Below are 56,189 nucleotides of genomic sequence, written 5' to 3' on the forward strand. Positions count from 1 at the left end.
ACCCCATGACCACAACGGCGTTCGCCAACGTGCTGACGAGCGTCCCCGTCCGCCCGTGCCACATCAGCACCGCCGGGACGAGAGCGAGCTGCCACGCGGCGAACAGCCAGAGATAGCCGACGTACCAGCCGCTTCGTCCCCGCGCGGTCGCCTCGATCCGCGCAATCCCCTTCAACGACGCGACCGCATCGGCCTGTTCAGACATGGCACACCCCTCCCGTCGTCGCCGAGCAGCCTTGAACCTGCCCACTCGACATCTACTTGCCACATTAGCAAGTACTTGCCAGGAGGGATCAATTGCCGGTGTGCGCGCTGACGCCCGAAACACGCGAGCCGCCCAACTCCGGTATCCCCACACCGGGAGCTGGACGGCTCATGTGTTGTGCGACGGTTGACCAGCACGCGGTCGCATCGGCCCGTACCCCCACGGCCGGACCATGCGCACCTTTGGCGGTGTTCAGGTCACCGACCTCCAGCCGCGTGCCACCGGACCGTCACCGGCTCCGTCGCTCCGCCAGTCTGTTCCCGGCCGACGTCCATGGCAACGCTCCTTGACGCGTTCCTTCCGCACAGCCGTCGATCTTTGACGCGGCCCTGATGACCTGCGCGAAGACCTGATTCGCACGGTCACCCGACGGCCATCAGAAGGCCGTCAAAGTCCCGTTCAGGATCTTGCCCCGGCATCCCTGATGCGCTGGGATGGGGTCATGAACAGCGGTCCGCGCTACGACGATCGGCCACCGTCATGGCGAAGCCGTGCCGGTGTCACGTCGGTGCAGCCGACGGCGCCCGCTGTCCGCCCGGCCTTCTGACATCGGCCGCGCGTCCTCCGTGTACCTGCCACCGGCGTCCTGAAGGACTCCGGCCGGGGCTTCGTACGCATCCTCCCCTTCACCGCATGACCTGAGCCCTCGCCCCCTGCCCAACGCCGGGGGCGCCGGGCGCGTCAGCCATGCCTTCTTCCAGGAATCCGACATGTCTTCATCCCTGTCCGGACGTACCGTCCTCGTCACCGGCGCCACCGCCGGCATCGGCTACGAGACCGCTCGCCAGCTCGCCCAGCGCGGCGCGGTCGTCCTTCTCCATGGCCGTACCGCCGAGGAGGCCCAGGCCGCAGCCGACCGTCTGGTGACCACCGAGGGCATCGACAGCGCCCTGCTGCGACCGCTCGCCGCCGACTTCGCCCGTCTGGAGGAAGTCGAGAACCTGGCCCACGCCGTCGTACGGGAACACCCGCGCCTCGACGTTCTCGTCAACAACGCGGCCATCGCCGCCCCCGAGCGTCACACCCTCACCGTCGACGGCAACGAGATCGCCTTCCAGGTCAACTTCCTGGCGCACTACCTCCTCACCAACCTCCTGGAACCCTCCCTCACCAGCGACCCGGGCGGGCGCGTCGTCAACGTCTCCTCCTCGCTCCACCGCACGGCCGCCATCCAGTGGAGCGACCCGAACCGGGAGCGCCGCTACTCACGGCTGGCTGCATACGCGCAGTCGCAGCTGGCGCTGACCGTCTTCGCCTCCGACCCGCGTGTCACCGCCGTGTCCGTCCACCCCGGTGTCTGCGAGACCGGTCTGCTCCCCCTCTACGGCAACGAAGGCGAATCCGCCGCCGAGGGCGCCCAGCACGTCGTACGCCTCTGCGACCCCACCACCGAGATCGTCAACGGCGCCTACTACGACCGCGACGAACGCGTCGCCCCGGCCGCCGCCGCCACCGAGGACCGCACGATCAAGCGCCTCAACAAGCTCGCCGACCTCCTCGTCGGCCACACCGCCTGAAGGGACACCCGTCCATGTCCAAGCGCGCACACAAGAAGAGGGCCCGCCGCAAGAAGGGCTCCAACCACGGCAGCAAGCCCTCCTGCTAGCCAACAGCCCATTCCGCGGGGCGGCCCTCCGAACAGGGCCGCCCCGCCTCCATGTCCCGACAAGGAAGCCTCGTGATCAACCTGCCGCCCCACCGACTCCCGGCCCTCGTTCGCTGGTCCCCCACCGGGGCCCCGGGCTCGGCCGCCCTGACCGTGCACGTCCTGACCACCGAGGCCGGCCGCTGGTGGGTGGACCGCGTCATCCAGCCGCGCGTGATCGCCGCCGAATGCGGGGACCACGTCCTCTTGCGCGGAGACCCGCAGGCCCTGATGCCGAGGGATCTCAGGGTCTTCGCGGACCACTCCATCGAGGCTCCGGGCCGCTTCCTTCCGCTGATCGGGGCTTCGTTCGACCGGGTCGTGCCGTGGCAGCGCATGGTGTATGTCAAGCGCTGCCCCGTGCCCGCCACCCGGCCGCCCAGGGGTGTGACCGTACGGAGGCTCAACGCCCACGACGCTCGCGCGCTCACCACCCTTCCGCCCGCGATGAGCTGGATTCACCACACCTGGGGCGGTCCGGACGCCCTCGCCCGCTCGGGCTACGCCTGGGCCGCCTTCCAGGGTGACCGCATCGTGGCCGTGGCCTGCACCTACTTCCTCGGCACCGCCTACGAGGACGTCGCCTGCGTCACCGTGCCCGACCCGCGCCTCCAGTACCTGGCTCTCGACTGCGTCAACGCCCTGTGCTCGGACATAGCGGCCCGAGGGCACACCCCCAGCTGGACCTGCTCTGCGAACAACCGCCCCGGCCGCCTGCTCGCCTGGACCGCCGGCTTCCGTCCCGAGCGGGAGTACGCCCACTACGCCGTCGGCACACCGGCGGCAGCCGGAAGAGTGGCGGCGGGTTGAGGGGCGATACTCGCCGCGTGGACTCCATCTACCGCAGCACGCCGGGCCGGGAGCAGATCCGCCGCTGGTGCACCAGCCGGCTCGACGCATGGCCAGTGCCGCACAAGCGGACCGTTGTGACCGCCAACGGAGCAGAGACCCACCTGGTGAGCGCCGGCTCCGGCCCGACCACGGTGGTCTTCGTGCCGGGTACGAACTTCAACGCGGCCGCATCCCTGCCCCTGGCCACCGCCCTTGTCACGGCCGGCCACCGGCTCCTCCTGCCGGATGTCCCCGGACAGCCCGGCCTCAGCTCCGGGGACCGCGGGATCTCCGGCGGCCGCCTGTCGTGGTACGGCACATGGCTGAGCGAGGTCCTCGACGCTGCTGCCGCGACCGGGCCCGTGGTGGTGGTCGGGCATTCCTTCGGTGCCGCCATCGCCCTGTCCAGCCCGTCACCGCGCATCGACCGGCTCGTCCTAGTCTCCCCCGGCGGACTGGGCCGGCTGCGCCTCACACCCAGGCTGCTCGCCGTCTCCGCCGCCTGGTTCGTCCGGCCGACTCCGGCACGCAGCACCCGGCTCCTGCGGGCCATGCTCTCACCCGGCCACCAACCCCGCGAAGAGCTGGTGGAGTGGATGACGCTGGTCGCACGCCACTCCCGCTCGAGTGGAGCTCCTGGGGTGGCAGACCTCCCTGGGCGGGCCGTTCCCTGGCTGGTCATCACAGGAGCGCACGACACCTTCCTGCCACCGCGACGGCTCGCCCCGGCGGTCCGCACGATGCTCGGCACCGACCTGCACGTCATCCCGGACGCCGGCCACCTCGTGATCGAGGAACACCCCGGCCGGCTGGCGGCCCTTGTATGAGCGGACATCAAGCACACCGATCTCCCCTCCCCTGCCCGCGTCCGTACTGCTCACCGGCCCCCTCACCGGAACTCGGCCAGCCGGCGCCGCAGCCCCAGCACCGTCAACCCGGCCGTGAGCAGCAGCGACGCGCCGGCCGTCGGGCCCTGCGTGGTCAGTGCCCCTCGGCCCTCCCGGACAGCGAGATCGAAGTGCCTCTGGTTGATGGCGGTGACCTGGTCCAGAGCCTTCATCCACTCCCCGAAGTGGGCGTTCGAGGTGTCAGATGCCCAGCCGATGCAGAAGACCGTGGCCTCCTGCTGCTTGCCCTCGGCCACCAGCCGCCGGAAGGTCCGGTCGTCGCGCTGGTAGACGGCGTACGCCTCGACGGTCTTCTGGGCGGCCTCCCGCTCGCCCGCGAAGGTGATGTTGTCCAGTTCGCGCCGGTACTCGCCGGTGAACCGTTTGTCCTCGTGGTTGTTCAGGTACGTGGCCCACGTGTCAGCGAGCCTCCGGTCGTACGCATCGAGTCCGGCGCCCTGAATCCCGTACAGCTGATGCGACTTGTCGAGGAAGGAGAGCTCGTACGGGGGGGCGGCGGTCGGGGTCCAGGAGGTAGCGGCTCTCGTCGGCGTTGGCGTCGTAGCCGATCGCTTTGGACCGTGACAGCGCGATGACGGAGTCGAAGGAGTCGCGGCGGGCGACCTTCATCCGGTCGTCGGTGATCGTGAGCAGCTGGGCGCCGCACACGACCGCGACCACGGCGCAGAGGGTGGCGGCGATCAGTCCCGGGTTGAAGACCCGGCGGAACCGGCGCGCGAGATGGATCTGGAGCAGTACCAGCGCGGCGATCAGCAGCAGGCCGAGGACGGCTTCGGCGGTCCGCTGCACGTCGAGGTCACCTCGCGCTGCGACGTACTGCCGCTCGTACACCGCATTGTTGGCGTCAACGAGCTTGCGTGCCTCTGGGAGCAGCCGCCCCGTGAGGAGGTCGGTCGCGGTCCGGTAGTCCTCGCGGGCGGCGTCCTTGCCGCCGGGCCGGCTGTCGTTCTCCAGTGCCCGTCCGATCAGCTCCTGGTAGTGCGCGAAGTCATCGGTGAGCCGCACGACGGTCGCCTCGGTGGCCGGGTCGCCTTCCGAGGCGGCGGCGAGCGTGCGCAGGGAGCGGCTGATGGTCTCCTGCGCCTCTCCGTAGAAGCCACTCGCCTTGGCGTACGACTCTTCCAGGCGCCCCTTGCCGGTACCGGAGTCACCACTGGAGAGCAGGATGTTGGCCGTCTGCGCGTCCATGTCGTTGAGCGCGAGGTTGAGCCGGGTCGCGGAGACGGTACGGGGCGCGTCGCGCTGGGCCGTTTCGTCCCAAGCGGTGGTCGCGCCCGTCGCCGCGACCGCGAGCAGGATCAGCAGCCCGGTGGCAAGCAGCACGCACGCCGTGCGCGCGAGGCGCAGCCGGCCGGGCAAGGTGGCCCAGTAGCGGTCGGCGAGGAGGCGGGCCGCCCGGGCGATCACGGTGGGAGGCCGTGGTCCCGACGGCCCTCCTCCCAGCTCCCCTCCGGACGCCGTACGTGGGACGCTCACGCGACGGGCGTCCGGTGCGGGGCTCTGCGTGACAGTCTCTGGAGCCCCCGCTCCCTGGGTCTGTTCGGTACCGGCGGTGATCGTCACTCGCGCTCCAGCTCACACCCGGGCCGTTCGTACGGCCCTGCGTGCACGCCAGCATCTGGCTCAACAGTTCGACCCACCAGGCACGTTGATGGTCTTCATACGCGGGGAGACGCAGAAATGACGGGGTCTTGACGGCGCCCTCCGTCCGTCGGCTCCGCCGCACTCATGCCTCGAAGCGGTACCCCATGCCGGGGGCAGTGATCAGATGACGCGGGTGTGACGGGTCCGCTTCCAGCTTCCGCCTGAGGTGAGCCATGTACACCCGCAGGTAGTTGGTCTGCGTTCCGTAGGACGAACCCCACACCTCCTGGAGCAGACGCCGCTGGCTGACGAGCCGGCCCCGGTTGCGGATCAGGACCTCCAGCAGATGCCATTCCGTCGGCGTGAGCCGGATGCTCTTCCCTCTGCGCCTGGCCTTCTTCGCGAGCAGGTCTACGGTGAACTCCTCGGTCTCGACGACCGCTTCGTTCGCGGCGGCCGACTCCTGTGTCGGTGTGCGGCGGATGACGGCTCCCAGCCGGGCCAGCAGTTCGTCCATGCTGAAGGGCTTGGTGATGTAGTCGTCGGCGCCCGCGTCCAGGGCCTGGATCTTCTCCTCGGAGCCGTGGCGGGCGGAAACCACCAGGACGGGCACTTGCGACCATCCGCGCAGCTGCTTGATCACCTCGATCCCGTCCATGTCGGGCAGTCCGAGGTCCAGCAGGACCACGTCCGGGCGGCAGGCCGCCACGGCCGCCAGGGCCGTACCCCCGTCCTGCGCGCAGTCCACGTCGTACTTCCGCGCCTTCAGATTGATCACCAGCAACCGCGCAAGCTGCGGTTCGTCATCCACCACCAGCACCCGGGGCATTGGCGGGCCGCCTTCCTGTTGTACGTCCTGTGAGTACGGATAACCGGAGAGAACATCGGTTTTCGGCCGCCTCGGCAGGCGTTGACGACGTCCATACGGCCGTGGGTGCGACTTTGACGGCTTCCCTACGGCAAGGCTCGCGCGGCAGTGCACGGGACGGCCCGTCCGTGATGCGTCCCGGCTCCAGCCCGACCCCCCGCGGTCCGGACTGGGCGGGGGCTCGGCGGTGATCGTCACGCGCCCTCCAAACCTCGCATCACGGACGGTCGTCCGCTTCCCCCTGCCACTCAGTCTGCGATCACCGCCGTGTGTCAACGCACCACGTTGACGCCCTTCTTACGGCAAACCCGCACTTCCTGACGCGCTGCTGATGGCGGGCATCGGGGTGGCGTAAACGAGTCGTAAACACCATCGGCATCGGACGTAGCATCGGTGCGTTTGCTGTGATCTACGTGGTTCACCAGGGGGGAATGTCATGGGCATCGGCGGCAGGCAACGGGGAAGGTTCTTCGCCCTTGTTGCAGGTGGGGTGGTTCTTGCCTCGGGTGCGGGGTTGTACGGATTGAGCGCGACGGGCAGCTGGCCGTTCCGCGCGAGCTACTGCTGGGGAGCGTGGCAGGAGGACAGCGGTCCGTCCTTCCTCGGTGATGAGGCGCTCGGCAAGTCCGGCTCCGCGCGCCGGGCCACCGAGTCGGCGCCGCCCTCGTCCACCAGGCCGACCGCCACGTGCACGGTCACCGTCGCCTCGTCGGTCGCCGATGACGACTCCACCGAGCCGCTCACCTTCGATGAGCGCGTCACCCTCGCGTACGGCCCCGTCCCGGCCTCGGCCGAGGAGCGCCGTGCGTGGATAGCCCACTTCTTCGACGGTTCGGCCTCGCCGTTGCCCGACGGACTCAACGGGCTGGTCGGCGGCGATCGGGCCATGCTGGTGCTGCCCGAGACCTGCGATGTGGACGGCAGACCGTCCGCGGTCACGATCCGGAGCGAGAGCTGGGGCGACGGCCACCTGGGCAAGAAGGCCATGCCTTTCACCATCGGAAACCGGATGGACGTCGCCCGGATGCTGCTGGACGCGGCCGGCACCGCTGCGTCGAAGGCGGGCTGCAAGCCCGGAAGGCCGCTGCGCCTGACCTCGCCGATGGTGGTCACCGCGGAGAAGGACGAGAGGGCCTCCACTCCCCTGTGCAGGATTCCGGGGGTGACTTTCGAGTTCGGAAAGGACTCCGCCTATCAGCAGCAGGTGGGCGTGGTCGGTGAGCGGCTCCAGACCTGTTCGATGGTGTGGCGCTCCCGGGGAGTGCCCGATGAGCCGGCGGCGCAGTTCGTGATGGCGTCCGAGCCCCGCATGGTCGCACTGTTCGACGGGCTTCCCGAGGGCAACGGCCAAGGACTTGTGCGGGCCACCTGTGACGGTCGGCGAACCGTGTTCTACGGGAACGTCGAGCCCGGCCTCAAGGGCCGGAGCCGCCCGGACGACCCGCAGGTGTTCGCGAACTTCACCGCGTCCGTGAGCAAGCGCATCGGGTGCCAGGCAGGGGAGAACCGGTGACCGTAGACAACAGCGGCAGCGCGGCGGACAACGGAGAGAGCGTGACACCGGCAGTGGACAGCGAAACGACCCCGGCCCGACAGCCGGACAAGGAGCAGGACCTGGTTCCCTCGGTTCCCTCTCCCGCGCGGCCCTCGTTGGTGCGCCGGCTGCTGCGGAACCGCACCGTCCGGGCCACCGCCGCGGCCGTCCTGGCCGGCGGCCTTCTCGGGGCCGGTGCCGTCGCCTGGCGTACGGACACCCTGCCGCTGCTCGGCCCCGCCCCCTGCTGGGATTCCCTCAGCGACTCGACCGTGTCCTCCCTCTTCGGCGACCGCAGGACCGAGGTCGAGGAGCAGGCGCTGCAGACCGACCCCCACGGCCAAGGACTGTCCTACGGCCAGTGCCGCATCACCAGTTACAAGGACGACAGGGCCAGAAGGCAGCTGACCGTACGGGTGCACAAGCTGGACGGTCTCCACGGAAGCGACGGGCGGCAGTGGCCCGAGGAGTTCCTCGCGGCAGGCATGGTGGCCCTCGGAGAAGGCCTGCCCGGCATGGCGTCCTCCTCCCGCGCCTGGCTGGCGCTTCCCCAGTCCTGTACCGGCAGGCCCGCCCAGTTCGAGGGCCCGGTGGTGGTCGACGTCGGCATGGGGCCGGCGGGCCTTGACATCTCGTCGGAGTACGAGCGGGAGGACCGCGCCGCTCTGGCGCACGCTGCGGTGGATGCGGCCAACGGCGTCATACGCGAGCTGGGCTGCTCCGGGGTCTACCGGTCGCCGGAACTGCCGAAGGACGTCGTCGCGTGGCGCGACACACAGCCGGACGCCTTCTGCGGGATCAAGGGCCTCGCCCTCCCCGCTGCCTACCGCGAGAGCCTGTCACGTACCCGGGTCAGCGGCGACGGCGGAGCCGCCCGGATCTGCGAGGCCGCCGGGAGCTACCCCAGGGCCGCAGTCCGGATGACGACCGTCGTGGACCCGGCACTGGCCGAGGTCTTCTCCCAGGATCTCCTCAAGGGCGGCTCGTCCTTCAAGGGCACCAACGGGTACGGATCGTTCAACGTGAGCCGGGCCGTTTACCGGGCGCGGTGCCAGACCGGGGATGTGATCTTCATGGTGGAGCAGAAGGACAGGTTCGGGGAGCAGGACTTCACGTTCGTCCGCGACCTGCTGCCCGCCTATGTCGAGGCGGAGTCCAGCCGTATCGGCTGCGGCCAGGAGAAGGTGACACCGCCCCGCGGGTGAGCCGCGGGTAGCGGAGCGGGTTGTGCGGCCCGTGATCGGTAACACCCGTCGTGGCCGGGGCCGGTCATGCCGGTATCAGAGCTGTGTCAAGGACTGGGCGACCGCCTTGATCCCTGTCTCACCAAGCAGTTGGATGAACGACGTGAACAGCGGTCTGCTCCATGACGACCGGCCACCGCATACGGTGCGCCCGGCCTCGCGCGCTGCTCACCTGCCGGTGTGCTGACGCACCGATCGCAATCCGCGGCCGCCAACAGTCACCCGTAGGGCGGGCGGCCGCTTCCGTCCCGTGCCTGCCCTCGCCCCGGGCAGGCACGCGGCCTCGCACGCACCTCCTCACCAACCTGTTGGTGCCTGCGCCCGTCGGCCACAAGGCCTGAAGGCGAGCCACGGCCCGGAGCTGCGCGGCCTCCTGCCCTGCACCGCCCGCTCCCCCTGCCCAAGAACCCGTTGCAGCAGTACCTGGAGACATTCGTGATCGAGATCTCCCCGCAGCAGCTCCCCGCCCTGAGCCGTTGGTTCCCCACAGGCTCACCCGGTCCCGGGACACTCGCCGAGCACGTACTGACCACGGGCGTCGGCCTCTGGTGGGCCGACCGCCCCCACCTGCCGCGCGTCCTCGCCGTCAGCTGCGCGGACCACGTACTACTGCGCGGCGATCCGAGCGCGCTCACCCAGAACGCCCTGGCCCGGTTCGCCGACCGGTACGTAGAGACGCCCGCCCGGTTCTGGCCGTCGCTCGGCTCGGCATTCGAACGCGTCGTCCCCTGGGAACGGATGCTGTACGTCCACCAGCGTCAGGCACCGGTGTCCCTCCCCCGCATCCCGCGTGGCGCAACCGTGCGGCGGCTGACTCCCCAAGACGCTCCGGCACTGGCCGCGATGAACTCCGAGAACGCCTGGATTCATGCCAGTTGGGGCGGACCCAGCGGGCTCGCCGCCTCCGGCCACGGCTGGGCCGCGTTCGCCAGGGGTCGGGTCCTCTCCGTCGCCTGCACCTACTTCCTCGGCAGCACCTACGAGGACATCGCGGTCGTCACCGTGCCCGATCGCCGCCGCGAACGCCTCGCACTGGCCTGCGTCGCCGGCCTGACGGCCGACATCCAGGCACGGGGACACACCGCGAGCTGGTGCTGCTCACGCGACAACCGGCCCAGCCGGTTGCTGGCCTGGACGGCCGGCTTCCGGCTGACCCGCGAATACGTCCACCACGTCACCGGACGTGCCATGACACCTGAGGTTCGGGCGACCCCGGTTGCCGCTTGAGCCCCACTGGCTCCCCTGATCTGGCAGAGGAGGCAAGGTCGACCGATCACCGCGCCGCGTTGGTCCGCCTGGATTCAGAGCCAGTCCCGGCGCTTGAAGATCACATAGAGCCCGAGGCACACGGCGGCCATCAGCCCCAGTGCGAAGGGATAGCCGAGGGCCCAGCCGAGCTCGGGCATGGTCTCGAAATTCATGCCGTAGATCGTGCCCACCAGGGTCGGGGCGAAGAGGATGGCGGCCCAGGCCGAGATCTTCTTGATCTCTTCGTTCTGGGCATGGCCGGCGTGGGCCAGCTGCCTCATTTCCTCGTTCTGCTGCTGGGTGACCAGGGTGGCGTTGACCGCGAGGATGTCCTGGAGAGCGAGGCGGAAGCTGTCGACGCGTTCGGTGACGTGGGTGGCGTGGTCGGCGACGTCACGCAGGTAGCGTCGCAGTTCCTCGTCGATTCCGTATTTCTCGAACCCGGCGGTCAACCCTTCCAGGATCCTGGTCAGGGGTCTGGTTGCGCGCTGGAACTCCACGACTTCCCGGGAGAGCTCGTAGATGCGGCGGGAGACCTTCGGGTCGCCGCTGAAGACCTCGGTTTCGATCTCGTCGACGTCGTTCTCCACGCCGGCCACGACCGGCGCGTAGCCGTCGACGACCGCGTCGAGGATCGCGTACAGGACGGATTCGGGGCCTCGCTTGAGGAGATCCGAGCTGTTCTCCATGCGGTGTCGGACTGCTGCCAGGTCGGGGGCGGCTCCGTGGCGGACGGTGATCACGAAGTCGGGTCCGACGAAGATATGCAGCTCGCCGAAATCGACCTCCTCCGCGTCATCCAGATAGCGGGCCGCACGCAATACGACGAACAGGGTGTCGCCGTAGCGTTCCAGCTTGGGCCGCTGATGTGCCTCCAGCGCGTCCTCGACCGCGAGCGGATGCAGGTCGAACTCCTCGGCAACGGACAGCAGCTCGGCCTCGGTCGGCCTGTGCAGACCGATCCACGCCATGCCCCCTTCCGCCTCGCGGAGCTTCTGGAAGGTCTCGGCGAGCGAGTCATGCGTGCTGGTGCGCACACCGTCGTGGTACAGAGCGGCAGTGATCACGCTGTTTCCACGGGGCGATTGCCGCTCGGCCGCTACGGCCGTGCCGGACTGTTCGGCAATGGGGCGGGGCTCGGCAGGGCGCTTGGCCGGCTTCTTGAACGCGCGCAGGGCACGCAGGGGACGACGCTCGGACACGACGGAGTCCTTCCGCAGGCAGGAAGTAGAAAGCGTAGGGATGCACGAGGGCACGCCGCAGACGCCGCCTGCGGATCCGGCTAGGGTCCGGCCATGGCAGCGTCCCGCGGCGTTCGACTAGGAGGTTCACCACACATCGTGGATCTCACCTTCCTTGCGTACGCGGCGGGACTGGGCCATCAAGCAGGGTATACCCGCCAGGTGAACGCTTCGGACCGGTGATGGGCCCGGCTCTCGCCGGCCCCACCGGCTGCGGCACACTGGCTGCCGATCCGCCGAAGGAGCTCACCGTGTCGTTCATCCGCAGTCTCCGCCGCGTGGTGCGCCGCACCGACCGGCGCACCGTGGACCTCAGCCATCCGGCACGGTCTCCGCTCGGCAGTGCCGTGGTCAACTGCGTGGTCTACCTGGAGGGCGTGCGGCAGACCGGGAACTGCCTGGCCGACGAAGCGATCCGGCGGGTACGCAAAACGGGCGACGGCTTCGTTTGGATCGGGCTCCATGAACCCGGCCCGGAGGAGCTGGTCGGCGTCGCCGAGCTGTTCGGGCTGCATCCGCTGGCGGTCCAGGACGCGACGCACACTCACCATCGGCCGAAGGTGGTGCGGTACGACGACGTGCTGTTCACGGTCCTCAAGACCGTCCGGTACATCGAGCACAAGGAACTCACGGCCACCAGCGAGGTCGTGGACACCGGCGAAATCATGGCTTTCGTCGGACCCGACTTCGTCGTCACGGTCCGGCGCGGCCGACACGGTTCGCTGGGTCCTCTGCGGGAGGCCCTGGAGGCTACGCCCGAGCAGCTCGCCAAGGGGCCCTCCGCCGTCCTGCACGCCATAGCCGAGCACGTCGTGGACGACTACCTCGCCGTGACCGACGCGATGGAGGCCGATGTCGATGCGGTCGAGTCCGCCGTCTTCACCGAGCACACCGGCCACGGCGACGCGGGCCGCATCTATCAGCTCAAACGCGAGCTGATGGAGCTCAAGCGGGCCGTGGCACCGCTGGAGCGGCCACTGCAGGCCCTCGCGACCAAGCCGTCACCGTCGATCGCCCCGGACATCCAGCCCTACCTCCGTGACGTCGCCGACCATCTGTCCCGCACCACCGACCAGGTCACGGCCTTCGACGCACTCCTCGACTCGATCCTCCAGGCTCATCTCGCGCAGGTGACCGTCGCGCAGAACGAGGACATGCGCAAGATCACGGCATGGGCAGCGATCATTGCCGTGCCGACGATGGTGTGCGGCGTGTACGGCATGAACTTCGACCACATGCCCGAGCTGAAATGGCGATACGGCTATCCCCTTGTCCTTGGCCTGATCTCGGCGGCCTGCGTCTTCATCCACCGCGCCTTCCGGCGCAACGGCTGGATCTGATCCATACCTCTGGACGAACGCGAGGATGCGGTGCTTGCCCCCGGGCGAAGCCCCGGAATCGCAGGATCACAGCACCCCACACGCCTCAGCTCGCCAGATCCAGCCGCGCCTCCTCCAGATCCAGGCTGCGCTGCAGCCGTCGGCGAGTGGTGTCGCTGATGCGGTGCTCGTCGTAGAGGCGCTGCAGTTCGACGGCCTCCACCCGGATCAGGTCACGGCGCAGCAGCCGATAGACCTGGTCTGCAGATTCAGCCAGGTCGGCTTCCTCCAGGCGGTCGCGGGCGTGTTCGAGCCGGGCCTGGAGGCTGCGCCGGAGCCGGTCTGCCACGACGTCCGGTACCGCTTCGAGGTCGGACACCTCGTCCAGCCGCAGGATGCCGGCTGCGGCAAGGGCACACCGGGCGGAGGCCTCCTCGCGTTCGGTGTGATCCGGTTCGAGGGCGATTCCAGAGCGGCGGACCACATCGGCCAGGGTGAAACCCTGGGCGACGAGGGTGATCACCACCACCGACGTGGTCAGGACGAGCACGAGCGGGCGCTGGCCCAGGAGGCTGCCGTCGCCCTCCGCGACCGGGATGGAGAGGGCCGCGGCCAGTGGGACAACGCCACGCGTGCCCGCCCAGGTCAGCACGGCCGGGACGCGCCAGGAGGGACGTACGCCCGCGTTCCGCTGGACGACGGCCGAGAGGGGCAGGACCCACAGCAGCCGAACGGTGATCAAGGTCGCGGCGACCGCAAGCGCGTACAGCGGCCAGAGCCCGTCGGCAGCGGTCAGCGCGGCGACCTGGCCGGGCAGGGTGAGGCCGATCAGGCTGAAGACGACGCTCTCCAGCAGGAAGACCACGGTTCCGTTGACGGCGTGCAGCTGGATCCGTATGCCGGCATTGGTGAACCGGTCGGCCCGGCCTCCGAGCACCACGCCCGCCACGACGACGGAGGTCACACCCGATGCGTGCAAGGCCTCCGCCAGCACATAGGCGGCGTACGGGGTCACCAGGGCGACGACGGTCTCCAGTACCGGGTCCTCGGTCCTGCGGCGGATCAGCGCCACGACCCCGGCGACCGCTCCTCCGACGAGGGTGCCGCCGCCGGCAAGCAGCGCAAACTCCGTTCCGGCCGCCTGCCAGGACACCCCGGCGGAGGCCGCGGCGACGACGACCGCGACCCGGAAGAGGACGAGCGAAGTGGCGTCGTTGAAGAGGCTCTCGGCCTGCACGAGGACCTGGACACGGGGAGGCAGGGCGAGGCGCCGACCGAGCGCGGTGACCGCCACCGGGTCCGTACTCGCGAGGACGGCCCCCAGGACCAGCGCCATCTGCCAGGTCAGCGGGGTGAGCAGCGACGCGACCAGGCCGACCGCGGCCGCCGAGGCCAGGACCAGACCGACCGCGAGCACGCTGACCGGCTTCCACACCAGCCGCAGCTCGCGCCAGGACAGTTCCTCGGCGCTGGCGTACAGCAGCGGCGGCAGGACGATGAGGCCGATGGCCTCCGGACTGACCCGGATCTCCGGAGTGCCCGGTATCAGCGCGACGACGAGCCCTGCGACAACGAGCAGTGAGGGTGCGGGGATTCGCCAGCGGCGGGCACCTGTGGCCACGACCGTGGCCAGCACCACGAGGAACAAGACCGTACCGACGCTGCGCATTCCGCCCCCACCCGAGTCGACGCGGACCATGCGGTCACGCGACGCCGACCAGGCTTCCCGGCACACCGCCTTCACCCTATCGATGCAACGGCCGTCAATACACCGTCAAAGTCCCAGTCGACTCGCGTCAGGAGTGCGTCAGGGCCGTTTCCTTCGCGTCATCGCTGCTGTTCGCTGGTGAAGTTGAGGACGTGCGGAGGAGTCGGGTACGGGTGAGCACGGAAACTGTCGTAGGCATCATCGTCGCGGTCAGCCTGGTCGGGTACCTGGTCCTGGCCTTGTTCTTCCCCGAGAAGTTCTGAGCATGACGACCACGCACGAGGCGGGCCCGGTGGCCGACGCGGGAAACCCTGCCGTACGGCCGGGGAGGCTCAAGGTCTTTCTGGGTGCGGCCCCCGGCGTCGGCAAGACGTACCGGATGCTCGACGAGGCACACCGCCGGGCCGCCCGCGGCGCGGATGTGGTGGCCGGTTTTGTGGAGTGCCACCGGCGCCGGCACACCGAGGAGAAGCTCGACGGCCTGGAGATCCTCACGTCGGCCGAACAGGAATACCGTGGCGGCCAATACACGGAGCTGGACCGTGAAGCGCTGCTGGCCAGACGGCCGCAGGTGGTGCTGATCGACGAACTCGCCCATACCAATGTCCCTGGGGGCGGCCGGCACCCGAAGCGGTGGCAGGACGTCGAGGACATCCTCGCTGCCGGGATCGATGTCGTCACCACGCTCAACATCCAGCACCTGGAGTCGCTGAGCGACGTCGTCGAGAAGATCACCGGAGTCCCGCAGCGCGAGACGGTGCCCGATGAGTTCGTGCGCCGCGCCCATGAGGTCGAGCTGGTCGACATACCCCCCGAGGGACTTCGCCGCCGCATGGCACACGGCAACATCTATCCCCCGGAGCGGATCGACGCCTCGCTCGCCAACTACTTCCGCCCCGGCAATCTCATCGCGCTGCGGGAGCTGGCCCTGCTGTGGCTGGCCGGGCGGGTGGACGAGTCCCTCCACAAGTACCGTACCGAGCACGGCATCGGGGACGTCTGGGAGACCCGGGAACGCGTCGTGGTCGCCCTCACCGGCGGCCCCGAGGGCGAGACCCTCATCCGTCGCGCGGCACGCATCGCCGACCGGTCCGCCGGCGGTGAACTGCTCGCCGTACACATCGCGCGCAGCGACGGGCTCGCCGCCGGGGTCTCGCACGCGGCTCTGGCCGGCCAGCGGGCCCTCGTCGAACACCTGGGCGGCAGCTACCACTCCGTCGTCGGCGACGAAGTGCCCACCGCACTGGTGGACTTCGCCATGGCGGAGAACGCCACCCAGCTCGTCCTCGGTACGAGCCGCCGCCGTCGGCTGGAACGTTTCCTCACCGGACGCGGGATCGGCGAGACCGTCGTGGCGCTGTCCGAGGACATCGACGTCCACATGGTCACGCACGAGCGGGCGGGCCACGGCCGGCTACTCCCGTCCCGGCGCCGCACTCTCCCCACCTCCCGGCTCATCGCCGGACCCGTGGCCGGCGTGGTACTCCCGGTGCTGCTCACCCTCGGCCTCGACCGCATGCGCGGCACACTGAACCTCACCAGCGAGGCGCTGCTCTTCCTGGTGACCGTCGTGGGCGTGGCCTGCATCGGCGGAGTGGCATCCGCGCTGATCGCGGCGCTGACCGCCGCACTGCTCCTCAACTACTGGTTCATGCCGCCCATAGGCGAGTTCACCATGAGCGACCCGGACAGCGTGCTGGCGCTGGTGGTCTTCGCCGTCGTCGCCGCCACCGTGGCCGCCGCAGCGGACAGGTCCTTGCGGCTCTCCCGCCGTGCTGCTCGTGCCACGGCCGAGGCTGAGACGATGTCGTCCCTCGCCGGCAGCATCGTCCGCGGCGACCAGACGATCCCGGCACTGCTGGAACGTACGCGTGAAACATTCGGCATGGACACCGTCGAGCTGGCTCCCGAAGCCTGCGACACAGGCAGCGCGACCGACCCCGCCCTCGTGGTGGCGGCGGGCCCCGAGGCCTTCCTCGTCCTGCGCGGCCGCACGCTGCCCTCCTCCGAACGCCGCGTGCTGGCCGCCTTCTCCGCGCACGTCGGCGCGGCCGTCGAGCGGGCCCGGCTGGCCGAGGCCGCCGCCGAGGTCGAACCCATCAAGGCCGCCGACCGCCTCCGCACCGCCCTGCTCCGGGCCGTCAGCCACGACCTGCGGACCCCCTTGGCAGGGGCGCTGGCCGCGGTCAGCTCACTGCGCAATCAGGAGATCGAGTTCTCCGCCGAGGACCGCGCGGAACTGCTGACCTCCGCCGAGGTGTCCCTGAACCGGCTCAACCGCCTGGTGGAGAACCTGCTCGATCTCAGCCGCCTGCAAGCCGGCGCCCTCACGCTCGACCTGCGGGCCACCACACTGGAGGAAGTCCTGCCGGCCGCGCTGGACTCGCTGGACCTGACGCCCGACGGCGGGCCCGCCATCGATGTGCAGAGCCTTGAGTCGGTACCGGCGCTTCAGGCCGACCCGCCGCTGCTGGAACGGGTGCTGGCCAACCTCGTCGGCAACGCGGTCCGCCACGCTCCCGCGGAGCGCCCGGTGCTGGTGACAGCCAGCGCCCTGGCCGGGCGGGTCGACATCAGGATCGCCGACCGGGGCCCCGGGATCGCTGCCGACGACCGCGAGCGCGCCTTCGAACCGTTCCAGCGCCTCGGCGACCGCGACAACACCGCCGGACTCGGCCTCGGCCTCGCCCTGGCCAGGGGACTCACCGAGGCCATGGACGGCACGCTCACACCCGAGGACACCCCCGGCGGAGGACTGACCATGGTCCTGTCCCTGCCGATCGCCACCGATGCGACAGCAGGGCGGTTCTGACCGCATGTCCGCAACCCTCCAGCTCCGAGCGCGAGTCGGGCAGCGCTCCCAACACATGATCATTTGTGGTGACGACGGCCTCGCACACCGCCTGGCACAGGAACTCGACGCCGTGTGCGGCGAGGCTGTCACGGTCGTCCTGCCGTCGCGCCGCGAGGGGCACGGCGCCGAGGTCGTTGCCCTGCACCGGGATCCGCGCTCCCCCGTGGAGCTGCTCATCTCCGCGCGGCCCGACGAGCAGACCCTCCGGGAGGCCGGCGTCGAGCGTGCCGCGGCGGTTGCCCTCACCTACGGCGACGACCAGACCAACATGACCGCTGCCCTGCTCGCCCGCAGCATCAATCCGTCCGTACGCCTGGTCATCCGCATGTTCAACCGGGACCGCGGCCGTCATCTCGAACTGCTCCTCGACCGGGCGGCAGCCGCGCACGCCGGGTGCGACGACGCGTTCATCGACGCGTCCACGACGGTGCTCTCCGACGCGGACACGGCCGTCCCCGAATTGGTGGCCGCCGCGGCAGTCGGGCACGGGCCCACCCTCCAGGTCGAGGGCAAGGTGTTCCGCGGAGTGGTCCGCCCCGCCGGAACCCCGCCCCACACGACGGACCTGGCCACGCTCGCCGTTCTGTCCGGTACGCACATGGACGACCCGATGGGCGAGGACAGCGCGGAAACACCGGGCGCCAACGGCACCCAGCTGCTGCCCGACACCGCTACCGCCTACCACCGGCAGTTCACGCACGGCCGGCTCATGCTCGAAGAGGTGACCCACCACCACGCGCCGGCGGCCCCCGCCAGGCGGCGGGCCTATCGGGGCTGGCTGAGCGACCGGCTCGGGCACCTGCCCTGGAAGATCTTCGTCTCCCGCGAAGTGACCGCCGTCTTCGGGGTGCTCGCCGCGGCGGTGGTGCTACTGGCCACGGCGACGGCCGTCGTGGAGGACGGACCGCTGTGGAAGTCGGTGTACCTGCCACTGCTGGACATCTTCACCATGGGCGACCCGGCAACCGAAGACTCCACGGCCCGCCAGGTCCTCCAGCTCATCGCGGGTTTCGTCGGCCTGGCCGTACTCCCTCTCGTCGTGGCCGCCGCCATGAACGCCGCCACCCTGGCCTTCCGCACCGCGTCGGCCAACCACGTACCGGATACGGGTCTGCACGACCACATCGTCCTGGTCGGCCTCGGCAAGATCGGCACGCGCGTCCTGGCGCAGCTGTGTACGACCGACCACAAGGTCGTGGTCATCGAGCGGGACCCGCAGGCCCGAGGGGTCGCGCTGGCACGCGAGCTCGGAGTGCACCTGCTGCTCGAGGACGCCGCCGCTCCCGGGGTCCTCGATCTCGCCCGCATCGGCACCAGCAAGTCATTGCTGGTCCTCACCCACGACGACGGCGAGAACCTCGACATTGTGATGGCAGCCCGCGAGAGCAACCCTCGCGTGCGCGCCGTGATGCGCCTGTACGGCGACGACTTCGCCGCCACCGTCTCCCGCACCATGCGCGCCGGTTACCCGGACGCGCTCACCCGCAGCCGCAGTGTCTCGGCGCTGGCCGCGCCCTCCTTCGCCGCCGCGATGATGGGCCGCCACGTGCTGGGGGTCATGCCGGTGGAGCGCGGATCCCTGCTCTTCACCGTCGTGGACGTCGCCGGCCACCCAGAACTCGAAGGGCACTCCATACACGAGGCCTTCAAGGAACACGAGTGGCGCGTACTCGCCGTCGGCCCCGCGACCAGCCGCCGGTCGGCCTCCTCGACGGACACACTCGGCGGATTCCGCACGGACCGGCCTGCCTTCAACTGGCGACCACCACACGGACGGGTCCTGCGCCACGACGACCGCGTCGTGCTGGTGACCACACGCCGCGGCCTGGACATTCTGATGACCGGTGTCCAGCCACGCCCCGCAGGCCGCCGGCCTCATCCGGCCCAATGATCTCGCTTGGACCGAACTCGCTCACCGATCAAGTCACTTTCACCACGGGGGTCCTATGTCATTCGATGCCGAATGGGCAGAGCTCAAGTCAGCCGCTGCTGCGAACCAGACGGCAATGCGGCTCAATCAGCTCGATCCCGGAGGGGGCGGCGGGCCCGGGCCACAGGGGGATCTGGTGGTCACCCAGAAGGACCTGGCGGCAGTAGGAAACGCCGCATTCAAACTGCGGCAGAGGCTCGGCACCGATGGGGACCATGCCAAGGCCAGTACGCACGAGGCGGCCGGCTCCTTGAAGAAGGACTTCGCTCTGGGGACCGCCCTCTCGACGCTCGCGGACAAGTGGCACGACCAGGTGGGAACGCTGCTGGACGCCTGCGCCCACATTTCCAACCACCTCGACTACACGCAGAACGCGCACGCCGAAGGCGAGTACTGGATCGCCACCCAGTTCAAGTTCGCGCAGCTCAATACAGGATTCGAGGAAAGGGCGCAGCACTGATGGACCTGGACGCACTGCGTTTCGCGGACTTCTCGAAGCTGTCAACCGCCGTCGCGGACTGGACGGCCATGGCCACGAAATTGTGGGAGCTGGAGTCGGATGCCCGTGGCGACCTCGGAGGTAAAGCCGCGAAGGCCGACTGGGCCGGGGTGAACGCGACCGTGACCCGGGAGTTCATCGGCAAGACCGCCAAGGAGTTCGCCGACGCCGCCACCGAGGCCACCAGTATCGGGAACATCCTGCGTGACACCCACGGTGAGCTCGTCGACTACAAGGCCAGGCTGAACGAGGCCGTCCGGCGCGGGCTGGAGAAGAACCTCACCGTGGTGCCGGCGGGCAATGGCGGCTTCACCGTCACGATGAACATCCACCCCGACCGCGCCGCCAAGGGCACGACGGTGCCCGAGCACACCGAGGCCGATGCGACCGCCCTCCGCGACGAGGTCCAGCGGATCCTCGAGGGCGCCACCGAGAGCGACACGACGGCCGCCCAGGCGCTGACCATGCTGGTCAGCCAGACCCCGTACGGCTTCTCCGACGCCGCCTACTACGACCGCGACCGCGCCGCGGACGCCATGAAGGACGCCGACCGGATCGCGAAGCTCCTGAAGACCAAGGGCGACGACATGTCCCCCGAGGAGTTCGACAAGCTCAATGCCGACCTGGCCAAGTACAAGGACGACCGGCTCTTCCAGGAGCAGCTCGCCACCACCATCGGCCCGCGCGGCCTGCTCGACTTCTGGGCGGACCTCGCCGACCCCTCCGACGGCGGCACCCTGCAGCGCTCCCGCCACGACCAGCTCGGCGACTTCCAGCGCAACCTCTCCCTCACCCTGGCCGGCGCCACCCAGTCCGACAGCCCGGCCATGCGCACCTGGGAGAACGACATGGTCAAGCTGGGCGAGGAGCGCATCCAGACCCGCGGCAGCCAGGTCTACGGCTACCAGGTGATGAGCAACCTCATGCGCAACGGCGACTGGGACAACCGCTTCCTGAACGACTACGGCAACGCGCTCGTCGCCACCGAGAAGAAGATGAAGCTCCCGGCCAACTACTGGAACGGCGGCGTGCCACCAGTGCCCAAGATGAACTTCATCGGCGAGGACTTCGGCCGCGACCCCATGACCGGCTTCATGACCGCCCTGGCCGCCAGCCCGAACGCCGCGACGGAGTTCTTCAACGCGACGCAGCCCACCGACAACGCCCAGTACGTCCTCGGCGACCGGCAGACCTTCGACGACACACCCCTCAACACCAAGGACGGCAACGCCGCGCGGGAGGCCACGGGAGCCGCCCTGGTCTCTGCAGCCACGGGAGTCGACCCCAACAACATGACAACGCGTCCCGACGACCTCACGCCTGAACACCGCCAGGTTCTGGACCGCTCCCTGAAGTACCTCTCCGAGCGCGGCGACGAGTTCCCCTCCGAGATGCGCGACGACATGACCAAGGTCCTTTCCGCCCACAGCGATGTCGTACACCACTCGGCCAGCGCCATGTCGGACACGCCGGACGACCCCCGCCAGCTCGACCGCCACCACCTCCTGGAGGTGAGCAAGCAGGTCTCCCGCGACCAGAATTCCTACGGCATGCTCAACGAGGCCATGAACCGAGAAATGATCAAAGACATCCACGCAGAACACCCGCGTGACCCCAACGAGACGCTGCAAGATGCGGGCCGTACGGTCGGCTTCCTCGAAGAGGCCCGCTACCAGGCCCTCAAGACCGACAAGGATGACCCCACGTGGGAAGCCAAGTGGGGTTACCACGGCTTCGGCGGAGCCGCCAACTTCATCCCCGTGGTCGGCGACATAGCGCAACGAGGTGTCGACGCCCTCGCCTACCAGTGGCAGCTCGACGAACAGGCGCGGATCGACGCGGGAGTCCAGGACCAGAACGCGAAGACGTTCACGCACCGGGAGAACCAGCTGAGGGCTCTCTCCGAGGAATGGGCCAAGGCGAACCCCGGGCACCCCTACACGCCGCGCACGCTGGAGCAGGAGATCAACACGTCCGCAGTGACGGGGAACGTCGCCGCCAAGGGTCTGGCAGGCACCCAGTGAAGCGCCTGCGCACGGCCATGACGGCCGCCGCGGGGGCCGCGGCACTGATCTCCGTGACCGGGTGCAGCGAGAGCAGGGAGTACGCGCTGCCGGGCGACCTATGCGGCGTGGCCGTCGATTCGGCCCTCACCGCACCGCTGCTTCCGCCCGGCGCCAAGCTGGAGCAGTCGACGTACGCAGCCAGGCCGCACGCTCCGCGGTGCGAACTGACCGTGGACAAGAACACCGTCCTGACCGTGAAAGGCGACGTGACCACGGCGGACGAAGACGTCATGGGTGGCATCGGACAGCGCTTGGCAAGCTCTGGCGATCCCGTCCAGATCGACGTGGGCGACGCCGCCCGCGTTGCCGACTCCATGGCCGTCGCGGTCGCACGCTGCACTTACGAGGGCAAACCCAGCCAGTTCGTCGTCGAGATCTACCCGCCCATCAAGGCCTCCGACGTACCCGCACGCCGTGAGGCCCTCACCCGTCTCATGACCGTGTACTTCCCCGCGGCCCAGAAGGCAGTGGGCTGCGCCTCCTGACCGCAATGGCCGCTGGGGAATGCGCGCCTCCCCATACCTTCGACCCAGCTAGGACGCAGCCTGTGCATCACGACGACGAACCGGTCTTCAAGCGGAGCAAGTGGGGAACGAACCGCTACTACTACAACCCTCGCAACCCCGTCGGGCTCGCCCTCATCGTCATCACCGTGCTCGTCGTCGGGACGCTGCTGATCCTCATGGCCAACCGGGCCGGACCGTTCGAGCCACCGCCTGCCCCCGCACCGTGGAATCCCGCGCCGGTCACCACCGGCCCGCCAGGCCACTGAACGGCCTGGGGTTGGTCTCGAACCGGAGCGCCGTCAAAATGCCGTAGCCATCACATCAGCGGTGCGTCAGGGTCCGGTGTCGAGGCCCGTACCGGCCCTAACGTCACCCCCATGGGACGACGTTTCACGCAGTCCGCAACCGGTGCTCACGCCGGCGCGGAGCCTCGAGGGCCTATCACACGCGACATCCACTGGGCCGGCGAGATGCGCTCGGCCATCGGTGTCGCGTCCCTCCTGTACTCGGCCCTGCTCGCCATGGACGCGGGTTTCGGCAAGCTCGACGCGACCCGCGGCGCCCTCTGGACCGGCCTGGCCGCCCTCTTCTTCGTGATCCTGCTGCCGTCCAGGGTCTCCGTAGGTCCCGGTCTGCTCAGCGCCCGAGGACTGCTGGTGGAACACACTGTCCGCACCGACTCCCTCGTCTCGGTCAGGTGGTCCGACGGGGTGGCCCAGCGGATGATCCTCCGCGACACGGAGGGAAGCCAGGTCGAGATCGATCCGACCGTCCTGGTCCGCAATCCCGCGATGTGGCGCCGGGTCGACACAGACACCCGCACATCGATCCAGCGCGGCACTCTGCTGTGCGGCGAGACGGCCCTGCGCCGGCTGGCAGAGCGTATCGACCGCGAGACGGCCCTCACGGTCTTCAAAGTCTCAGGCCTGCAGTGATCGACGGTCGGTGACTTCTGTGCACCCGGGCAGTGGCTGACGCGAGTCACTGATCCTCCGTCGGGGAGGGCGCAGACGGGGTGATCGGCCGCCGGGAGGCCGCCGCCGGAAGCGTGAGCGTCACGGCAAAGCCGGGGCCGACGGCTGCGGCTTCAAGGGTGCCCCCCATCGTCTCCGTGAGGTCACGGCACATCCGCAGGGTCAGACTGTCCGGCGTGCGACTCGGATGTGTGCCGCGTTCCGCTCCCTGCACTTCGTCGTTGGTGCCGTCCGTCATGTAGATCTCCACCTGACCAGCCCGGGTCTTGCCTGTCAGCCGCGCGGGCCGGTCCGGCGGGCTGTGGCGTTGGGCCTCGGCCGCCAAAGCGGTCAGCACGCGAGTGAGCACCGCCGCGTCGGCGATCACGTCGGGCAGCAGCTCCGGCAGGCTGCATTGGATCGCATGGCCACCAGGACCCAGGTCGTCCAGAACGGCGGTCAGCAGCTCGTCGAGATCGACCGGTCGCAGATACAGATCCAGTGCCCCGGCGTGCAGGCGGCTCAACTCGTCGAGGTCCGAGAGAAGCTGGACCGCACGCCGCACCGACGACCGAGCTATGGCGAGGTTCCGGCTCTCTCTCATATCCGTGCCGACGCCTAGGCCATCCAGCGCTTCGTCGGCTGTGCGCAGTGGGCCCCGCAGATCGCGGCTCGCGGTGAGGAGGAGCGAGGCCCGAGTGTGCTCGGCTTCGGCGCGCAGGCCCGTTTCGGCATCGTGGGCAGCGAGCCGGCCGTGGGAGTAGGCCATGCCCAACTGGGCCGCGCACGCTCCCAGTACTCGCTGGTCATCGCTGCTCAGCGGGCGCCCTCGGGCAGCCAGGGTGAGGTCGTCGCCGACGGGGCTGTCCACATCCGCGTCGTACGGGCGCTCGGGTGGATCCTCACCGGTGCTGGCGACGACGTACCAGCGGGGCTCGGCGGCATGCCCCGTATCGCGTTCCAACAGACTCACCGCATCCAGGCCGAAGTCCTCCCGTACCTGTTCGAGCAAGGTCGGCAGGTCCTGGCCGTGCATCATGGCGGTGGCCAGCCGACTCAGTGCCCGGGCCTCGGAGCTCGCGCGGACGGCCTGGTACGTGCTGCGTGCGGCCGCACCCGCAGCCATGCCGACGATGACGGCCGTGACGACGTACACCACCAGCGCTATGACGTCGGCGAGGTGCTGTACGCGCAACGAGTGCATCGGCGGGGTGAAGTAGTAGTCGGCGAGCAGTCCCGCGGCAAGAGCGGCCACCAGTGCGGGAACGAGGCCACCGACCAGGGCGATCACGACAACGGCGAGCAGGTAGAGCACCAAGGCGAGGGAGAGATCCACGTGCTCGCCCAGGAGAACCAAGAGGGCGGTCAGGCCCGGGAGCGTGATCGCCGCGAGCAGCATCGCCGTCCAGAAGCGCCGTGGGCCGGTGGCGCGGCTCGGGTGCGGCAGTCGCAGCGGGGAAGTCGAGCCGGCGGCGTGCTCATGGGTGATCACGAGTACGTCGATGGGGCCGGATCGCCGGATCGTCCGGTGCCCCACACCGCCACGGAGGAACGTGGAGAGCCTTCCGCGGCGGCTCGCGCCCAGCACGATCTGCGTGACGTTCTCGGCCTCCGCGAACTGGAGCAGCGCCTCGGGGATGTCGTCGCCGGTGGTCTGGTGGTAGCTGCCGCCCAGCGACTCCACCAGGGCCCGCTGGGCGGCGAGGGCGGCCGGATCGCCGTGGGTGAGGCCGTCGCTCGGTACGACGTGCAATGCCAGCAGCTCACTGCCGGGGACTCGGGCGCTGATCCGGGCGCTGCGGCGGATCAGAGTTTCTCCCTCGGGGCCGCCGGTGAGGGCAACCATGATGCGCTCGCGGGTTTCCCAGGGGGTGGTGATGCCGTGTTCCGCGCGGTAGCGCTGCAGTCCTTCCTCAACGCGGTCGGCAAGCCACAGCAGGGCGAGTTCGCGTAGGGCGGTGAGGTTGCCGACGCGGAAGTAGTGGGTGAGGGCGGCCTCGATGCGGTCCGAGGGATAGATCTCGCCGTGCAGCATGCGTCGGCGCAGCAGCTCGGGCGGCAGGTCCACCAGTTCGATCTGGTCCGCGCGGCGTGCCACCTCGTCGGGCAGGGTCTCACGCTGCGGGACACCGGTGATCTGCCGGACCACGTCGCCCAGGGACTCCAGGTGCTGGACGTTGAGCGTGGTGACTACGTCGATCCCCGCGTCGAGGAGTTCCTCGACGTCCTGCCATCGCTTGGCATGGCGGGAGCCGGGCACATTGGTGTGGGCCAGTTCGTCGACCAAGGCGACCTGCGGCTGGCGGGCGAGCACCCCGTCCAGGTCCATCTCGGTGAAGCTCGCACCCCGGTACTCCATGGGGCGCCGGGAAATGATCTCCAGCCCCTCGGCAAGGGCAGCCGTGGGCCGCCGACCGTGCGGCTCGACGAAACCGACGACCACATCGGCACCGGCCGAAGCCAGCCGCTGCCCTTCCTCGAGCATCGCGTACGTCTTTCCCACCCCCGGGGCGGCCCCGAGGTAGATCCGCAATCGCCCACGCACCATCGACGGGCTCCTGCCCGCTCGTCACACCCCCTCGGCCCCCGCATCCCATGGTGCGCCCAACCGCGCTCCCGCGCTCGCAATCCGCGCGGGAGCGCAGGTCAGACGCCCTGATGCGACGGCTACTCTCGGGCGGCATGGCTTCCCCACACATGATGTCGAGGACGGCGACGAGCCAGCGAATCGGACCGTCGTCCCCGGGCTCAGCCTCCTTGGCCTGTGCCTCTCGGACGCTGCGCACGCGTGATCAACACCAGGGCGAACAGCAACACCACGGTGCCGGGCACGGTGAACATGGTGCGGTAGGCGGAATCGACCGCCAGGAGACCGATCAGCTGGATGCCCAGCGCGATCGCGATCAGGAGCTGTGCCCAGCCGAAAAGCCGGAGACGGACGATGTGCCGCCGCTGCCAGGGCAGCAGCCAGCCACTGCTGAGTGTGGCGATGCCGGAGCCGGCGAGCAGTAGCGCTGTGACAGCGATCAGTGCGCCGATGCCGTAGCGGATCCCCATGCGGGCTCCTTTCAGTGGGTGTGTGCCATGGGTGATTGTGGTGGGCCGTACAAGGGCCCGGCTGACCGGGCCTGCGGATCGTGGTCGATGTGGTGACCGCTTCGGATCAGTCAGCTTCGGCACGGGCTTCCACGTCCTCGATGCCGGATGGACGTCCGGCTCGGACCCAGCGGAGGTAGAAGGCTCCGCCGATGGCGAGGGTGGCGACCAGGGAGAGGATGGGCCAGCCACGGAGGAGGTTCACCAGGAGGGTGAAAGCCACCGTGACGGCCGCCATGGCATTCAGCCAGGCGAGGGCGGGCTTGCGCTCGGTACGGGCGAAGCGGGTCATGGCCAGCAGGCCGACGAGGAAGCTGACGAAGACCGCGACCGCGTAGAAGAGGACGAGCTCCTGCTCCTCCCCCGCGGCAGCCACGATGATCACCGCCGCCGCGGCCAGGTAGACGACGACGGACCAGTACGGGGTGTGGTGCCGGTTGGTCCGACCCAGCAGTTCGGGCAGCACACCCGGGCGCTCCGGTGTGCCGGCCAGAGCCTTGAGGAGTCCCGGGCCTGCCTGGAAGGAGGAGCTGGCGGCGGCCAAGAGCAGAAGGGAGCTGGTCACCTGGAAGGCTCCGTAGAGCCAGCCGGATCCGGCGGCGGCGTGGGCGATGTCGGCGATCTGGGTGGAGTCCTTGTCCGGGATGCCGATGCGGAGGCGCACGGCGAGCGCGGTCAGGGCCAGGGTGAGGCCCCCGACGATGACCAGGAGCAGGGCGAGGGTGCCGCGCCCGAAGCGGCGGCGGTGGGTGTCGTCGAGCTGGCCGAGCTGCGCGATGGCCGTGGACGGGGCCTCGATGCCGGTGGCCAGGGCCATCGCGACGGGGAAGGCGAGGACGACCGCGAGGGCGGCGGAGCGGCCCGGGTCCGTCGAGGCGGGGGCCTCACCCATGGTGTGCGGTGAGACGAAGCCGTGTACGAGCACGGCGACGCAGACGAGCACGAAGAGCACGGTCATGACGGCGAACAGCAGCCGCCCGCCGTGTCCGAACCAGGTCAGCCCGGCGACGACCAGCAGCAGGAGCAGGGCGAGCGGGACACGGAAGGGCGCGGCGGCGGGGAAGAGGGCGATCACGGCGCTGGCGGCGGCCGCGATGGAGATGCCGATGGTGAGGACGAAGTCGACGACGAGCGCGCCGATGGGTACGAACGTCCAGCGCGGCCCGAAGGCCCGCCCGGCCGCAGCCGCCGCCCCACCGCCCTTGGGGAAACGGCGCACCAGTTGCCAGTAGTTGGCGGTGACCACCACGACCAGGCCCACCACCAGCGACATCGTCGGCAGCAGCAGGGCGAGATCGCCGTGCAGGGCGCGCAGCGCCGCCTCGATGGCGTACGCCACGGAGGAGACTGGATCTGCGATCACAGCGAAAGCGAACGCGAAGAAAAGGACCGAACGGCGCGGACTCCGGCGGCCGGGCCCGCCTGGCAGGGGCGCAGGCGCAGCGGGCTGCTGTATGGCGGTCATGACGGATGCCTTTCAAAGCGAGAGCCGGAGCCCATGGAAGAACCCATGGCTCCTGACCGCCGACCAGACTTCCCGGCACACCAGGCGTCAAGAATACGTCAGAAGTCCGTTAACGAAGAGCAGAAATCCACTGTGTTGACAGGGCACTTGAGCGCTGGGCCCGCTGGCCCGGCCGCATGGCTGCGCCCAGTCAGCGGCCGGTGCCACGGCTGGTCCGGTCGTCGTCAGGTCGGCGGTGCGGTTCAGGCGTGCGTCGCGTTCATCTTCGGCTGCCAGGAGTTGAGCAAAGACATGGGAAGCTGCCCCTTTCGCCGCCGGAGTGGTGGTGGCGACATCGTCCCGTGCGGCGCCGGTACACCGCCGGTTCCTTGGTCCCAGGGCGCGTCGCGCCCTACCACCGCTTCTCCTTCCTGGCGGTGATCGTGCGGCGGATCCCGTATGCGGCGGCGCCCGCGGCCAGGACCGCGGCGCCGGTGATCACCGATGAGCGGGCAGGGCGAAGGCCAGGACCAGGGCAGCTGGCCAGCCCCACCACGGGGATGATCCGCGCCGGTCGTCCTTCGGCTGCTGTGAGGGTCCAGGCGGAGGCATTGGCGATCGCGTAGTAGACCAGGGCACCAAAACTCGGCTGTTCACCGGCCCCCGAGGCGGTCGTATGTACACGATCGGCGGGCACAACTCGCTCACCACCACGCAGTACTAGCTGCACCCCGACGACCGCCGGGTCACCGCCGCCAGCACCACGCTCTTCGCGCACCTCAGCGTGTTGCGAGCCCGCGGTCGCTCACGGTACCGATCATGGTCGCCACCTGACGCGGTCAAGCGGGTTGGTCCCCAAGTGGTCCCCAAAAACGATCAAGGGGCCGTTTCAGATTGCTCTGAAACGGCCCCTGACCTGCGACTTCGAAAAGTCGGGACGACAGGATTTGAACCTGCGACCCCTTGACCCCCAGTCAAGTGCGCTACCAAGCTGCGCCACGTCCCGATGTGCTTTCGACCTGGGGTTTCCCCCTGCTCGGCGGCACATGCAGAACATTACCCCACGCAGACGGGTGTGCATGCACCGGTAATGGACGAGGGCGAGGATGGGGCGGTGAACACACGCGATCGGGATGCCGAGGGGCGGGCGCGCAGTGCGCGGCCCAGGGACGGACTGGGGCGGCCGCTGCCCTACGGAACGCCAGGAGTGGAGCGGCAGCCCGAAGGGGTGGTGCGTACGTCCGCGCAGACCGTCCGGGAGGCTCAGCGGCTGCTGGACGCCGGGATGCCGTTCCACGCGCACGAGGTGTTCGAGGACGCCTGGAAGTCCGGGCCCGGGGCCGCGGCCCCGCTCTGGCGGGGGCTCGCGCAGCTCGCGGTCGGGCTGACGCACGCCGCGCGCGGGAACGCGGTCGGCGGGGCGCGGCTGCTGCGCCGCGGGGCCGCCGGGATCGAGGGGCTGGACGGGCGGCCGTACGGGGTCGACGTGCCGGGCCTGGTGCGCTGGGCCCGGGAGCTGGCCGGCCGGGTCACGGACGGCGGCCCGGCCGTCGATGCCGCGCGGGAGGCGCCCCGGCTAGCGGGCGGGCTGGAGTAGGTCCCAGCGGTTGCCGTAGAGGTCCTCGAAGACGGCCACGGAGCCGTACGCCTCGTGGCGCGGCTCCTCCAGGAAGCGGACGCCCTCGGCGGCCATCCGGGCGTGGTCGCCGGCGAAGTCGTCGGTGTAGAGGAAGAAGCCGACGCGACCGCCCGTCTGGTCGCCGACCCGGGAGCGCTGGGCCTCGTCCTTGGCGCGGGCGAGCAGCAGCGCGGTCTCCTTGGCGCCGGGCGGGCGGACCACGACCCAGCGGGAGCCGTCCGGGCGCTCGGTGTCCTCGGCGAGCTCGAAGCCTAGGGCGCGAGTGTAGAAGTCGATGGCCTCGTCGTAGTCGTGTACCACGAGGGCGGTGAGGGCGATGTGGGTGGGCATGCCCTCATTGTGCGCCGAGGAGGATCACTTCCAGGGTGCGGGGGCCGTGCACGCCTTCCACCCGGTCCAGCTCGATGTCGCTGGTGGCGGAGGGTCCGGAGATCCACGTCAGCGGGCGGACGGGATCGAGGCGTTCGAGGGCCTGCGGTACGGAGTCCACCAGCTGCTCGGGGACGCGGACGACGCAGATGTGGTGGTCGGGGATCAGCGTGATGCGGCGCCGGCCCTGGTCCGGGCCCCCGTCGAGGATGATCGTGCCCGTCTCGGCGACGGCCAGGGCGCAGCCCGTCACGACACTGTCGACCGCGTCCAGTTCGTACGGGCTGGACCCGGCCCGGTCGTGGACGCGGGTCGGGTCGGCCGCCGCGAGCCAGTGCGGGGGCAGCGCGGGCGGTACGAGGACCGTCCGGGAGCCGCGCTCGGCCAGGAGCCGCATCAGCAGCAGGGGGAGGCCGCCCTCGTCGGTGCGGTGGACGTTCGCGCGGTACTCGGCCAGGTTGGCGGCGAGGAGGTCGGCGCTCCCGGCCGGGGTGCGGGCGCCGTGCGCGCGGAGGTAGTCCCGGGGGATGTCCACCTCGGGGCCGCCCGGCACGGCCCGGCGGATGCGGGCCAGGATGCGGTCCTTGCTCGTCACTGCGGGGTCCCCCGTTCCCTGGTCCACCAGTCGCGGAAGGACTCCGCCGGAATGCCGGGCAGTTCGCGGGTGGCGGTCCAGGCCCGCCCCGGCCCCGGCAGCCGGCGCGGACGCAGCCGGCGGGCCCGGGCCAGCAGGCGTTCGCCCGCCCGGAGGGCCGCCGGGTGGTCGAGGAGCAGCCGGGCGGCGCGCATGGCGGCCCGTTCGGCGGTGTGACCGTGCGCGGGGCGGATGGTGACGCGGATGCCGTCCCGGGTCACCGGGCCGCCCTGGACCACCCGTTCGCGCAGGTGGACGAGGACCTCGGGGATGTCGATGGCGACGGGGCAGACTTCGTAGCAGGCCCCGCAGAGCGTGGACGCGAAGGGCAGGGAGGCGTCGATCTCGCTTCCGGTGCCGCGCAGTTGGGGGCTGAGGATGGCGCCGATGGGGCCCGGGTAGACGGAACCGTAGGCGTGCCCGCCGGCGCGCTCGTAGACGGGGCAGACGTTGAGGCAGGCGGAGCAGCGGATGCAGCGCAGGGCCTGGCGGCCCACCTCGTCGGCGAGGGTGTCGGTGCGTCCGTTGTCGAGGAGGACGAGGTGGAAGGCGCTGGGCCCGTCGCCGTCCGTCGTGCCCGTCCACATGGTCGTGTACGGGTTCATCCGCTCGGCCGTCGAGGAGCGGGGCAGCGTCTGGAGGAAGATCTCCAGGTCGCGGAAGGTCGGGACCACCTTCTCCACGCCCACCACCGAGATCAGGGTTTCGGGCAGCGTCAGGCACATCCGTCCGTTGCCCTCGGACTCGAAGACGACCATCGTGCCGGTCTCGGCGACCATGAAGTTGGCGCCGGAGACGGCGACCTTGGCCCGCAGGAACTTCTCGCGCAGGTGCAGGCGCGCCGCCTCGGCGAGCTCCCGCGGGTCGTCGCCGAGCGGGTCGGGCGCCGGCCGGCCCCACCGGCCCATCTCGGCGCGGAAGGTGTCGCGGATCTCGGCACGGTTGCGGTGGATGGCCGGGACCAGGATGTGCGAGGGCCGGTCGTGGCCGAGCTGGACGATGAGTTCGGCGAGGTCGGTCTCGTACGCGGCGATCCCGGCGGCCTCCAGCGCCTCGTTGAGGCCGATCTCCTGGGTGGCCATGGACTTGACCTTGACCACTTCCCGCTCGCCCGTCGCCCGGATCAGGCCGGTGACGATCCGGTTCGCCTCCTCGGCGTCGGCCGCCCAGTGGACGGTGCCGCCGGCCGCCGTCACCGCCTGCTCCAATTGGAGGAGGTAGCGCTCGAGATGGCGCAGGGTGTGGTCCTTGACGGCCTTGCCGGCCGCGCGCAGCCGGTCCCAGTCCGCCAGCTCGGCGACCGCCCGGGCCCGTTTGTCGCGGATGGTGTGCGTGGCGCGGCGCAGATTGGCGCGCAGTACGTCGTCCCGTACGGCTTCGCGGGCCGCGTCGGGAAACGCGGGCATGCCGAGATGGACACCCGTCATCGCAGCGGTTCCTCCTCTGTCGCGGCCAGGATCTCGGCGAGGTGCAGGGCGCGCAGCGGGGCTCCGGCCCGGCGCAGCAGGCCGTCGAGGTGGGCCAGGCAGGAGTTGTCGGCGCCGCACAGCACCTGCGCGCCCGTGGCCCGGGCGTTCGCGGTCTTGTCCTCGCCCATCGCGGCCGACACGTCCGGGTTCTTGACCGCGAAGGTCCCGCCGAAGCCGCAGCACTCCTCGGCGCCGGGCAGCTCGATCAGCTCCAGGCCCTTGACCGCGGCGAGCAGCCGTCGCGGCCGGTCCCCGAGCCCGAGTCCCCGCAGACCATGGCAAGAGGGGTGATAGGTGACGGTGTGCGGGAAGTAGGCGCCCACGTCGGTGACGCCCAGCACGTCGACCAGGAACTCGGTCAGCTCGTACACGCGGGGTGCCAGCGACCGCGCCGCCTGCGCGAGCGCGGTGCCGCGCCCCTCCCCCGCCGCCTTTCGCCCGATGCGCGGGTAGTGCTCGCGGATCATCGCGGCGCACGACCCGGAGGGGGTGACCACGTACTGGTACCCCGCGAAGGCCTCGGCCGTCCGGCGCACCAGCGGTTCGGCCTCGTGCCGGTAGCCGGTGTTGTACTGCGGCTGGCCGCAGCAGCTCTGGGCCGCCGGGAAGTCCACGGTGACGCCGAGCCGCTCCAGGAGCCGCACGACGGCGATGCCGGTCCGCGGGTACAGCGCGTCGTTGACGCAGGTGACGAACAGGGCGACGCGCATGACGGGCACAATAGCGCCGTGAAGAAGTTCTCAGTGATCGGCATAGGCGCGGGCGACCCGGACCACCTGACCCTCCAGGCCGTCAAGGCGATCGGCGCGGCGGACGCGTTCCTCATCCTGGAGAAGGGCGAGGAGAAGGCGGACCTGACCGGGCTGCGGCGCGCGATGCTCGACGAGCACGCCCGCCCCGGCCACAGGCTGGTGGAGGGCCGGGACCCCGACCGGGACCGGACCCCCGCCGACTACACCCCGACGGTGGACGGCTGGCGCAGCGCGCGGGCCGAGCTCTTCGAGCGGTTCATCGCGGAGGATCTGGCGGAGGGCGAGACCGGGGCGTTCCTGGTGTGGGGCGACCCCTCGCTGTACGACTCCACCCTCGCCATCCTCGACGAGGTGCTGGAGCGGGGCCGGGTGGCTTTCGAGCACGAGGTGGTACCCGGCATCAGCAGCGTCTCGGCGCTGCTGGCGCGGCACCGGACCAACCTGAACCGGGTGGGCCGCCCGGTCCAGATCACCACCGGGCGGCGGCTGGCCGAGGGCTGGCCGCAGGACGTGGACGACGTGGTGGTGATGCTGGACGCGCGGCACGCCTTCACCGCCCACCTTGACCGGGACCTCTTCATCTACTGGGGGGCGTACGTCGGCACCCCGGACGAGATCCTGGTCCAGGGCAAGCTCGCGGACGTCGCCGGGCGCATCGAGGAGCTGCGCACCGAGGCCCGGGCCCGCAAGGGCTGGATCATGGACACGTACCTGCTCAGGCGCGGCTGAGCCCCTCCTTACCCCAGGAACGCGGGCAGGGCGGCGGCGAGGCGTTCGTACTCCTGGGGGTGGTTGTAGACCTGCCCGCACACGCGCAGGCCGCCGCCGCCCGGCCGGGGCCAGACCAGGACCCGGGTGCGGAGCTTCGCCGCGAGCTCCTCGCGCATGGCCCGGGCTGCGTCCTGGGTCTGCGCGACGCCGGGCGGCAGCAGCAGGGAGCGCATCGGGAGGCCCGGGGTGTGCGGGAGGACGGTGAACCCGGGGATCCGGGCGAGCAGGTCCGCGCCGTAGGCGGCGAGCGCGCTGTTGTGGGCCCGGACCTTGGCGGCGTCGAGGCGGTCGAGCAGGTCGAGGCCCTCGGGGGCTGCCAGCCATCCGGTGTAGTCGGCGGTGGCCCGGTATTCGACCGAGCGGGGGAAGCCGCGGTGGTCCTCCCAGGAGGGCACCAGGGCCCTGACGCGGTGCCGGTGGGCGGGGGCCACGGCGAGGAGCGCACTGCCGGAGGGCGCGTAGCCCCACTTGTGCAGGTTCCCGAACCAGAAGTCGGCGCCGGCGGCGATCGGCTCGGCCAGCGTGCCGGGGGTGTGGGCGCCGTCGACGACGGTGGTGATCCCGCGCGCGGCGAGGTCCGCGAGGAGCCTGGGGCCGGCCACGAGGCGGGCGGTCGGCGAGCTGACGTGGTCGAGCAGGGCCACCTTCGTGCGGGGCGTGAGCGCCGCCAGCACGGTCTCGCGTACGGCGTCCTCGTCGGGCAGGTGCGGGTCCAGGGCCACCGTGGTGACGGTCGCGCGGCGGGCGGCCGCCGCGGTCACGGTGCCGTAGCCGTGGTCGGTGACCAGGATCTCGTCGCCGTCGGCGAGCGGGACGGCGTCGAGGGCGATGTTGGCGCCCTCGGTGGCGTTGGAGATGAAGGCGAGGCCTTCGGGGTCCGTCCCGAGGTGGGCGGCGATCCGGCTCCGGGCCCCGGCCAGCCGGTCCGAGACGGCGTTGAAGAAGGCGTCGGGGTCGGCGTGGGCCTCGGCGCGCAGCGCCTGCTGGGCCTCCTGGACGGGGAGGGGAACCGCCCCGTAGGAGCCGTGGTTGAGGTGGGCGACGCCCGGGTCCAGCCGGAACAGGGCGTCGCCGCCGGGGAAGGCGGTCGGGGTGGCGTGCTCGGTCACGGGTACCTCCGGGTGAGGGGTGCGGCAGGCTGCCTCCGGATCATGCAGGGGCGGCGGACGGGCCGCCAAGGCCAATTCCGGCAGGGTGGCCCGGCCGCGGCCACCGTGCCCCGCTACCGTTCCCGTCCGCTGGTCGCCGCGTAGTACTGGAGGTCCTGGACCTCCACCGTGCGGTCCACCGGGTACGGCAGCTCGACGTCCGCGCCGGTCCGCCCGTCCCGCACCACCTGCGCCGTGGCCGTGCCGGGCTTCAGCGGGAGCAGCTGCGCGTGGATGCCCGCCGGTGCCTCGTGGGTGTCCTTCGCGGATCCGACGGCCGTACGGACGGCCGCCGGCCCGGCGAGGAAGCTGAGGACCTCCACGGTGTCGCGGGGTGCGGCGCTGCCCTTGCGCGGCGCCATCAGCAGCGACTGGTCGCCCGTCGGGTCGGCGGTCGCGAACTGGGTGCGTGCCGTGAGGTACAGCGTGTCCCGGACGATCTTCGGCCAGCTGCCCGTCTTGAACTTGGTGAGGTAGTACGAGGTCAGGTCCAGGTAGGCGTGGCCGTTGTGCAGGGAGGGCGCGAACTGGCTGCCTTCCGAGTAGTCGTTCCAGGTGGTGAGCTGGACCCAGTCGGCGCCGTCCTCGATGGCGTGCGTCCAGGTGGAGCGCAGGGTCGCGGTGTTGCCGGCCTCGTCGTAGATGCCCTGGTTGGGGCGGGCGTCCTGGACCGAGACCGGCTGCATCCAGATCTTGCCCATGTCGTGCGCCCGCCGGACGTCGCGGGTGCTGCTCTCCTGGCCGACGTAACTGCGGCTGCCCCACTCGGAGAAGCCGTAACTGATGGGGGCGAACGCGCCGTTGTGGGCGCCGAAGTCGAGGAAGAGCGGAACGAAGGCGGTGCGGACGCCGTGCTCGCTCTTGAGGATCTCCATGACCTGGGTCCACCAGGCCGCGCTCTTCGCCTCCGCCTTGAACGGGGAGACGACGAGCCGGCCGTCGGGGAGCCGGTGGGCGGCGGGGGCGTCGCCGAGGGTGGCGATCGCGTCGGCGAGCACGCGCGGGTCGTCGGTCTTCAGCGAGGTCATGTCCGGCATCAGCATGATCTTGAATGCCGGGTCCACCGAACGGGCGGCCGCCATCAGGAGGTTGGAGCGGTCCCAGTTCTTGCCGGAGAGGGAGAGCATGTCGAGGGTGAACCCGTCGATGCCCGCCGCGCGGGCGGTGCGGACCTCCTGCTGGAGGTTGGCGTACTCCCAGTCACCGGCCTTGGGCGGGGTGGGCAGCGGCCGGTCGCGCAGCAGGCCGCCGTACTTCTCGTGCTTGCCGCTCTCGCCGTCCGGGTTCAGGTAGTTGCGGGTGTAGTAGTCGCCGTCCGCGCGCGCGTTGTCGAGGGAGAGCGGGTACGGGGTGAAGTAGTGGGCGAACACCAGCTTCTTGCCCGCCGCGCCGGAGCGCAGGGCGGCCGGCTGGGGCAGGTCGAAGGGCAGGGCGCCGGAGGGGCGGGCGGCCCCCGTGTCCACCGCGCCCTTGGGATCGGCCTTGGCTGCCGCGCCCTTGGTGGGCGGCGGACTGTCGGCCGGCTGCGGGACGGCCGGCGCGGAGCCGCCGGGAGTGGCGGTGGCGGGCCCGGCGGACGGCGGGGCGGCGGCGCCCGGGGCCGCACCGGCCTCGGCCAGGGCCCCGCGGAAGGGGTCCCAGGCGATCCCGGTGGCCGCGCACACCCCGACCAGGAGGAAGGCGGAGATCAGCAGGGCGAGCAGCGGTCTGCGGCCCCGGAAGCCGGTCCGGCGCCGGTGCCGGTGCCGGTGCGAGCCGCGCCGGGCGGCCCGCCCGTCTGATCGCCGGTCCGCGCTCATCCTGGTCCCTCCCGCGAATATGCCCCCGGCGGGGGGCTGCACAGCAGTAGAGCCCATTACCGGCTGCCGGACAACCGTTCAGGGCGCGCGCGCCCGGACACGTACGTCACAGGGACGACGGGAACTACGCCGGATGCGGGGTCAGGAGCGGGGCGGCGATGCCGGCTTCTGCGCCGACGGGACCCGCTCGCGCCGAAGTCCCGGTCGTCCGCGACCGGGTGTGCGTCTGCGGCGGGGTCCGGGGCGGGGCTGGGTCCGTGCTCGCGCGGCCGCGGCTCGCGGCCGGCGAAGGCGGCAGGCGGCAGGCGGCAGGCGGCAGGGCCCCGCCCGGTTGGCCGGAGGCGGCCACGAGGCCGGCCCCGCGGCGGAGTTCGACGGGCCGGCCCCGGGTGGCCGCGCGGCCCCCGCGGGGCCAGGGCGTGCTGCCGCGACGCTCGGCGCCGCAGGCCGCTGCGCGGGACACGGCCCTCACGCCGTTCGGCGGTCGGCGGTCGGCGGTCGGCGGTCGGCGGTCGGCGGTCGCGGAAGTAGCGCCGTGCGCCCGGAGGATGCGGCCCGCGGCCGCCCGGTGCGGCGCATCGCGGGGCGGAGGGGCGCCCCCCGTACCGGGCCCCGTACCGGGCGTACGCGGGCGTTCCGGCGACGCGGCGGGGCGGCGGGGCGGCCGGCGCCGTCCGCCCGCCGGGACCAGGGCCACCCGGAGCCGCATCAGGGCGCTCGCCGGGCCTGACCGGCGGCGCCCGGCGGGTGCGACGGCGCTCCAACACCCCGCATCCGGTGGGCTCTTCGGGGATCCCGGAGTTCCGGGGACCATTCTCGACGGAATGCGGCATTCCCCTGGCCTGTTGGCGCGAGCGGCGGATAATCAGCGTCATGCGGCTTGAATCAACCCTCTTGCCGCGCTTGGTCACGCATGCAATGGGGGGCATCGTGCCGATGGGGGAATCCGGCTCGCCCGGAACGACACTGCCCGCGACGTCCACCGAGATGTCCCGGCTGCTCACCGCCGTCCGCCGGGGGCGCGTGCTGACGGTGACGGGAGGGTTCCGCGAGCCGCGGAGCCTGCTGGTGCGGGAGATCGCCCGGCGGCTCGCCTCGAACTTCTACGACGGGGTGGCCGTCATCGCACTGGACCCGCTCCGCGGCGGCTACGGAGTCCGCGAGCTGACGGCCGAACTGGACTGCGTACGGGGCATGCGCTTCCTGCCGTGCGGGACGGCGAACACCACCTCGTGGCTGGCCGAACGGGACATGCTGCTCGTCCTGGACGGCGCCGAACAGCTCGGTCCCGAGGCCCTGGCCTGGCTGCGCCGCCTGCTCGCGGTGGCCCCCGGGTTGCGGATCCTCGCGTCCGGACGGTCGCCGCTGGCCTTCGAACAGGAATGGGTCCACCGGCTCTGACGTCAGCCCGGCTGCCTGCTGAGCCGGCGCCACACCGGGGCCGGGCAGTGCCCCTGGGGCCGGGTCTTGAGGAACAGCCGGTAGTCGACCTGGCGCGGCGGCCGGCCGATCTCCACCCAGTGGGGCCGGCCGGAGACCTTGTCCCATCCGTCGTTGGGCATCCGGATGTGATCGGACCGCCCGTCCTTGTCCTGGCTGGTGATCTGGGCGACCTCCGCGTGGTCGGCGTGGGCGGCCAGCACCACGCAGTAGTGCCGCAGCTGCCGCGCGGGGTCTTCGCGGAGCGGCACCATCGCCAGCCAGACCTCTCCCGGGGCCGGCCGCCGGGTGCCCCCGACGGCGGGCCGGCGGCCACGGAACGTGTCCCACCAGCGGACCGCCGCGACGCAGACGGCCGCGACCAGCCCGGCGGCCAGGCTCTCGGCCGTCGCCCGGACGTTCCACAGGGGCTGGTCGCCGACCCTGCTGCCGGTCCACCACAGCGCCGCGGCGACCAGCGCCAGCAGGGCCGCGGCCCGCCCCAGGACCAGCCACCACACGAAGGGACGCCGCCGCCCGGCGAACAGCGCCACGCCCACCGCCACCAGGACCGGGATGGCGTAGGTGACCAGGTACGGGACGAAGCCGTGCAACTGCTGCGGCGGCGTCTGCGCCGCCATCAGGTCGGGCAGTGTCAGCGGGAGCGACAGCAGGTACCCGACCGTGGGCAGGACGAACGTCAGGAGCAGGACGGCAGCGCATCCGATACCGCCGCAGGACGAGTTGGAACCGCGCGCCACAGAACCCCCCGAAGGTCACCGACCTGCGAACGCTAGCGCAGGGTCCGCTCCCCGGCCAGCAGTCCCAGGACGGCCCCGCCGGCGAATCCGCCGTACACCCGGGCCGAGCGGCGCAGGACGCCCGCCCGTACGAAGCCGACGGCGGTCGCGGCGCGGATCACCGCGCGGCGGCGGTCGCGGCGCGGATCACCGCCGCCACGCGACGGGTACGGAAACGGGTCCGCCCCGGCCGGGCACGAGGCCGGCCGGGGCGGAGACGTCACGCGTGCGACTCAGGTGTCAGCCGAGGAGGGCCAGCGCCTGGTTGAAGGTCGCGGACGGGCGCATGATCGCCGCGGCCTTGGTGGCGTCGGGCTGGTAGTAGCCGCCGATGTCGGCCGGGGAGCCCTGCACCGCGATGAGCTCGGCGACGATGGTCTCCTCCTGCTCCGACAGCGCCTTGGCGAGCGGCTCGAAGGCCTTGGCCAGCTCGGCGTCGTCGGTCTGCTTGGCCAGCTCCTGCGCCCAGTACGTGGCGAGGTAGAAGTGGCTGCCGCGGTTGTCGATGCCGCCCAGCTTGCGGCTCGGCGACTTGTCCTCGTTGAGGAAGGTGCCGGTCGCGCGGTCCAGGGTGTCGGCCAGCACCTGGGCGCGGGCGTTGCCGGTGGTGGTGGCGAGGTGCTCGAAGCTGGCCGCGAGCGCGAAGAACTCGCCGAGCGAGTCCCAGCGCAGGTAGTTCTCCTTGACCAGCTGCTGGACGTGCTTCGGGGCGGAGCCGCCGGCGCCCGTCTCGAAGAGACCGCCGCCGTTCATCAGCGGGACGACCGACAGCATCTTGGCGCTGGTGCCCAGCTCCAGGATCGGGAACAGGTCGGTCAGGTAGTCACGCAGCACGTTGCCGGTCACCGAGATGGTGTCCTCGCCCCGGCGGATGCGCTCCAGGGAGAAGGCGGTGGCCTCGACCGGGGACAGGATCTTGATGTCCAGGCCCTCGGTGTCGTGGTCGGCCAGGTACGTCTTGACCTTGGCGATCAGCTGCGCGTCGTGCGCGCGGCCCTCGTCCAGCCAGAAGACGGCCGGGACGCCGGTGGCACGGGCGCGGGTGACGGCGAGCTTGACCCAGTCCTGGATCGGCAGGTCCTTCGCCTGGCAGGCGCGGAAGATGTCGCCGGCGGCGACCTCCTGCTCCAGGACCGTGTTGCCCGCGGCGTCGACGACGCGGACGGTGCCCGCGGCGGCGATCTCGAAGGTCTTGTCGTGGCTGCCGTACTCCTCGGCCTTCTGCGCCATCAGGCCGACGTTCGGCACCGAGCCCATGGTGGCGGGGTCGAAGGCGCCGTTGGCGCGGCAGTCGTCGATGACGACCTGGTAGACACCGGCGTAGCTGCTGTCCGGGAGGACGGCGAGGGTGTCGGCCTCCTGGCCGTCCGGGCCCCACATGTGGCCGGAGGTGCGGATCATGGCCGGCATGGAGGCGTCGACGATGACGTCGGACGGCACGTGCAGGTTGGTGATGCCCTTGTCGGAGTCGACCATCGCGAGGGCCGGGCCCTCGGCGATCTCGGCGTCGAAGGAGGCCTTGATCGCGTCGCCGTCGGGCAGCGCGCCCAGGCCGTTCAGGATGGCGCCGAGGCCGTCGTTCGGGGACAGGCCGGCGGCGGCGAGGGTCTCGCCGTAGCGGGCGAAGGTCTTCGGGAAGAAGGCGCGGACCACGTGGCCGAAGATGATCGGGTCGGAGACCTTCATCATCGTGGCCTTGAGGTGGACGGAGAACAGCACGCCCTCGGCCTTGGCCCGCTCGATCTGGTCGTTGAGGAAGGTGCGCAGCGCGTCGACGTGCAGGACGGCCGCGTCCACGACCTCACCGGCGAGGACCGGTACGGACTCGCGCAGCACGGTGGTGGCGCCGTCGGCGTCCACGTGCTCGATGCGCAGGGTGCCGGCCTCGGCGATCACGGCGGACTTCTCGGTGGAGCGGAAGTCGTTCTCGCCCATGGTGGCGACGTTCGTCTTCGACTCGGGGGTCCAGGCGCCCATGCGGTGCGGGTGCGTCTTGGCGTAGTTCTTGACCGAGCCGGGGGCGCGGCGGTCGGAGTTGCCCTCGCGCAGGACCGGGTTGACGGCGCTGCCCTTGATCTTGTCGTAGCGGGAGCGGGCCTCGCGCTCCTCGTCGGTCTTCGGGTCGTCCGGGTAGTCCGGGAGGGCGTAGCCCTGGCCCTGGAGCTCGGCGACCGCGGCCTTGAGCTGCGGGATCGAGGCCGAGACGTTGGGCAGCTTGATGATGTTGGCTTCCGGCGTCTTGGCCAGCTGGCCGAGCTCGGCCAGGGCGTCGGCGATCCGCTGGCTCTCCTGGAGGTACTCCGGGAAGCTGGCGATGATCCGACCGGCCAGGGAGATGTCACGGGTCTCGACATTCACACCGGCCGTCGACGCGTACGCCTGGATGACAGGCAGGAACGAATACGTCGCGAGGGCCGGGGCCTCGTCAGTGTGCGTGTAGATGATGGTCGAGTCAGTCACCGGATGCTCCGCTCCACAGTCTGCGTCTCTCGTCTGCAACATTGCTCGACATCAAGATATCTCGTGATCGGGCCGGTCTGGACAGCCCCCCGCCCCGAGCCCCGGGAGACGCGTGTCACGCCCCTCGCACGAGAGCGCCGCCTCCGACGTGTTCCGTCGGCGGCGGCGCCCGGGTGTGCGCGTGCGCGGGCCGGTCAGGCGTGGAGGGCCTTGGGGCTCGGGCCGTACTCGTTCGGCGCGGCCTGGCCCTCGGTGGCCATGAGGACGAGGAGCCAGATCCAGCCGAGGAGCGGGATCAGGATCAGCAGGTACCACCAGCCGGACCTGCCGGTGTCGTGGAGCCGGCGCACGGTGAGACCGAGGCACGGCAGGAAGATCGCCAGGGTGTAGGCCCCGACGAGGATGCCGTTCGCGCCGAGTACGACGTCAAGGGTCACGAGGACGGCCGCGACCACGAGGTTGCACAGGACGAACATCCAGAACTCCTGGCGGCGGGCGCGACCGGAGAAGACGGCGTACTTCTTCAGCACATCGGTGTAGTGGTGCACGAGTCCCCCCAGAGGACGGATGGTGGGCCCGTCCTGCTGGATCAAGCCGGGGCAGAATTTATGCCCCTGTTACTGGCCGGTCAAGGTTCTTCCCGCATCGCCCGACCGGCCGCGCGCCGTCGTCGCCGGGGCCCGGGCTCCGTAGGCCGGGCCCCGGCCGGCCGTGCGTCAGCCGATGTGGAAGGAGTCGCCGTAGACCTTCCAGTCGAGGGGCGTGTTGAGGTTCAGGTTGCCCTTCTTCAGGAAGACCCGCTGCGCGGTGTCGACGCGGCTGGTGTCGCTGTGCGCCTCCTCCTGCTTCATGGCCCAGACGCGGGCGTCGAGGAAGGCGTTCAGCCACGTGGTTTCGCTGCCGCCCTGGGCCGGGGGCTTGGCCTTGGACAGCGCGCGCTTGCGGATGTTGCGGAAGCTGGTGGAGTCGCCGCCGTCGCCGTGCATGACGATGGCGTCGTAGTAGATGAACTGGCCGAGGGTGCCGACCCCGTCGGACTTGCCCTGCTTGACGGCCGGGTTGAAGTAGACCCGGTCGCGCTCGTGGTCCTGGGCCTTCCTGAACTCGGCGTCCTGGGCCGCCTTCGCCCAGTCCCTGGTGAAGTTGGGGTCGAGGCCGGCGTGCGAGTCGGTGCCGTCGACCTTGCGCAGGGCGGGGAGGTACTTCGCGAGGACGTTGCCCGGCTTGACCTGGGTGTAGTACTCGACGAGGTCGAGCATGTCGCCGGTGCCGGAACAGAAGCCGATGATGCCGGCCGTGTAGCCGCGCTCGTCACCTATGTCCTCGATGTACTTGTACTGCGCCTTCCAGTCCAGCGAGGAGTTCTCGGCGCTGGAGACGATCTGCATGGCGATCTCCTTCTTCGCCGGATCGTCGAGACCGACGGCGGCCGACGCGGCGGCCTTCGTGGAGGTGGCACCGGCGTCGGCGGCGGTGGCATGGGCCGCGACCGGTACGGCGAGCAGGGCGCTGCCGAGCAGCGCGCCGATGACCAGCGTCTTGCGGTGACGGGCGAACACAAGGCCTCCGTGGGGTAGTTGAGGCATCCTGGTTTGGTTAGGAAACTTTACTGCCAGAGTCGGCGAATCCTCAAGGGCCGTACACACGGGCCTGGAGCGCGCGTTTGGCGTCCGGCCATTCGGGGCGCGTGATGCTGTAGACGGCGGTGTCGCGGACCCAGCCGTCGCGCATCACCATGTGGTGGCGCAGCACTCCCTCATGGGTGGTCCCCAGCCGTGCGATCGCCGCCCGCGACCGGCTGTTGCGCACATCGGTGAGGAGTTCCACGCGGTTCATGCCCATCGCCTCGAAGGCGTGGGTGAGCATGAGCAGCTTGGCCTCGGTGTTCAGCCCGGTTCCCTGCCGGGACGCACCGAGGAAGGTGTAGCCGATCTCCAGTCGCCGGTGCGGGGTACTGATCATCATGAGCCGTGTGGAGCCGGCGACCCTGCCGGTCGCGAGGTCCACCGTCGCGTACGCGATCTGCGTGCCCGCCTCGTGCGCCGCCAGCGCGTCCTCGATGAAGGCGGCCACGTCCCGCGGGTGCGGAACGGTGGTCACCGGGAGCTCCCACAGCCTCCCGTCGCGTACCGCCTCGCAGAGTCCGTCGTGGTGCCGATGCGCGAGCGGCTCCAACCGCACGCGCTCTCCGGCCAGTTCGCCGCCGACCGGATCCGTCGCCGCCCGTTCCATGTCCGCCCCGCCCATTCCCTGTGATCATCAGTGACAGGCGGACCCTACCGGCGGTCCCGGGCACCCCCGCCAGGGTTTTCCGCGAGGCTCAGAGCCAGCCGTTGCGCCGGAAGCCGCGGTGGATGACGAAGCAGGCGGCCGCCATGACGCCGAGGACGAGCGGGTACCCGTACTGCCAGTGCAGCTCGGGCATGTGGTCGAAGTTCATGCCGTAGATCCCGCAGCCCAGGGTCGGCACGGCGACGATGGCCGCCCACGCCGTGATCTTGCGCATGTCCTCGTTCTGCGCGACGGTCACCTGCGCCAGGTGTGCCTGCAGGATCGAGTCGAGCAGGTTGTCGTAGGCGCCGATCTGCTCGGTGGCCCGGCTCAGGTGGTCGGCCACGTTCCGGAAGTACGCCCGGGCCTCGGGCGGGATGACCGGTATCGGCTGGGTGGCCAGCTGCTCCAGCGGGCGGCTCAGCGGCGCCACCGCGCGCCGCAGCTCCAGGAGTTCGCGCTTGAGCTGGTAGATCCGGCCGGCGTCGCCGCGCCCGCCGTCCGGGCTGAACACCGCCGTCTCGACGGCGTCTATGTCGTTCTGCACCGCGTCCGTCACGGCCACGTAGTCGTCGACGACGTGGTCGGCCATGGCGTGCAGAACGGCCGCCGGCCCCGTGGCCAGCTGCCCCGGGGCGGCTTCCAGCGCCTCACGGACCGGGCCGAGGGTGCCCCGTCCGCCGTGCCGGATGGTGATGACGAAGTCCTCGCCGGTGAAGGCCATCAGCTCGCCGGTCTCCACCACCTCGCTGGTGGCGGTCAGCTCCTCGTGATCGACGTAGCGCACGGTCTTGAAGACGGAGAACAGCGTGTTGTCGTACCGCTCCACCTTGGGGCGCTGGTGCGCGTGCACCGCGTCCTCCACGGCGAGCGGGTGCAGGCCGAACAGCTGGGCGAGCGTGGAGAGTTCCGAGTGATCCGGTTCGTGCAGGCCGATCCAGACGAAACCGTCGCCCGCCTTGCGGACCCGGCGCAGCGCCTCCTCGACCTCCGCGCAGCCTTCCTGGCGTACGCCGTCCTGGTAGACGATGCAGTTGACCACGGCACTGCCGAGCGGGGAGCGGGCCGGGTGGCTGAGGTCGACGGCGCGCCGGTAACCGCGGCGGACGACCCGGCGGAGGCTGCTGAACATGGACAACGCGTGCTCCTCTTCGGCTGATCAGCGGCCAGTCTGCCATCACCCGGGACGCCTCCCGGGCTGCGGCCACGGCGCGCGGACCGACGCGGGCGCAGGGAGCGCGTCGGGTTCCGGCAGAGCAGGTCACCCGGGCGGAGTCCATCCTTCCGGTCGACGAACACGCTGGTCGGCCTCACCCGCGCCGGAGCCCGCGCGTCCGCCTCCAGCCCGAGCTCCCCCACCGCCCCGCACGTCATCGGCGACACGATGCGGGCTCCACGCTCCGCAGCCCGTGTCCTCAAGGGCCGGCCTGCGAGGGCCTGCGGAGTGCCTCCCCGGCCACCTCCGCGACCACCCGCGCCACCATGGACAGCGCGGGCGAGTCCAGCTTCCACTGCTGCCAGTACAGCGGCACGTCCAACGGCCGCTGCGGCGCCAGCAACACCAGCTCCCCCGTCGCCACCAACGGCCTCGCCTGCTGCTCCGGCACCATCCCCCACCCCAGCCCCGCGACCACGGCGTCGCGGAACCCCTCCGACGTCGGTACGGAGAGCCGCACCGGCCCCGCCCCGCTCTCCGGGTTCCCGGTCAGCGACCGCACGAAGCGGTCCTGGAGCTCGTCCTTCCGGTCGAAGACGATCACCGGCGCCCGCCTGAGATCCCGGGCCGGCGTGCCCGACAGGTGACCTGCCGCGAAGTCCGGGCTCGCCGCCGGCAGGTACCGCGCCAGGCCCAGCATCCGTACGCTGCACCCGGCGACGGGATCCGGCGAGGAGGTCACCGCGGCCATCACCTGGCCCTCCCGCAGCAGTGCGGTCGTGTGCGACTCGTCCTCGCGGTGCAGTTCGATACAGACGGGCGGGTCCTGCTCCACCCGCGCCATCGCCGTCAGGAACCAGGTGGCGAGGGAGTCCGCGTTCACCGCGATCGGCAGCCGCACCGGACCCGAACCCTCGGCCATCCCCAGCTCCGCCCGCGCGTCCCGCTCCAGCCGGGCCAGCTGCCGGGCGAAGCGGACCACCACCTCCCCGGATTCCGTCGCCCGCACCGGCTTCGTCCGCATCAGCAGCACCCGCCCGGTCCGCATCTCCAGTGCCTTGACCCGCTGGCTGACCGCGGACGGCGTCACGTGCAGGGCGGCCGCCGCGGCGTCGAAGGTCCCCTCGTCCACCACCGCGAGCAGCGTCCGTACCTGGTCGAGGGGAAGCTCATCCATCATGAGCGCTAATGGTACGTAAAAATCTTTAGCTGTACTGAAGCGGAGCCAATGCCTACGGTCGACCGCATGACACACGGCATCATCACGGCGGCCCTCGCCGGCTTCGGCACCGGACTCTCCCTCATCGTCGCCATCGGCGCCCAGAACGCCTTCGTCCTGCGCCAGGGCGCGCGCCGCCACGCGGTCCTCGCCGTGGTCACCATCTGCGCCGTGTCCGACGCGCTCCTGATCGCCCTCGGTGTGGCCGGCGTCGGCGCGTTCGTCACCGCCTGGCCCGCCGCCCTGACCGTGGTCGGACTGGCCGGGGGCGGGTTCCTGATCTGCTACGGGGTCCTCGCGGCCCGCCGGGTGCTGCGGCCCGCGCCGGGCGCCGCACTGAGCGCGGAGGGGGCCACCGCCGGGTCCGGCCGCCGGGCCGTGCTGACCTGCCTGGCCATGACCTGGCTCAACCCGCACGTCTACCTGGACACCGTGCTGCTCCTCGGTTCCCTCGCCGCCGACCGGGGCGACCTGCGCTGGGCGTTCGGGATCGGGGCCGGTCTGGCCAGCCTGACCTGGTTCGGCACCCTGGGGTACGGGGCCCGGCTGCTCAGCGGCCTGCTGGCCCGCCCCGCCGCCTGGCGGGTGCTGGACGGGCTGGTCGCGGCGACGATGGTGACGATGGGCGGTCTGCTCCTGGCCCGCGCCTGACGTCCGAGTGGCGGGCCGTGCGCGATAGTGCCAGGGCACGCACACCGCCGTGACCACGACCCCAGGAGCCCGCCGTGTCCCACCGCCCCTCCCCCGACGAGGTGCGGGCGTATTACGCCACTCAGCCCTCCCCGCTCGTGGCCGTCGCCGGGATCGTCCTGGACACGCGCGGGCGGGTCCTCCTGCTGACCACCTCGTACAAGGCGGATCCGGAACTGCCGGGCGGCACGGTGGAGGACACCGAGACGCCGGAGGCGGGGCTCGCGCGCGAGCTGGAGCAGGAGCTGGGCCTCACCGTGCCCGTCGGCCGGCTGCTCGCGGTGGACTCCCGGCCGCCCGGCCCGCTCGGGCGCTCCCTCGTGGTGCACGTCCACCTCGTGGGTCCGCTGCCGCCGGACGAGACCGCCGCGCTCTCCTTCCCGGACGGCGAGATCACCGAGGCGCGCTGGCTCGGAGCGGAGGACGCCTGCGAGGCGCTCCCCGCCCGCGTCGCGCCCCGGCTCCGCGCCGGGCTGGTCGCCCTGCACACCGGCTCCGTGGCCCATCTGCTCGACGGTGTGCCCCAGCCCGGCTCCCCGGCCGGCCTCGACCCGGCCGACCGGGCCGCCCTGGAACACGCCGGCATGCTCGACGCCGCCGGCCACCGCGCCAGCCGTCCGAAGGCGCTGACCGGCGCGAGCATGCTGTTCACCGACCCCGACGGCGCGGTCCTGCTGGTGCGGCCCGCGTACGGCGACACCAGCCGCTGGCAGCTGCCGGGCGGCGGCATCGACAGCGACCTCGGCGAGACCCCGCGCACCGCCGCCCGGCGGGAGGTCCTCGAGGAGATCGGCCTCGACCTCGCCCCCGGACGCCTGCTGGCCGTCGACTGGTCCCACAAGCCGGGCCGCCTGGCGCGCGTCCGCTTCCTCTACGACGGCGGCGTCCTCGACGCCCCGTCGCTGGCCCGGATCCGGCTGAACCCCGGCGAGCACCTCGAATGGCGCACGGCCACCCCCGCCGAACTCCGGGGCCTGGTCAAACCCTCGCTGCGCCGCCGCATCAAGGCCGGCCTCACCGCCCGCACCACCGCCACGGCCCCTCTGGAACTCCAAGCGGGCCGCCCGGCCGAGTCCCCCTGAACCGCCCGGAGCACGCGCCCGCGGCGGGGGGCGACGGATCCACGACGGCCGGACGTGACGCGCGTCACGGGAACCCGCCGCTGATGCCGGACAGTCGACAGGAGTGACCACAGACATGCGAACCCGGGTGCGGTCCGGGGATCCTGATGCTTTCGCGGAGCTGTTCGACGGCTACGCCCGCGCCGTCTACAACCATGCCTTCCGGATGACCGGGGACTGGGCCGTCGCGGAGGACGTGATGTCGGCGACCTTCATGGAGGCGTGGCGGCTGCGCGCCAGGGTGGAACCCGACGGCGGGTCACTGCGGCCGTGGCTGCTGGGCGTCGCCACCAACCTCGCCCGCAATCACTGCCGCAGCAACCGGCGTTACCGGGCCGCGGCCGTGGCCGCAGCCGCGGCGGCGGCATCCGTGCCCGACCACGCCGACGAGGTGGCCGGCCGGCTCGACGACCGGCGGCGCATCGCGGTCACGCTGGCGCAGCTGAGCGCGCTGCGGCGGTCCGAGCGCGAGGTCCTCCTCCTGTGCCTGTGCGAGGGCCTGGAGTACGCCGACGCCGCCAGGGTCCTCGGGATCCCGGTCGGCACGGTCCGTTCCCGGCTGTCCCGGGCCCGGACGAAGCTGCGCAAACTCGCCGACGCGGAACTGAAGGGGAAAGGACGGGAACCCGCCGGTCCCCCGCGACAGACATATGGCGACCGCACGAACGCGGTCCGGTCCGCACAGGAAGGAATCTGATGAACGCCGACCTTTCCCGGCCCCGTCCGGACGACCGGGAGGAGACCGAGCTTCTCCTGCCGTTCGTGGAGCGGGAACTGCCTGCGGGCCGCCACCAGTTGCACAAGGAGCGCCTCATGACCCGCATCCACGACGACCTCCGCGACGACCTCCGCACCGCCGGCTCCGTCGCCGCACGGCCCGTCCGCACGGGGAAGCCGCGCAACCCGTTCCTGCGCCGCGCGATCCTCCTGCCCGCCGTAGCCTGCGTCCTGGCCGGCACGATCGTGGCCGGCGTGCGCGTCCTCGGGGACCAGGGCGTCACGAACGACGGATCCGGCTCCGGCGTCGCCACGGGCCCGGTGCTGACCACCCGGATCGGCGCCGCCGACCCGGCCGGGGCGACGCAGCTCCTGGACCGCATCTCCCTGGCTGCCGCCGGCGCCTCCGGCCCGGTGGTGCGCGGGAACCAGTTCATCTACATCGGCACGAAGACGGCCACCTCGTACGTCAGGACCGACCACGGCAAGAGCACCCTGGTCAGCGAACAGCTGCACATGCGCCACAGCTGGAACTCCCCCGACGGAAGCAGGGGCTGGCTGATCGAGCCCGGCAACACCGGTCCCGAGGGCCTCACCCTGGAGGGGAACACCGAGACGGGCCGGACGCCGACGGCCACCCTCAACGCACCCACCTACGACTACCTCGCCCGGCTGCCCACCGACCCCGACGTGCTGCTGCGGAAGATCTACGAGGAGACCGGGGGGCACGGCAACGGCCCCGACCAGGAGGCGTTCACCACGATCGGTGACCTGCTGGGTGAGAGCTACCCACCGGCCGACCTCGCCGTCGCGCTCTACAAGGCCGCGGCGAAGATCCCCGGCGTGGTCACGGTGGACGACGCGGTCGATGCCGCGGGCCGGCACGGAGTCGCGGTCGCCCGGCTGGACGAGACCTCCGGCCGGCGGACCGAATGGATCTTCGACAAGGAGACGTTCACGTTCCTCGGCGAACGCACCGTCCAGGTGGAGGGCAGCTCGGGCGAACAGGACCTGATCAAGCCCGGCACCGTCGTGTTCACCCGCGCCGTCATAACCCGCACGGTCGTCGACCGGATGAAGCACGTGCCCACCCCGGCCGGGTAACCGCCCCGCCACCCGCCAACCCCCGCGACGGCACCGGCCGCTGGAGCGACCGGTACCGCTGGCAGGCTCACCGGTACCTCCGCCGGAAACGGCCAGGGGCCGTATCGGACTCCTCCGCTACGGCCCCTGATCTGCGGCTCCGTCGCGCCTCAGCCTTCCCGCTGACGCCCGTCGCCGCTGCTGAAGGTGAGCTGGCGGTGATGGAAGTCGAAGTGCTGCGTCGGGTAGCGGTAGATGTCCGCCAGCGTCATGAAGTCCTTGAAGAAGGGATCCCACCGGACGGGGTAGTGCATACCGCGGGCCAGGTCGATGTCGGACTCGGCGGCCAGCCGGCGCTGGAGGGAGTCGACGACTCGGTCAAAGGCGACGCCCATCCGGCGCGGCCCGTAGAACTTCACCGCCCCGCGCGGGCCGACGTAGTTGACCCGGTCGAACGGTACGGTCGCCGCGTCCAGCACCCGGGCGAACACCTTGCTCACGCTCCGGGGAAGCCGCCCGAAGAGGCGGACCAGTACCCGTAGCCGCAGGACGACCATGTAGCCGAACAGCATGTGCCACAGCAGCTGCTCGTTGGTCCACCTGGTGCCGCGGGTGGCACCGGAGAGTTCCTCCTCGGAGGCGCTGTCGAGCAGGCGGTGAAAGGTCAGGCGGACGCGCTCGTAGTCCTCGTACACGGCCTGCCGGTCCATCGTGATCGCGTTCATCATGGCCTGCCGGATCTGGGCCGGTACTCAACGGGCCGGCCGGGGTGGCAATGATTCCCGCTCCAGGCCGGGCGTAACGGAGGCGGCCGCGGCTGTACGGTCCAGCCGTCCTGGAGGAGCGGACCGAACGTCCGCTGCCCGCTCCGGGAGGCGCGGCGCGGCGCGGTGACACCTGCCCCGTCCCGGCCGGCCGATCGGGTCCATAGGGTCCATAGGGTCCATAGGGTCCGCATCGCAGCAGTGACGCTCGCCGGCAAGGTCAGGCCCGCAGCAGCTCCGCGATCTCGCGGGCGGCGTCCCGGGCAGGGCGGCCGACACCGATCAACGTCGCGGAGGCCGGCCCGGTCCAGTCGCCGTAGCCGAGCGCGTGCAGGCGCGGCTCGTCGGCGGCGCAGGTGCCCACGGTGGCGATGTGCCCGCGGGTACCCCGCAGCCCGAGCGGGGCAAAGTGGGCCAGGGCCGGGCGGAAGCCGGTGCACCAGATGATCGCGTCAGCCTGCGCGGTCGTACCGTCGGCCCAAGCCACGCCGTCCTCGGCGAGGTGACTGAACATGGGGGTGGCCCTCAGGAGCCCGGCGTCGCGGGCGGCTCGTACGGGCGGCACGGCGACGATGTCGCCGAGGGAGGCGACACCACCGGTGTCGGTGCGGCCGGCGTCCAGGGCGCGGCGGCGGGCGGTGGCGGCGTCGAAGAGGGCCCGGCCGTCGATGTCGTCCGCCAGGTAGCGGGGTGGACGCCGGGTGACCCAGGTCAGCTCGGCCACAGAGGCGAGGTCGGCGGCGATCTGGGCACCGGAGTTGCCGCCGCCGACCACGATGACCCGCTGGCCGGCGAACTCGGCGGGGCTCCTGTACTGCACCGTGTGGAGCTGCCGTCCGGAGAACTCGCGGCGACCGGGGACGGCGGGGATAAAGGGGCGGGTCCAGGTGCCGGTCGCGCTGACGACCGCGCGGGCCCGCCAGTCGCCCGAGTCGCCCTCCACCCGCAGACGGGTGCCGTCGCGACGGACCGCGTCGACCCGCACGCCGCACTGGACCGGCAGCTCGTACCGCTTCTCGTAGTCGGCGAGGTACTCCACGACGTGCCGCCCGTCCGGATACGTCTCGCCGGGCTGGAGCGGCATGAGCCGCCCCGGCAGCGAGGAGTAGGCGGCTGGGGAGAAGAGGCGGAGCGAGTCCCAGGTGTGCTGCCACGCCCCGCCCGGTGCCGTCTGGGCGTCGAGGATGACGTGCTCGACGCCCAGGCGGCGCAGGTGGTAGCCGGCGGCGAGCCCGGACTGGCCGCCGCCGATCACCACCACGTCCGTACGCTGCGTCACGCCGCGGCCTGCTCCCTCTCGCCCTTGCCCCGCATGAAGATGACCGCGACGAGCGCCAGGCCCACGATCACGCCGACCAGCTGCATGCCGATGAAGCCGGCCACCGAGGCCGGGGCGATGCCCGCGAACGTGTCGGTGAAGGCGCGGCCGATGGTCACCGCCGGGTTGGCGAAGGAAGTGGACGAGGTGAACCAGTACGCGGCACCGATGTACGAGGCGACCGCGACGGGCGCGAAGCGGAGGCGGTCGGTGCGGGCCAGGCCGAAGATCAGCAGGATCAGCCCGGCGGTGGCGACCACCTCACCGAGGAGGAGGTTTCCGGCGGAGCGGTCGTGCGTGGACCACTTCACCAGCGGCTCGCCGAACATCGCGTCCGCGAGGATCGCGCCCGCGATCGCACCGACGATCTGCGAAGGCACGTAGACAGCGAGCTCGCGGGCGGTGACCCCGGCGCCGCCGCGGCGGGCGGTCCACCACTCGGCCAGGGTGACGGCCGGGTTGAAGTGGGCGCCGGAAACCGGGCCGAGCAGCGCGATCAGCACGCCGAGACCGAAGACCGTGGCGGTCGAGTTGGCCAGCAGCTGAAGCGCCACGTCCTGGGTGAGCTCGGTGGCCTGGATGCCGGAGCCGACGACGATCGCGACCAAGGCCGCGGTGCCGACGAGCTCGGCGGCGGCGCGGGCGATCAGCGGGGTGCGGGGCGGGGTCGCGCCGGGGGCGGGCTGGGGCGCGCCGGCGGCTGTGCCGCTCTCCGCTGCGGGGGCGGCGACGGGCTCGGTGGCGGTCAAGACGGGTTCTCCTCGGGCAGGTGAGGCAGAGTGGGCTACGGGCAGGACCGCTTGAGGTTCTCTTCGGCGGTGGCTCGCGCGGCCTGGGCGAGGTCGGCGAACTGACCGGCGATGGCTTCTATGACTTCCGGGCGCAGGCGGTAGTAGATGTACCGTCCGCATGGCTCCGTATCCACGACACCGGCCTCGCGCAGCACCTTCAGGTGGTTGGAGAGGTTCGTCTGCTTGGCCCCCGTCTCCTCCACGAGGTGGGTGGTGCAGAGCGTTTCCCTGGCGAGGAGGGTCACGATCTGGAGCCTGAGCGGGTCGGCCAGCACCCGGATCAGTTCAGTGTCGACTGACATCATCATGTGCTGATACTGTCACATCAGCTGGGGCTGACACCAGTCCGAGCTGACCTTATTGGCTCCTGCCCCATCGTCCCCGGCCGCCGCTGCCTCGACCGGCCCGCGGCCACCCCCGACGGAACGCCGATCACGGTCGTCCGCGACATCCGCGACATCCGCGATGCCATCGACGCCCACATCGCCGACCCGCTCACCGAGCCCGGCGCCCGACACCTCCTATCCCCGCAGTTGGCTGATCCCCAAGGAAGAACGATGTCCTCCACCCCTGCCGCGTCCGTCCTCTTCGTCTGCATCCACAACGCGGGCCGTTCCCAGATGGCGGCCGGATTCCTGCGGCACCTCGCCGGCGACCGCGTCGAGGTCCGCTCCGCCGGCTCCGTCCCCGGCGAGCAGATCAACCCCTCCGCCGTCGCCGCCATGGCCGAGCTGGGCATCGACATCTCCGACCAGAAGCCGAAGATCCTCACCCCCGAGGCCGCCCGGGCGTCCGACTACATCATCACCATGGGCTGCGGGGACGCCTGCCCGTACTTCCCAGGCAAGACCTACCTCGACTGGCAGCTCGAGGACCCGGCCGGCCAGGGCGTGGAGGCCGTGCGCCCCATCCGCGACGAGATCAAGGGCCTCATCGAGGGCCTCATCGCCGAAATCGACGCCAAGCGGCAGGCGTGAGCGCCAAGTTCGGTGGCGAGATGATCGACGACGGCATCGTCTCCGCCGATCTGACCGGCACGATCAAGGAAGTCACCGTCTCCGAGGGCACCGTCCGCCGCGCCAGGGCGGTGATCGTGGCGACCGGATCCGGCCGTCAGCAGGTACGGCGGGAGCGGGACGGTGCCCAGCAGCCGAGGCTCGTGGCGATCAGCCCGAGGAACAGGGCCGCGTAGGCGCCGCCCAGGCCGTTGCCCGTGCCGAGGTCGCCTTTGGCGGTGGCCGCGACCAGGCCGCCGAGGGCCAGACCGGTCAGCCCCGCCGCCACGGCCGGCACGGCGCCTGGGCGACGGGTCGGGCGGGTCAGGGTGCGCCAGGGTGCGCCAGGCGATGATCACGCCGGCGAGGCCGAGGAGCGCGCCGGTGGTGGCGCCGAGGCGCCCGAGGCTCCTGCACGCTGTGCGCGTCGCCGCCCGAGGCGACGCCCTGCTCGCCCCCTCCATCACCCGCAAGCCGATCAACCGGTACCTCACCCAGCCGCACCCCTGCGACACCGGGACCCGCACGGCACTGGAAGACCTGACCGGCCGCGAACGCGAGGCCGTCGCCCTGGTCGCTCAGGGAGACGGTGGCAGTAGGCGGGAACGGACCGGAGCGGACGGGTGCGGTGAGCCGGCGCCTCCGTTGCTGTGTCTGTGGCGGGCCGACTGATGGCTCCGAGGACTACGTGCTCGTCGAACTGACGGCGCAGTTCCCTGGCGCGCACCCATGGCTGGGTGCGCATGCGGAGCACCTGAACTCCGTCCTTGCAGAACGGTTCTCCGTGGAGGTTCACGAGATGGAGGGCTGCCGTCACGGGCCTGCACGATCTTGAGTTCGCAGGCAGGGCCGGTTGCCTCAGCGTTCCGTCGATGCCTCCGGGACCGGTGACACCACCCCTCGGACCATCACCGACAGGGGGGGAAGTCATGCCGGACCCGAAGGCCGGAGGCTCCATTGCGGAGCCACGGAAAAGCTAACGGGGGGAAGTCCCCCTGGTACGACTTACAGGTGTCCGTTTTCCCTCAGGACCCGGCGGGCCTGCGCGAAGAGCATGCCCACATTCACGGTCTTGCGGCACACGACCACGGCGACCACCTCGTCGGCGCTGTCGATCCGCAGGAAGAGGTGAGTCAGGTTGTCACTGTTGACCAGGATCTCCTGGAAGTAGTGACGGTCGCTCACGATCCCGCGGCGCTCCTTGAAGATTCCCTCGATCATCACCACATTGCGGCCCTGGAAGATGTCCAGGGTCGCCGCCGCCAGCATGTCGAGGACTTCCGCCGGGTGCGAGTCGACGGTCTCCACGGACAGCAGCATGCCGGTCGACATGTCGATGACCCCCGCGGCCACACATTCGGGAACCTCCGAGCGCATCCTCTTGACCAGGCTTTCGACCCGCTCGGACATGCTCTGGCTTCCTTGGGCCTCTGCCCTGCTCATCGCGCTCCTTCGTTGTCCGTGTTGTTGTTCCAGCTCACCGGTCAGCTGCCCGCAGGTCGCGTGTCCGCCGAGGTGAGCAGCGTGCTCAGGCGCTGCAGGAAGGCCTGCGTCTCGGCGTGGAGGCGCCCGATGTCCAGGCCCGTGTCGCCGAGCACCCCGATCAGGGCCATGTCGCCGACGGCATGGGCGACGAGGTAGCCGTCGGTGTACCGCGACACGGTGTGGTGGAGCATCCCCTTGCTCGTTATGGACCCGGCGCGGCGGGCGATGCTGAGGGTCGCCGCGGTGAGTGCGGCCAGGCACTCCGGATCCGCGACGTCGTCGGTCTCGGCCGTGATCAGCAGACCGTCGACGGAGGCCACGACGACGTCAGTGACGCCGACGACCCGGTCCCGAAGTTCCCGCATCTCGGTGGCGAGCTGCGCATTCCTGGTTGTCACGAATCTCCTGTCGTGCTCAAGGTGTTACCTGTCAGTGGGCTCAACGGTTTCCGCCGAGGGCCCGGTCTTCGGCGAGTAGCGCCGGCGGGGGCCGCCAGCAGTCGGCCACGGGCCTCAGCGGCAGTACCCCCGTGATGCCGCTCGCACCAGGAAGGCGATGCGGCAGCTGCGTCTGCACGGGCCGGCCGCCGACGGGATCGGGAGGCGGGTGCGCTGCTGCGGGGCTCTGGGCATCGGCCGAGGCCACCGTCTCCAACAGGCCTTCGCCCATCAGCCGCGACACCTCGACGGTGACCGCGTACAGGCTCCGGCCGAGGAGGAAGGCGATGTCCCGGACGCTGCGGCGGCCGTTGGCCCGCAGCAGGATCTCCCTGCGCTCACCCGCGGCCGTGTTGGCGAGCCATGCTGAGCCGGCAGAGGTCCGGGCGAGCCGGCTGCGGAACGGAGAGAGGGACTGCGCAAGAACACCGAGGACCCGGATCCGCCTTCCCGCTTCCTCCACCAGCCATTCCGGTTCGATGCCATCCGGGGCAGCCAGGCGACAGGTGTGGGCATCCCGGTCGAAGGCGAAGTCGTTGATCCGTCCCATCCCCACGGCCAGGGCTCCGTCCAGCGCGGCCATCACACACATCAGCTGCAGTTCCGCGCTGCCGACCAGTTCCTGGGTGATCAGTGCGGCTCCGACGCGACCGTCTGCGGCACATGACCGGGTGACCGACGCCCAGTCGGCCTCGCTCACCCGGCCCGAGCGCAGGAGTAGCGTCTCGACCCCCGGGGCGCCGGGTGAAGCCACTTCGACGAGGGCGCCACGCCGAAGGTGGAAGGACCCTCCGGGTTCCCCCGTCACCATCAGCGCCCCGGAGAGCCGGTCCTGCGACACCTCGGTGAGTGCCCTGGCCAGGTCGAGCCCCGACGCTCTTGATGGTTTCCGGCGCGGTGCCGCTACATCAATCTCTGACATGTCCCTGCAATCAGCCGCTCTTTCCATGGACGCCGCAACTGGGAACCGCATATACCAGTCCGGTAATCGCAACTTTATTCAGGTAGGCCGATCATCCGATCAAAAATCCCAGTACTGCTCGCTTTGTGGCGTCAATCGAGCATCTATGCATCATTCACGACGCTCTCCTTTCATCTCGGTGAGAACTATTCGCCGCCAGAATGACAAGGGGCGGCGA

At 70.9% G+C, this 56,189-nt stretch carries 56 protein-coding genes, 1 tRNA gene and 1 pseudogene; 25 read left to right on the forward strand and 33 right to left on the reverse strand.

The window, feature by feature from the left end:
- Positions 1-205: hypothetical protein (locus tag ACFCZ1_RS23575; RefSeq protein ID WP_376680256.1), on the reverse strand; the 205-nt coding region annotated here is incomplete at its 3' end.
- Between the two features lie 770 nt (positions 206-975).
- Between ACFCZ1_RS23575 and ACFCZ1_RS23580 the strand changes: the two genes are divergently transcribed.
- From ACFCZ1_RS23580 to ACFCZ1_RS23590, 3 genes are all read left to right on the forward strand, one after another.
- Positions 976-1,782 (forward strand): SDR family NAD(P)-dependent oxidoreductase, encoded by an 807-nt coding sequence (locus ACFCZ1_RS23580; RefSeq protein ID WP_327381729.1) that lies wholly within the window; start codon positions 976-978, stop codon positions 1,780-1,782.
- 161 nt (positions 1,783-1,943) lie between these two features.
- Positions 1,944-2,720 carry a GNAT family N-acetyltransferase gene (locus tag ACFCZ1_RS23585; RefSeq protein WP_376680257.1) on the forward strand — a complete coding sequence of 259 codons (777 nt, stop codon included), beginning with the start codon at positions 1,944-1,946 and terminating at the stop codon, positions 2,718-2,720.
- Positions 2,721-2,737: 17 nt separating this feature from the next.
- Complete coding sequence (locus ACFCZ1_RS23590; RefSeq protein WP_376680258.1) at positions 2,738-3,568, forward strand: alpha/beta fold hydrolase; 831 nt, start codon at positions 2,738-2,740, stop codon at positions 3,566-3,568.
- Positions 3,569-3,630: 62 nt separating this feature from the next.
- Here the strand turns inward: ACFCZ1_RS23590 and ACFCZ1_RS23595 are convergent, their stop codons facing one another.
- The 3 genes from ACFCZ1_RS23595 to ACFCZ1_RS23605 form a co-directional block, all read right to left on the reverse strand.
- Positions 3,631-3,885, reverse strand: a complete 255-nt coding sequence (locus ACFCZ1_RS23595) for a hypothetical protein (protein WP_376680259.1) — start codon at positions 3,883-3,885, stop codon at positions 3,631-3,633.
- Positions 3,886-4,048: 163 nt separating this feature from the next.
- Entirely contained in the window at positions 4,049-5,056 is a 1,008-nt protein-coding gene (locus ACFCZ1_RS23600; RefSeq protein WP_376680260.1) for a hypothetical protein, read from the reverse strand.
- A 319-nt stretch (positions 5,057-5,375) separates the two neighbouring features.
- Positions 5,376-6,062, reverse strand: coding sequence for a response regulator transcription factor (locus tag ACFCZ1_RS23605; protein WP_266674626.1), 687 nt, complete (start codon positions 6,060-6,062; stop codon positions 5,376-5,378).
- 562 nt (positions 6,063-6,624) lie between these two features.
- On the opposite strand from ACFCZ1_RS23605, the gene ACFCZ1_RS23610 reads away from it, so the two are divergent.
- The 3 genes from ACFCZ1_RS23610 (at position 6,625) to ACFCZ1_RS23620 (ending at position 10,106) form a co-directional block, all read left to right on the forward strand.
- Positions 6,625-7,614, forward strand: coding sequence for a hypothetical protein (locus ACFCZ1_RS23610; RefSeq protein WP_376680261.1), 990 nt, complete (start codon positions 6,625-6,627; stop codon positions 7,612-7,614).
- Entirely contained in the window at positions 7,611-8,840 is a 1,230-nt protein-coding gene (locus tag ACFCZ1_RS23615; protein WP_376680262.1) for a hypothetical protein, read from the forward strand. The genes ACFCZ1_RS23610 and ACFCZ1_RS23615 overlap by 4 nt, the downstream gene beginning before the upstream one ends.
- A gap of 474 nt (positions 8,841-9,314) precedes the next feature.
- Complete coding sequence (locus ACFCZ1_RS23620) at positions 9,315-10,106, forward strand: GNAT family N-acetyltransferase (protein ID WP_376680263.1); 792 nt, start codon at positions 9,315-9,317, stop codon at positions 10,104-10,106.
- 74 nt (positions 10,107-10,180) lie between these two features.
- Here the strand turns inward: ACFCZ1_RS23620 and ACFCZ1_RS23625 are convergent, their stop codons facing one another.
- Positions 10,181-11,329, reverse strand: coding sequence for a magnesium and cobalt transport protein CorA (locus tag ACFCZ1_RS23625; protein WP_376680264.1), 1,149 nt, complete (start codon positions 11,327-11,329; stop codon positions 10,181-10,183).
- 290 nt (positions 11,330-11,619) lie between these two features.
- On the opposite strand from ACFCZ1_RS23625, the gene ACFCZ1_RS23630 reads away from it, so the two are divergent.
- A complete protein-coding gene (locus tag ACFCZ1_RS23630; protein WP_376680265.1) occupies positions 11,620-12,708 on the forward strand; it encodes a magnesium and cobalt transport protein CorA in 1,089 nt (362 codons plus the stop codon).
- Positions 12,709-12,793: 85 nt separating this feature from the next.
- Here the strand turns inward: ACFCZ1_RS23630 and ACFCZ1_RS23635 are convergent, their stop codons facing one another.
- Entirely contained in the window at positions 12,794-14,356 is a 1,563-nt protein-coding gene (locus tag ACFCZ1_RS23635; protein ID WP_376680348.1) for a Na+/H+ antiporter, read from the reverse strand.
- A gap of 212 nt (positions 14,357-14,568) precedes the next feature.
- Between ACFCZ1_RS23635 and kdpF the strand changes: the two genes are divergently transcribed.
- The 8 genes from kdpF to ACFCZ1_RS23675 all read left to right on the forward strand — a co-directional run bounded on the left by kdpF (position 14,569) and on the right by ACFCZ1_RS23675 (position 23,185).
- Entirely contained in the window at positions 14,569-14,658 is a 90-nt protein-coding gene (kdpF, locus tag ACFCZ1_RS23640; protein WP_107093322.1) for a K(+)-transporting ATPase subunit F, read from the forward strand.
- Between the two features lie 2 nt (positions 14,659-14,660).
- Positions 14,661-17,207 carry an ATP-binding protein gene (locus ACFCZ1_RS23645; protein WP_376680266.1) on the forward strand — a complete coding sequence of 849 codons (2,547 nt, stop codon included), beginning with the start codon at positions 14,661-14,663 and terminating at the stop codon, positions 17,205-17,207.
- 55 nt (positions 17,208-17,262) lie between these two features.
- The gene (locus ACFCZ1_RS23650; protein WP_376680267.1) at positions 17,263-19,140 is read left to right on the forward strand and encodes an NAD-binding protein; all 1,878 of its coding nucleotides are present in this window, start codon (positions 17,263-17,265) and stop codon (positions 19,138-19,140) included.
- 55 nt (positions 19,141-19,195) lie between these two features.
- Entirely contained in the window at positions 19,196-19,639 is a 444-nt protein-coding gene (locus ACFCZ1_RS23655) for a hypothetical protein (RefSeq protein ID WP_214346496.1), read from the forward strand.
- Positions 19,639-21,702, forward strand: coding sequence for a hypothetical protein (locus tag ACFCZ1_RS23660; RefSeq protein WP_376680268.1), 2,064 nt, complete (start codon positions 19,639-19,641; stop codon positions 21,700-21,702). Before ACFCZ1_RS23655 ends, ACFCZ1_RS23660 begins: the two co-directional genes overlap by 1 nt.
- Positions 21,699-22,229: a hypothetical protein gene (locus ACFCZ1_RS23665; RefSeq protein WP_376680269.1), complete on the forward strand. Its 531-nt coding sequence runs from the start codon at positions 21,699-21,701 to the stop codon at positions 22,227-22,229. Before ACFCZ1_RS23660 ends, ACFCZ1_RS23665 begins: the two co-directional genes overlap by 4 nt.
- 62 nt (positions 22,230-22,291) lie before the next feature.
- Entirely contained in the window at positions 22,292-22,516 is a 225-nt protein-coding gene (locus ACFCZ1_RS23670) for a hypothetical protein (RefSeq protein ID WP_214346505.1), read from the forward strand.
- 204 nt (positions 22,517-22,720) lie between these two features.
- Positions 22,721-23,185 (forward strand): hypothetical protein, encoded by a 465-nt coding sequence (locus ACFCZ1_RS23675; protein ID WP_376680270.1) that lies wholly within the window; start codon positions 22,721-22,723, stop codon positions 23,183-23,185.
- Positions 23,186-23,231: 46 nt separating this feature from the next.
- Here the strand turns inward: ACFCZ1_RS23675 and ACFCZ1_RS23680 are convergent, their stop codons facing one another.
- The 5 genes from ACFCZ1_RS23680 to ACFCZ1_RS23700 form a co-directional block, all read right to left on the reverse strand.
- Positions 23,232-25,751 carry a DUF4118 domain-containing protein gene (locus tag ACFCZ1_RS23680; RefSeq protein WP_376680271.1) on the reverse strand — a complete coding sequence of 840 codons (2,520 nt, stop codon included), beginning with the start codon at positions 25,749-25,751 and terminating at the stop codon, positions 23,232-23,234.
- 200 nt (positions 25,752-25,951) lie between these two features.
- Positions 25,952-26,260 (reverse strand): hypothetical protein, encoded by a 309-nt coding sequence (locus tag ACFCZ1_RS23685; protein WP_376680272.1) that lies wholly within the window; start codon positions 26,258-26,260, stop codon positions 25,952-25,954.
- A gap of 106 nt (positions 26,261-26,366) precedes the next feature.
- Complete coding sequence (locus tag ACFCZ1_RS23690) at positions 26,367-27,662, reverse strand: amino acid permease (RefSeq protein WP_376680273.1); 1,296 nt, start codon at positions 27,660-27,662, stop codon at positions 26,367-26,369.
- Between the two features lie 493 nt (positions 27,663-28,155).
- Positions 28,156-28,440, reverse strand: coding sequence for a hypothetical protein (locus tag ACFCZ1_RS23695; protein WP_376680274.1), 285 nt, complete (start codon positions 28,438-28,440; stop codon positions 28,156-28,158).
- A gap of 235 nt (positions 28,441-28,675) precedes the next feature.
- Positions 28,676-28,749: transfer RNA gene (locus ACFCZ1_RS23700), tRNA-Pro, on the reverse strand.
- 84 nt (positions 28,750-28,833) lie between these two features.
- Between ACFCZ1_RS23700 and ACFCZ1_RS23705 the strand changes: the two genes are divergently transcribed.
- Positions 28,834-29,340: a DUF309 domain-containing protein gene (locus ACFCZ1_RS23705; RefSeq protein WP_376680349.1), complete on the forward strand. Its 507-nt coding sequence runs from the start codon at positions 28,834-28,836 to the stop codon at positions 29,338-29,340.
- On the opposite strand, the gene ACFCZ1_RS23710 is transcribed toward ACFCZ1_RS23705, so the two are convergent.
- Genes ACFCZ1_RS23710 through ACFCZ1_RS23725 form a run of 4 tightly spaced genes read right to left on the reverse strand, consistent with a single transcriptional unit; the run spans position 29,320 to position 32,564 of the window.
- Positions 29,320-29,712, reverse strand: coding sequence for a VOC family protein (locus tag ACFCZ1_RS23710; protein ID WP_376680275.1), 393 nt, complete (start codon positions 29,710-29,712; stop codon positions 29,320-29,322). The genes ACFCZ1_RS23705 and ACFCZ1_RS23710 overlap by 21 nt on opposite strands.
- A gap of 4 nt (positions 29,713-29,716) precedes the next feature.
- Positions 29,717-30,346 carry a lactate utilization protein C gene (locus ACFCZ1_RS23715; RefSeq protein ID WP_376680276.1) on the reverse strand — a complete coding sequence of 210 codons (630 nt, stop codon included), beginning with the start codon at positions 30,344-30,346 and terminating at the stop codon, positions 29,717-29,719.
- Positions 30,343-31,812 carry a lactate utilization protein B gene (locus tag ACFCZ1_RS23720; RefSeq protein ID WP_376680277.1) on the reverse strand — a complete coding sequence of 490 codons (1,470 nt, stop codon included), beginning with the start codon at positions 31,810-31,812 and terminating at the stop codon, positions 30,343-30,345. The genes ACFCZ1_RS23715 and ACFCZ1_RS23720 overlap by 4 nt, the downstream gene beginning before the upstream one ends.
- Positions 31,809-32,564 (reverse strand): (Fe-S)-binding protein, encoded by a 756-nt coding sequence (locus tag ACFCZ1_RS23725; RefSeq protein WP_376680278.1) that lies wholly within the window; start codon positions 32,562-32,564, stop codon positions 31,809-31,811. Before ACFCZ1_RS23725 ends, ACFCZ1_RS23720 begins: the two co-directional genes overlap by 4 nt.
- Positions 32,565-32,582: 18 nt before the next feature.
- Between ACFCZ1_RS23725 and cobF the strand changes: the two genes are divergently transcribed.
- Positions 32,583-33,335, forward strand: coding sequence for a precorrin-6A synthase (deacetylating) (gene cobF / locus ACFCZ1_RS23730; protein WP_376680279.1), 753 nt, complete (start codon positions 32,583-32,585; stop codon positions 33,333-33,335).
- 8 nt (positions 33,336-33,343) lie between these two features.
- Here the strand turns inward: cobF and ACFCZ1_RS23735 are convergent, their stop codons facing one another.
- Positions 33,344-34,486, reverse strand: a complete 1,143-nt coding sequence (locus ACFCZ1_RS23735; RefSeq protein WP_376680280.1) for an aminotransferase class V-fold PLP-dependent enzyme — start codon at positions 34,484-34,486, stop codon at positions 33,344-33,346.
- Positions 34,487-34,599: 113 nt separating this feature from the next.
- On the reverse strand, positions 34,600-36,324 hold the full coding sequence (locus tag ACFCZ1_RS23740; protein ID WP_376680281.1) for a glycoside hydrolase family 71 protein: 1,725 nt from the start codon (positions 36,322-36,324) through the stop codon (positions 34,600-34,602).
- Positions 36,325-37,254: 930 nt separating this feature from the next.
- On the opposite strand from ACFCZ1_RS23740, the gene ACFCZ1_RS23745 reads away from it, so the two are divergent.
- Positions 37,255-37,725: a hypothetical protein gene (locus ACFCZ1_RS23745; protein WP_376680282.1), complete on the forward strand. Its 471-nt coding sequence runs from the start codon at positions 37,255-37,257 to the stop codon at positions 37,723-37,725.
- A 2-nt stretch (positions 37,726-37,727) separates the two neighbouring features.
- On the opposite strand, the gene ACFCZ1_RS23750 is transcribed toward ACFCZ1_RS23745, so the two are convergent.
- The 8 genes from ACFCZ1_RS23750 to ACFCZ1_RS23785 all read right to left on the reverse strand — a co-directional run bounded on the left by ACFCZ1_RS23750 (position 37,728) and on the right by ACFCZ1_RS23785 (position 45,607).
- On the reverse strand, positions 37,728-38,504 hold the full coding sequence (locus ACFCZ1_RS23750) for a hypothetical protein (RefSeq protein WP_376680283.1): 777 nt from the start codon (positions 38,502-38,504) through the stop codon (positions 37,728-37,730).
- Positions 38,505-38,536: 32 nt separating this feature from the next.
- On the reverse strand, positions 38,537-38,767 hold the full coding sequence (locus ACFCZ1_RS23755) for a hypothetical protein (RefSeq protein WP_376680284.1): 231 nt from the start codon (positions 38,765-38,767) through the stop codon (positions 38,537-38,539).
- 16 nt (positions 38,768-38,783) lie between these two features.
- On the reverse strand, positions 38,784-41,003 hold the full coding sequence (locus tag ACFCZ1_RS23760) for an NADP-dependent isocitrate dehydrogenase (protein WP_376680285.1): 2,220 nt from the start codon (positions 41,001-41,003) through the stop codon (positions 38,784-38,786).
- A 194-nt stretch (positions 41,004-41,197) separates the two neighbouring features.
- Positions 41,198-41,551, reverse strand: a complete 354-nt coding sequence (locus ACFCZ1_RS23765) for a DUF805 domain-containing protein (protein WP_376680350.1) — start codon at positions 41,549-41,551, stop codon at positions 41,198-41,200.
- Positions 41,552-41,719: 168 nt separating this feature from the next.
- Complete coding sequence (locus tag ACFCZ1_RS23770; RefSeq protein ID WP_376680286.1) at positions 41,720-42,589, reverse strand: chitosanase; 870 nt, start codon at positions 42,587-42,589, stop codon at positions 41,720-41,722.
- Between the two features lie 43 nt (positions 42,590-42,632).
- Positions 42,633-43,250, reverse strand: a complete 618-nt coding sequence (locus ACFCZ1_RS23775) for a GNAT family N-acetyltransferase (RefSeq protein ID WP_376680287.1) — start codon at positions 43,248-43,250, stop codon at positions 42,633-42,635.
- Positions 43,251-43,323: 73 nt separating this feature from the next.
- On the reverse strand, positions 43,324-44,406 hold the full coding sequence (locus ACFCZ1_RS23780) for a magnesium and cobalt transport protein CorA (RefSeq protein WP_376680288.1): 1,083 nt from the start codon (positions 44,404-44,406) through the stop codon (positions 43,324-43,326).
- A gap of 283 nt (positions 44,407-44,689) precedes the next feature.
- Positions 44,690-45,607, reverse strand: a complete 918-nt coding sequence (locus ACFCZ1_RS23785) for a LysR family transcriptional regulator ArgP (RefSeq protein WP_376680351.1) — start codon at positions 45,605-45,607, stop codon at positions 44,690-44,692.
- A 69-nt stretch (positions 45,608-45,676) separates the two neighbouring features.
- On the opposite strand from ACFCZ1_RS23785, the gene ACFCZ1_RS23790 reads away from it, so the two are divergent.
- From ACFCZ1_RS23790 to ACFCZ1_RS23805, 4 genes are all read left to right on the forward strand, one after another.
- Positions 45,677-46,300, forward strand: coding sequence for a LysE/ArgO family amino acid transporter (locus ACFCZ1_RS23790; protein ID WP_376680289.1), 624 nt, complete (start codon positions 45,677-45,679; stop codon positions 46,298-46,300).
- Positions 46,301-46,374: 74 nt separating this feature from the next.
- Entirely contained in the window at positions 46,375-47,421 is a 1,047-nt protein-coding gene (locus ACFCZ1_RS23795; RefSeq protein WP_376680290.1) for an NUDIX domain-containing protein, read from the forward strand.
- A gap of 115 nt (positions 47,422-47,536) precedes the next feature.
- Positions 47,537-48,157: an RNA polymerase sigma factor gene (locus ACFCZ1_RS23800; RefSeq protein ID WP_376680291.1), complete on the forward strand. Its 621-nt coding sequence runs from the start codon at positions 47,537-47,539 to the stop codon at positions 48,155-48,157.
- Complete coding sequence (locus ACFCZ1_RS23805) at positions 48,157-49,281, forward strand: CU044_5270 family protein (RefSeq protein WP_376680292.1); 1,125 nt, start codon at positions 48,157-48,159, stop codon at positions 49,279-49,281. Before ACFCZ1_RS23800 ends, ACFCZ1_RS23805 begins: the two co-directional genes overlap by 1 nt.
- Before the next feature lie 149 nt (positions 49,282-49,430).
- Here ACFCZ1_RS23805 and ACFCZ1_RS23810 read toward each other — a convergent pair whose 3' ends face one another.
- The 4 genes from ACFCZ1_RS23810 to ACFCZ1_RS23825 form a co-directional block, all read right to left on the reverse strand.
- Entirely contained in the window at positions 49,431-49,988 is a 558-nt protein-coding gene (locus ACFCZ1_RS23810) for a DinB family protein (protein WP_376680293.1), read from the reverse strand.
- Between the two features lie 256 nt (positions 49,989-50,244).
- A complete protein-coding gene (locus ACFCZ1_RS23815; protein WP_376680294.1) occupies positions 50,245-51,303 on the reverse strand; it encodes an ArsO family NAD(P)H-dependent flavin-containing monooxygenase in 1,059 nt (352 codons plus the stop codon).
- Positions 51,300-52,091, reverse strand: a complete 792-nt coding sequence (locus ACFCZ1_RS23820; RefSeq protein ID WP_376680295.1) for an aquaporin — start codon at positions 52,089-52,091, stop codon at positions 51,300-51,302. The genes ACFCZ1_RS23815 and ACFCZ1_RS23820 overlap by 4 nt, the downstream gene beginning before the upstream one ends.
- A 35-nt stretch (positions 52,092-52,126) precedes the next feature.
- A complete protein-coding gene (locus ACFCZ1_RS23825; RefSeq protein WP_376680296.1) occupies positions 52,127-52,441 on the reverse strand; it encodes an ArsR/SmtB family transcription factor in 315 nt (104 codons plus the stop codon).
- A gap of 249 nt (positions 52,442-52,690) precedes the next feature.
- Here ACFCZ1_RS23825 and ACFCZ1_RS23830 point away from each other — a divergent pair, with 249 nt between their 5' ends.
- On the forward strand, positions 52,691-53,110 hold the full coding sequence (locus ACFCZ1_RS23830) for an arsenate reductase ArsC (protein WP_376680352.1): 420 nt from the start codon (positions 52,691-52,693) through the stop codon (positions 53,108-53,110).
- The gene (locus ACFCZ1_RS23835) at positions 53,107-53,325 is read left to right on the forward strand and encodes a hypothetical protein (protein WP_376680358.1); all 219 of its coding nucleotides are present in this window, start codon (positions 53,107-53,109) and stop codon (positions 53,323-53,325) included. The genes ACFCZ1_RS23830 and ACFCZ1_RS23835 overlap by 4 nt, the downstream gene beginning before the upstream one ends.
- On the opposite strand, the gene ACFCZ1_RS23840 is transcribed toward ACFCZ1_RS23835, so the two are convergent.
- On the reverse strand, positions 53,247-53,426 hold the full coding sequence (locus ACFCZ1_RS23840; protein WP_376680297.1) for a DUF6223 family protein: 180 nt from the start codon (positions 53,424-53,426) through the stop codon (positions 53,247-53,249). The two genes, ACFCZ1_RS23835 and ACFCZ1_RS23840, sit on opposite strands and share 79 nt — an antisense overlap.
- A 113-nt stretch (positions 53,427-53,539) precedes the next feature.
- On the opposite strand from ACFCZ1_RS23840, the pseudogene ACFCZ1_RS23845 reads away from it, so the two are divergent.
- Positions 53,540-53,713, forward strand: a pseudogene (locus ACFCZ1_RS23845) (DNA-binding response regulator); the annotation flags it as partial.
- A gap of 420 nt (positions 53,714-54,133) precedes the next feature.
- Here the strand turns inward: ACFCZ1_RS23845 and ACFCZ1_RS23850 are convergent.
- From ACFCZ1_RS23850 to ACFCZ1_RS23860, 3 genes are read right to left on the reverse strand one after another with little or no spacing between them, the layout of a single operon-like run.
- The gene (locus ACFCZ1_RS23850; RefSeq protein ID WP_376680298.1) at positions 54,134-54,571 is read right to left on the reverse strand and encodes a hypothetical protein; all 438 of its coding nucleotides are present in this window, start codon (positions 54,569-54,571) and stop codon (positions 54,134-54,136) included.
- 41 nt (positions 54,572-54,612) lie between these two features.
- Positions 54,613-55,011 (reverse strand): roadblock/LC7 domain-containing protein, encoded by a 399-nt coding sequence (locus tag ACFCZ1_RS23855; protein ID WP_376680299.1) that lies wholly within the window; start codon positions 55,009-55,011, stop codon positions 54,613-54,615.
- A gap of 40 nt (positions 55,012-55,051) precedes the next feature.
- A complete protein-coding gene (locus ACFCZ1_RS23860; protein ID WP_376680300.1) occupies positions 55,052-55,972 on the reverse strand; it encodes a MarR family transcriptional regulator in 921 nt (306 codons plus the stop codon).
- Positions 55,973-56,189 lie beyond the last annotated feature (217 nt).

Source organism: Streptomyces sp. NPDC056224 (assembly GCF_042267665.1).
GTDB lineage: Bacteria > Actinomycetota > Actinomycetes > Streptomycetales > Streptomycetaceae > Streptomyces.

Excerpts from the sequence above, each read along its gene's own strand:
- ACFCZ1_RS23780 (WP_376680288.1), bottom strand. The coding sequence starts at position 44,406 with ATGTTCAGCAGCCTCCGCCGGGTCGTCCGCCGCGGTTACCGGCGCGCC.
- ACFCZ1_RS23720 (WP_376680277.1), bottom strand. The coding sequence starts at position 31,812 with ATGACGGGTGTCCATCTCGGCATGCCCGCGTTTCCCGACGCGGCCCGC.
- ACFCZ1_RS23675 (WP_376680270.1), top strand. The coding sequence starts at position 22,721 with ATGCGCTCGGCCATCGGTGTCGCGTCCCTCCTGTACTCGGCCCTGCTC.
- ACFCZ1_RS23805 (WP_376680292.1), top strand. The coding sequence starts at position 48,157 with ATGAACGCCGACCTTTCCCGGCCCCGTCCGGACGACCGGGAGGAGACC.
- ACFCZ1_RS23580 (WP_327381729.1), top strand. The coding sequence starts at position 976 with ATGTCTTCATCCCTGTCCGGACGTACCGTCCTCGTCACCGGCGCCACC.
- ACFCZ1_RS23775 (WP_376680287.1), bottom strand. The coding sequence starts at position 43,250 with ATGGGCGGGGCGGACATGGAACGGGCGGCGACGGATCCGGTCGGCGGC.
- ACFCZ1_RS23725 (WP_376680278.1), bottom strand. The coding sequence starts at position 32,564 with ATGCGCGTCGCCCTGTTCGTCACCTGCGTCAACGACGCGCTGTACCCG.
- ACFCZ1_RS23770 (WP_376680286.1), bottom strand. The coding sequence starts at position 42,589 with ATGCCTCAACTACCCCACGGAGGCCTTGTGTTCGCCCGTCACCGCAAG.
- ACFCZ1_RS23680 (WP_376680271.1), bottom strand. The coding sequence starts at position 25,751 with ATGGTGCGTGGGCGATTGCGGATCTACCTCGGGGCCGCCCCGGGGGTG.
- ACFCZ1_RS23800 (WP_376680291.1), top strand. The coding sequence starts at position 47,537 with ATGCGAACCCGGGTGCGGTCCGGGGATCCTGATGCTTTCGCGGAGCTG.
- ACFCZ1_RS23830 (WP_376680352.1), top strand. The coding sequence starts at position 52,691 with ATGTCCTCCACCCCTGCCGCGTCCGTCCTCTTCGTCTGCATCCACAAC.
- ACFCZ1_RS23825 (WP_376680296.1), bottom strand. The coding sequence starts at position 52,441 with ATGATGATGTCAGTCGACACTGAACTGATCCGGGTGCTGGCCGACCCG.
- ACFCZ1_RS23635 (WP_376680348.1), bottom strand. The coding sequence starts at position 14,356 with ATGCGCAGCGTCGGTACGGTCTTGTTCCTCGTGGTGCTGGCCACGGTC.
- ACFCZ1_RS23605 (WP_266674626.1), bottom strand. The coding sequence starts at position 6,062 with ATGCCCCGGGTGCTGGTGGTGGATGACGAACCGCAGCTTGCGCGGTTG.
- ACFCZ1_RS23860 (WP_376680300.1), bottom strand. The coding sequence starts at position 55,972 with ATGTCAGAGATTGATGTAGCGGCACCGCGCCGGAAACCATCAAGAGCG.
- ACFCZ1_RS23790 (WP_376680289.1), top strand. The coding sequence starts at position 45,677 with ATGACACACGGCATCATCACGGCGGCCCTCGCCGGCTTCGGCACCGGA.
- ACFCZ1_RS23655 (WP_214346496.1), top strand. The coding sequence starts at position 19,196 with ATGTCATTCGATGCCGAATGGGCAGAGCTCAAGTCAGCCGCTGCTGCG.
- ACFCZ1_RS23645 (WP_376680266.1), top strand. The coding sequence starts at position 14,661 with ATGACGACCACGCACGAGGCGGGCCCGGTGGCCGACGCGGGAAACCCT.
- ACFCZ1_RS23740 (WP_376680281.1), bottom strand. The coding sequence starts at position 36,324 with ATGAGCGCGGACCGGCGATCAGACGGGCGGGCCGCCCGGCGCGGCTCG.
- ACFCZ1_RS23710 (WP_376680275.1), bottom strand. The coding sequence starts at position 29,712 with ATGCCCACCCACATCGCCCTCACCGCCCTCGTGGTACACGACTACGAC.
- ACFCZ1_RS23850 (WP_376680298.1), bottom strand. The coding sequence starts at position 54,571 with ATGAGCAGGGCAGAGGCCCAAGGAAGCCAGAGCATGTCCGAGCGGGTC.
- ACFCZ1_RS23705 (WP_376680349.1), top strand. The coding sequence starts at position 28,834 with ATGGACGAGGGCGAGGATGGGGCGGTGAACACACGCGATCGGGATGCC.
- ACFCZ1_RS23685 (WP_376680272.1), bottom strand. The coding sequence starts at position 26,260 with ATGGGGATCCGCTACGGCATCGGCGCACTGATCGCTGTCACAGCGCTA.
- ACFCZ1_RS23785 (WP_376680351.1), bottom strand. The coding sequence starts at position 45,607 with ATGGATGAGCTTCCCCTCGACCAGGTACGGACGCTGCTCGCGGTGGTG.
- ACFCZ1_RS23660 (WP_376680268.1), top strand. The coding sequence starts at position 19,639 with ATGGACCTGGACGCACTGCGTTTCGCGGACTTCTCGAAGCTGTCAACC.
- ACFCZ1_RS23810 (WP_376680293.1), bottom strand. The coding sequence starts at position 49,988 with ATGATGAACGCGATCACGATGGACCGGCAGGCCGTGTACGAGGACTAC.
- ACFCZ1_RS23650 (WP_376680267.1), top strand. The coding sequence starts at position 17,263 with ATGATCATTTGTGGTGACGACGGCCTCGCACACCGCCTGGCACAGGAA.